The sequence below is a fragment of the Limnobaculum parvum genome (assembly GCF_003096015.2).
GTDB classification, from domain to species: domain Bacteria; phylum Pseudomonadota; class Gammaproteobacteria; order Enterobacterales; family Enterobacteriaceae; genus Limnobaculum; species Limnobaculum parvum.
The window spans coordinates 1380685-1438355 of sequence record NZ_CP029185.2; the positions used below are offsets into that span (position 1 = coordinate 1380685).

Here is a 57671-nt window from a genome sequence, read left to right on the forward strand (position 1 = left end):
GTTCTTAAATCCGTTGAAGCCGGACGAACGGTGTAGTGGATCACAAAATCAGGACACCGGAAGAATACAGGCTGACGGTTAAAAACCCGGAAATCTCAAAAAGTACTAGGTCCTAAAATGGGTGTACTTACATCTTTAGCGCCTGGAATGCGCTGCTTTCCATTTCACAATTATCATGTTAATGAAGAGGTTTTTATTGTTATTGAGGGATGTGGTGAGGTTAGAATCGGTGAGAATATTTACAGCATTAAAAGTGATGATGTTATCGCTTGTACTGCAGGTGGACAAAATACGGTTCATCAAATTATCAATAATAGTGAACACGAGTTACGTTATTTAGCCCTAAGTACACAAATCGCAACTGATGCTGTTGAATATCCAGACTCAGGAAAATACAGTGTCATGGCTGAGTTTGGTGTAGATGACAAAGGGAATGTTCAAGGATTTCAGTCCATTGCCAGGCTCAACGATAGTGTTGATTATTGGCAGGGTGAATAGTTTAAGTCACGTAGTCATAACGGAGACAGGCAATTACACAATTTGAATTATAGGCTCTAAAAATCTGAAACCACTTGCTGCTGAACTAGCTAAAGACTTCTAAACAGGAAACAGATCTCAATTCAAACTCTTTAGACATAAAAAAAGCCTCTCTGTATGTCTATCTAAGAGAGGCTATCAATAACTAGCTATATTTTTTATTTCAGGCTTTACCTAGACGCATCCAGACTACCTAAAACGATGATATGGCTCCTCTGACTGGACTTGAACCAGTGACATACGGATTAACAGTCCGCCGTTCTACCGACTGAACTACAGAGGAATCGTTTGAACGGGGCGAATCATATCCATCTCTATTCAGGCTGTCAACGCTAAATTACCATCTTCAATTTGAATGTTCATCAACTGAACAAATTGACGCGATGTTAGACAAAATGACGGAATATTTCATTCGATCATTTGCCTGATAACGCTTTTTTCAATGTACTTTTAGCCGCAAATTCCCAGTTGCCTTTATATACCAGATCATCAATAACCCAACTTTCATTCTGTTTAACCATTTTGATTTCATCAGTCCAGTGAAGAATCGATTGCCCTTGTTCTGAGCGGGTAAAATTAGCCTGCAAAGTCACGCTATTCGCACTGGGTAACACGGGAATAGAGGGTATATCAACAGAGGTTGGCCCTTCGAACAGACTAGAGAAAAGATCACCATCGACCAGTGATGGTTTTTCGTTAGGGTGCTGTCTTATTTCTTCATGCTGGCGTTTTTTTGCCTCTTCCAGCAATTGGTAGAGATTTGTACTTATATAAGGCTTGAATGTGGCAAGTTGAGTATCAGTTGGAAGGCCAACGCTGCCACTAATAAAGTACTGACTATAAAATTTTTGTGCCGTCATTGCAGGGTCGTTAGAGCCGTAGTGATGGCTGACGGTTGTTTCTGTTACTACACACCCGGTTAACGCAAAAGTGATTAACACACTGCATATTATTGATAACCAATATTTCATTTATACCTCTCCATTGTGGTTGCAATGTTTGCTGATTGAAAGATGTCCGAGTTGGTGGCTTCAGCAATAAGTATAGAAGAGCTTTATTTGGATGATATTAGCTATGCTCGGGTAAGTGTGGCATGAATATTGAGATAATAGAAAGTGGCTCAATGCGGACGTTTCTTATCGCGAGTGATGATGGAAAATGTCGTGAAAGACAATAATGTTATGAGCGGAATATAGTGTGTTGTTTTTCGAAATGCTATCTATTGAAGCATTGCTTAGCTTTGATAGATATAAATTTATTATTTAAAGGTAGTCGTGGAGACTGCATAGCATTCATATGAGACGACTATATAATAATGGTATTGTTACCTAATAATGTGGATAGTTATTTCATGATTAAAATTAAGTGTTGGGGAATTTCATTTGGGAAATGATATATTTCTTTGTATTATGCCTTATCTGTACATAATTTCTTATTATAGTGAATATATTATTTTAAATAAAACGAGTTACATCGTATTTTCACACGTATTCTTATATATTGCATTTTATATATGACTTATGCCGTCATAAATATATACCAAAATAGACTAATGAAGAGATTTTACGGGTAGCCGATTAGCTATCTTACATAGATAGCTAACGCTAAGTCATTATAGGATTTACTGAAATAGATAATTTGTAAGTGTAAATAAGCTTACTTAAGCGGTAACCAGTTTTAGGCATGGCAAGCCAAATTAAGGTAAATAACGAATAGCAATTCTTAATTTATAAAACAAATTATTTGACTTGAGACCAAATAGTTTTAGGCACTTTACCTAAGTCAAATAGTTTACCAGCCACTAATTCTGCACGACGATGATCGGCAGCACGATACATATTAGCTAATATATTATTATCCACTAAAGAATAATTTAATTTATCATAAAGGCGCTCTAAGCTATCGTGATTAGAACATTTTCGGAACATCATTAAATAATCAATATCGCTCATTATATTTTACTTTTATTGCAGACTAAATTGAATGGTAGCCCAAGCGAGCCAAACTAGCATAAGTAAACGTTACGTTAGGTGATAAACTGCTTGGTGAATAATATAATACTAGAGTATCGACGGCATCGTCCCGTAGACGCATATATAATAGTATGTCGGCAGAAAATGAACAAGCGTTTATAATAATATAATTATTCTCTGCCGATAAATGCTAGTAACTTAAACTCAAAATCTTTCGGGCTTCTATTACTGAGATATCTTTACGCTCTCCCAGAGGTAATAAATTAAATCTTTTTAAATAGTTAATTGCTTCCTCAATTGCTGATTCAGGTATCCCATAAGCGCTAAGATAGGTAGGTAGTCCCATATTTTCAAAAAATTGGCGTGTAAGTGTAATCGCACTATTTATCCGTTTTTCTTCTGTTCCTTCAGTGAGTTGCCATACTCTTTCTGCATATTGTAGTAGTTTCAACCGCTTATTTTCTTTCTGCACTTCTAATACAGCAGGGAGGAGAATCGATAATGTCTGAGCGTGATCGAGCCCATAGTGAATGGTAAAATAGTATCCTATACGGTGTGAGGCCCAATCTTGTGGCACACCAACCCCAATTAGGCCATTAAGTGCTTGAGTAGCACTCCACATGATGACTGCTCTGACGTCGTAGTTTTCTGGATCTTTTAATGCCTTAGGGCCTTCTTCAACTAAGGTTAGCATTAGCCCTTCGGCATAGCGATCCTGAACTTTGCCATATACGGGATAAGTCAGATATTGTTCGGCAATGTGAACAAAAGCATCGACAACACCATTGGCCAATTGCTTGGTTGGGAGAGTGTAAGATTTTCTGGGATCAAGAATGGCAAAGCGTGGGAAGAGTAGGGGATGTTTATGGCTTAATTTAGCATTGAGAGCCGTATTACTAATTACGGCGGTGCCATTCATCTCTGATCCGGTGGCGGGAAGGGTTAATACACAACCAATCGGTAATGCTTGCTTTAATGGTGCGTTACTAATCCATGTTTCCCAAGCGTCATCTTCAAAATAGACTGCTGCGGCAATAAATTTCGTACCATCGATGACAGAGCCGCCACCAACAGCAATCAAGTAATCTATTTTTTCCGCTTTAACAATTTCAACCGCTTTCATTAATGTGTCGTAGTGAGGATTGGGTTCGATACCCCCAAACTCAATGTACTCTCGTTTTCCCAGCGATTGGATCACTTCATCAATGGTGCCAAATCTTTTAGCACTTCCGCCACCATAGGCGATCAGCACTTTGGCATCTTCAGGTAGTTGTGCACCGAGATCTTTTATACGCTCTGTACCAAACATAATGCGAGTTGGGTTGTAATAATCGAAGTTAAACATATTCAGCACCATTCATTGTTGTTGTCAGTGATATGTTAATCAATATTGGGACATTCAACAGAAAAAACGCATGAAATAATAAATTAACATGAATTGAGGTTTCTAAGTTATTTAGAGAGGTCAGATATAAATAGTAATTTTTCCCCGTATTCACGGGGAATTCTATTTTTCGCAAAATGAATAATATATTACCACTAATACGAATGGTAAATCCTAGCAGATTATATTGTTATTAATGTGTAAATAAACGCCGGGATGGAGAGATAAAGCGTTGATTGAAACCTGTAGATAGACGTTGGCATAAAAAATAGCCAACCCTAAGGTTGGCTATAGATGAAGAACTTTGCTGCCGGTACATTATTTCAAAAATATGCCGCCCGAATCACCTAGGCGCTGGTTGTTAACCGCTGGCTTGGTTTTTGCTTTGGATTTTGCTGCGGTCACTTTTTTAGCTGCGGGAGTTCTGTTTCCACTGGGTAATGGCGCTGTCAAACGGGCAACGGCACCTTTCTCTATGGTATCGATCTTACCGCTTTCGACAATACCGTAAGAGATTTTATCTTTAATCGAGGTGATCAGAATGGTGGCGACTTTCTCTTCAGTTGCACCCAGTACTTCTCCGGTATCCGGATCAATTAGTTGCTCACCTTGAGAATAAATATCAAAACGATCGCCGTCATAGACCATAGCTTCACCACGATTGATCACTACCTGACCGTTAGTCACAGCAACAACTTTAGCCGGCGTCAGTTTATTGACAATCTTGTCGGCAATAACATCGCTGATCTGTTTGCGGGCAGTTTCAATATATTTGCCACCTTGTTCGAAGACGCTGGAATCAGACCACTGAATACCATGAGTCGCCGCTTCCAGTAACGAATAGCGTACGGTCACTTTGGTTCTGTGGGAACTGCTAACATCAAACTCGCCGGTTAAATCAATGCTGGTGACTTTTGTGGTGGTTTTTACGCCGGCTTCAGTCACATTGATGACCAGAATATAGTCAGCGAGCAGGGCAGCTTGCTCTACACTGGTAGCATTATCTGAGCGGCCTTCCAGCATTTTCTCTTCTTGAGCGAATGCTTTCTCATTGGTCGCACTACGATCTAGCACGGTAAAACGTTGTGACTGCACGATGCGATCGGTGATTTCCTGACGAAGAGTATTTGCGAAGGCAGAGCGGTTACGGTTACCCGTAGTAATGATGGCCAAACGGTCACGCTGAGAAGAGGCCTGAGAGGTTTTACGCGCAACGTTCTCTACTTCAACGGTCAAGGCAACGGTACAGCCTTTGGCATCGCAATCGCGGTTTTTTATTTTATATCCTTTAACGATACCCGCACTTTGAGTATTGATTTGTGCGCTCTGACCCGCATTGACGGTAATATCACGGTGACTATCTGCGGCAGCATTAATGTTGATATTTTCAGTATAAGTACTGTTACCTTTCTTATTACTTAGAAAAGAATCATCTTTGTTTTGATTGTCCTGAACGCTGGTCTCTTTAACATCACCATTAGTGTCATTTTTATCATTGATGCGAACATAGTTACCAGCACGTTCTGACTGTGTTGAAACGGTTATTCCATTAACCTGACGAACGGCATCGGCCAGCGCGGCATCAACTGCTTTTTCGTAGGTTTCACCGTATCCTTGTGCCTCAACGGTTTCAATTTTTGCATAAGCGGCAGATGAAAACACGAAGAAAGCGACAAGTACCAGGATCCATTTTTTCATTCGAGCATCCCTAATGGATTAAGTAGGTTATGTAATGTTTGTAGTTCGAATAAACTCATAACATTACGCGAGGTAATTATTACCAACTAACAGAGCGATTATCGCCACGTTTGATGATTGGGTACTCTTTTTCCCAATAGGCTAAACCATCATCCAGATTGGTCAGGGTTAGCTGGAAGTAGTATTCCACTTGTTGAGTGCTAGAGTTTACACGTTGATTTTGTTGAATGATCTTACCGGTTAATGAGAAGTCAGGAGCGATAACTCGTCCATCTTTCTTTACGGTTTTTTGGTTAACCATTTTTGACTTACGCAGTTCACGAACTTTGCGCGTCATTTCATCTTCTGGGCCGTTAGCGTTAATCGCCGTGGTGACCACGAAACGACCCGAATTTAACAGGCTGATACGAATTTTCTTGGTTAACTGATCGGTATCAATACGCTGATCGGTATCGTTGACAATGTCGGTTACGGTTAATACATAGCGACCACCCTGAGGATGAACCAACAGGTCAGAACTCAACATGTCATCAACCATATTCGTCGCAGCCATTTCAAAGTCTTTGTAATCTAGCCCCATAACAGCAACGCTGTCATTTTTGCTGTCAACATAATATGTGGCTTGTTCTGCACAACCAACCAGTGAGAAAGCAACAGCCGCGGCAAGCAGCGTTTTTTTGTTTAAAATTTTCATCATGAAAGTTCTCAATACAGTTTAATGATTAGAATGATAATTCTGCCCGTTAAACAGGGCTAGATAGCGTTTTTACTGGTTAACAGATTGACCTGTGGAACCATATTAGCGTTCAACGCCCTTACATAAATAACTACCGGTTGAGGCGTTGCGGGTAAATCTACTTGAATAGCAGCACCACCTGATGGATTAATCTGAAGCTGCCCATCTTTTGGCCATTTCACATAGGTTACCTGAAACTCGTAGGGGAGGGTATGCCAACTGCGAATATCAGCCTGTGTGGTGACGGCCTGAGCGATACCGGTAAGAACGCCAAGTATTCTGACTGTCTTATTATCAGCGTTTCTCATAGAAACCTGTGCCGCTGTTTTTAGTGCGGCCCGGGTCAACTCTTTGATCAAAATACCTGTAAATTCTGTTTTAAATTCTCCCTGAATAATTTTATCCATGTTAGCGAATGGTTCGGTTTGTTTCTCTCCGTTGACCGACAGATAAGGATACGCCGGACTACCGGACACAAGCGTTGGTAATGCCATACCGGTGTAGACGGCACGGCTGGTCACTAAAAACAATGGCAGATCAATGCGGCGTTCTATTTTATGGGCGGCGGTACCATTTTCAAAAATAATCCAAACGCCAGGTGCAACTTTATGACCATTGTTAGCAAGATTGAGATCGGTACGGATCTGTTTGCTGTGGGTCAGGGCATAGGCTCGTTTTAGGCTCTCTTTGGCTTTATTCAGGTCGGCGACACTTTCGTTATTAATCAAAAAGTACAGACCGTGGAGATAGAGTGATGCAGGATTGATATACCCATCATAGGGGGCCCATTTAGCCACATCAACCCCTGAGTCGCCCAATCTTTCCATCGCGCCAGAGTATGTTTCACCTAAGTGGTTACTTTTCACGCTGTCTTTTTGAGCGTTGATTTCTTCAGAGAAGTATTCAGCAGCTCGGCGTTGGCGATCGTCTACTCGATTCCATTCCACGCGGGCATCATTAAAATCAGCCTGCTGCCAAAAATTCAATGCTTTGTATGTGTTAACCATGACACGGTCATATACCCGTGGGGTATAGCTCATCACGTTATCATTAACCACCATTGAAGCCGACTGACTAAACCCGTAGGTTGCCAGATTTTGCGTCTCATTTTCTTTAATCAGCGTTTCACTGGTATCAAAAATTTTGGTGGAACGGTCCAGTTCACTGTTCATACGCAACAATGTGCCCGCTTCAAGAGACCATAATAGCTCAGTGGCAATATCTGCGTCAGAAGAGACGCCTTCTTCCAGCGCAATGTTCTGTGCTAACTCGAGTTGTCCTTGCGAAAGCGAGTAGTCAAAGTTTTGGCGTGATGGCGGATTTGAACAGGCGGCCAACGTCAAAACAATACCACTGCAAAAAATAAAGCGTTTGATTTTATTATTCATATTGTTTCTGTTATAGGGAGAAAGTCACGGGATTGCATAGCAGGCATAATTAATAGAAACGATATGCAGTCGTGTCGTGTGATACTTCCTTTGTCCGCAAGTATATCCGCCTTTTTACAGGGGGGAAACTGAAAAACCAGTCGCCAGTTTTCTGCTTCTATTCCCCTTATTTTCTCTGGATTCATTATTGACTCAACCTTTGCATAGGCGTGTGTTGTGATAACTCCGAGACTGTAATGATTTTGGAAGGTAATTGTCCTGAGGTTTTATTAGTTTCAGTACAAGACTAATGGGTATTCAACTCATTGGGTGAAATGCTCTTCCGAGTAAATAGAGCAAAACAAAGCCCAGCGACTGCACCTGCGATATGCCCTTCAGTGGAAATATCCGGATCGCCAGGTAGCAGGCCTGAAGCCAATCCGCCGTAATAAAGCAGAATCAATACACTATAAACAAAGTCGAGTATCTTTCTTCGAGTGAATGCGTTTGCCAGCAATAACATCCATAAACCAAAGATCCAACCGCTGGCACCAATATGGATCGCGCTACGGGCAAAAACCCAAACCAGCAGCCCGCCGAGTAAAATAATAAAAGCGCTGGCACTGACGTAATAGCGTACTGAATGAGTTAATAATAACGCACTTAATATCAGTAAGATCGGTAAGTTACTGAATAAGTGCTCCCAGTCCCGATGTAAAAAAGGCGAAAATAGAATCCCCAAGAGTCCCTGAGCCGAACGGGGAAGAATGCCGAAATGGTTCAGAAATCCACCAGTTATCGTGTTCACCAGTTGTAAACCGATGAGAACGACGGCGATCAGACTCAGAATTTTAATGCGTTGTTGTATCCACAGTTTCACTGTTATTTTAATTCCTTAAGGCCTGAACGCTTTCTACCAGCTCGGCTAATTGTGCGGGGAATATCCACCCGATCAAGTTTGGTCATCCAGCCCGCTATGTTGGATATATCAGCAGTATCAATGTCAGCGTCGATACTATCAATATTGAGGATGTCGATATCCAGCAGGCCAAAAGAGGCACATATCCAATAGAATGGGATGATTAATAACAAGCTGCTGAAAATGATAACTGGAAACGTTAAGCTGTTTTGTAAGAAGAGCGTCATTAGAATCCTTTCTAAAATGATTGGCAATTACAAAATTGATTTTAAGTAAATCAGGTTTCAACCTGCTTTGGTAGTTAAAATAAAGGCTTTTTTGATATTTACCGAAACAAAAAGAGAATTATTTCTATATATGTATATATAATCCTTTAAATCCAATCAATTAAAGATATTTAGAGTTAACTTATTAAAAGATAAATATTATTTTATACTATCGGTAGCATGTTAATGGTTAATGGTTAATGGTTAATGGTTAATGTAAAAGGTCAGGTTATGTTCAGATGCGGGCGTGTTATCTTTTTTTTCATGATATCTGTGATAGTAGGGCTGATTTCGGGCTGTAGTGCCATTCACGATCGCGGAAGTTATTGGGTGGACGACAGCCATGTTGCTCAGGGAAATGAGCCGCGAGTTAATTTCTTGATTTTTCACTACACCGCAGAAAATGAAGCGAATTCATTAACCGTGCTGACCGGAGAAAATGTCAGTGTGCATTATCTGATCAATGCTGTGCCGAATGAGATTTCAAGTAAGCCGGTGGTGCTACAACTGGTGCCCGAAGACCGCAGAGCATGGCACGCAGGCGCCAGTTTTTGGCGTGGGCGAATGAATCTGAATGATACTTCGGTAGGAATTGAACTGGTTAATCCGGGCTATCATAAAGTGGGAACTGAACGACGTTGGGAGCCCTATACGGATGAACAAATAGCGTTACTGATTACATTATCGAATGACATTATCAAACGTAATCAGATTAAGCCGGAGAACGTGCTCGGGCACAGTGATATTTCCCCTCAGCGCAAAGTGGACCCCGGCCCTCTGTTCCCGTGGCAAAAGCTGGCGCAGGCAGGTATCGGTGCATGGCCGGATGCCGGGCGGGTGAGTCACTATTTGGCTATTCGGCAATTGGAGAAAAACCCTGATATTGCAGTCATACAAAAGAACCTGAATCGCTATGGTTATCAGCTACCTTCAAATGGTGTATTGGATGATGAAACCCGCAGGGTGGTTAAAGCATTCCAGATGCATTTTCGGCAGGCTAATTACTCAGGCATCCCGGATGCGGAAACATTAGCTATTCTGGATGCCTTGCTGGAAAAATATCGATCCTGATGAATAACCGCTTTAGGGGAAGATGTGACATCGCAATCGCATTAACGAGCATCCTTTTTTGAGGCGGCTTGTCGATCTAATTCTTCAGCCAGATAAGCGATTCGCTTTGCCATGCCTTTAAATATAAACAGGTGGGCAGGCATCATCACAAACCAGTACAACAGGCCACCGAAACCAGCAGGGTGCCACCAAGCGCGAACGTCCAGTTCTCGAAACGGTTTATTATCATTGATGCTTAGCGTTAGTCGGCCCAATCCGGGGGCTTTCATACCAAATAGCATGGCTAATTGGCGCAGTGGCTTGATGGAAATCACTCGCCATGAGTCAATATGGTCGCCTATCGCTAGTTGATCTTTGTCGGGTCTGCCATAGCGTTTTTCCCCACCTAGCAGGTCGTCCATCCAACCGCGGATATTCCACAAATAGTTAGCGTAGAAGTAACCTTCCGTTCCCCCAACTTGTTGAATAATTTGCCAGAGGCTTTCAGCGCTAGCCGTGGTTTTTATGGTATAGCCAGCATGTTTGGGGTAGAAGGCATAGCCCGGTCGCCAGCGCGCTCTGGCCTCAGGGTCATATCCCCAATCGGCAGAGTTTACCGCTGATTGCTCTTTTTGCATGGTGCTGATAACCGCTTCATCATAATTAATCAGCGTTTGTGGTATGAGTTGCTGTAACGGTGCGGCATCTGCGGGTAGGTTATGCTTTAAACCTTCAATTAAGGCTTTGGCCGTAGTGGTTGGGACCGTGGTAATCATATTCAACCAATATACGGAAATCAGTTGAGTTGGTAGGGGAATAGGAATAATCCAGCGCTTCTTGGCGGTGATTTTAATAAAACGCTCAAACATATTCTGATAGCTGATGTATTCCGGTCCAGCCACGTCAAATATCCGATTTTCTGGCGCTGGGTAATCAATAATTTGAGATAAATAGGTCAGCAAGTTTTCCAACGCTACCGGTGAAGATTTGGAGCGAACCCAGCGTGGAGGGGTAAGAATTGGCAGGCTATAGACCATATCCCGCATCACTTCAAAGGCAGCGGAACCTGCGCCAATGATGATTCCGGCCCGTAGTTCGGTAACGGGAATACCGCTGGCGCGTAAAGTATCGCCGGTAATTTGACGTGCCAGTAAGTGTTGAGAGGAGATGCTTTCTTTTGGCTGTATGGCACCTAAAAAGACAATCTGTTTTACGTCGGATTGCTTTAAAGCCAGTTGGAGGTTTTGCGCCGCCATCTTTTCGCTATAAAGAAAGTCTGCCGTTTCTCCCATGCTGTGAACCAGATAGTAGACCACATCAATGTTATTCAGCGCGGGTGTGATGGTTTCTGGTTTAAATAAGTCCACATACTGACAGCTCACATTGGGAATCTGCTGTGCTTTCAGCCACTCAATACGTCGGGCCGCCGCAGTGACATGATGCCCCTGAGTGGTCAAATAGGGGATAAGATTTTGCCCAATATATCCGCTGGCTCCGAGGATTAAAATACGTTGTGGCGTCATAGCGTGGCCCTGATATGTTCTTATTGAGTTAATAAATTGTTACTTATTGTAAAGGGTAGCATAAGAAAGAAGAAAGCGTTAGGTTTTCAGGGAAATAGCAAAGCCTAAGTAGAGGTATAGTGCCACAGAAAGGTGATTGAGATTGAATCGCCAGTCAGAATGTAAATAAAGTATTAAATACGCGTTGTTCTGACCGGCTATCGAGGTTATTTACCGTAGTCTAATGTATCAGGCTACTTCAACATCTCCGGTTAATTGACAGCTACAGGCCAGCACATAACCCTGGGCGATTTCATCTTCCGTTAGGCTCATTTGGCTGGTGGTGGTGTAATTGCCTTTAACGATTAAGGTTTTACATGAGCCACAAACCCCTGCACGACAGGCGGCAATAACCGGTACTTTATTCTGTTCCAGCGCATAGAGCAGGGTGGTGCCTACTGGCGCAGTAAATTGTTGGTTAGTGCGAACAACAGAAATATTCAGCATTGGTTCATTGCCCGTAATACACTCGGCAGCCGTATGAAATTGCTCTTTATGAAAACGCTCACGGCTGACTCCCAGTGCATAACTGATAGTTTCTACCTGATCCATGTAGACAGCAGGGCCACAGGTCATGACGGTACGGGTGGCAATATCATCCACTTTTTCGGCGATCGGCTTCTGAGAGATTCGACCAGATAGCCAGCCCTCATCAGCTTGATGTTCTGCCATCAAATGCAGGGTAAGCTGAGTTGGATAACGCTGAACCAATTGCTGCCATTCTTTAGCAAATATCACATCAGCCGGCGTTCGCACGTTATAAAAAACAATCAGGTTGCTTTCTGGCTGATTGGCTAATAGCCAACGGGTCATTGACATAATCGGGGTCACACCGCAGCCACCCGCCAACATCAGATAACGTTTATCGGTTACCTTAGCGCAGGTAAATTCCCCCTGTGCATCGGAGAGCCACAGAGTGTTACCGGGTTTGACTTCCTGCGTTAACCAAGAAGAGCCTTCACCGCCGGGTAATGCGCGTACCGTTAAGGTAACGAATCGGCTTAATCCGGGAGATGAGGAGAGCGTATAGGCTCTGAGGGTGCTTTCACTATTACGAATGCTGACTAAGGCATACTGGCCAGGAAGATAGGGATAGAAATCCTGAGCAATCAGTTCTAGAGTCCAAACATCGGTAGTTTCCTGCTGGATGCTGTGGATCTGCATAGCATTAGGACAGAGAGTTGTTGGCATTGTCATACGGTAAACTCAACATATAAGGTGGAGGTGAGAAAATTCACCTCCACAGGATGATAACTAATTAGGCTGCCAGAATTTCGTTGATATCTTGTTCTACGGTTGTAATAGAACGCATACCGAAATTCTCTTTCAATACGTTTAACAGGTTCTCTGTTAGGAAACCAGGAGCCGTTGGGCCGGTATAGATATCTTTAACGCCCAGAGCCAGTAAGGTTAGTAAGATAACAATCGCTTTCTGTTCAAACCATGAAAGTACCAGAGTCAGTGGTAAATCATTGACGGTACAACCCAGTTTTTCGGACAGTTTAACCGCTAGCATAATGGCAGAGTAAGCATCATTACATTGACCGACATCCAGTAAACGAGGCAATCCTTCCAGCGTACCAAAGTCCAGTTTATTAAAGCGGTACTTACCACAAGCCAACGTCATAATCAGACAGTCTTGTGGAACGCTGCGGGCAAAGTCGGTGTAATAGCTACGTTCATCACGGCTACCATCACAGCCACCAACCAAGAAGACATGGCGCAATTTTTTCTGTGACACTAAATCAATGACGGTATCCGCGGCATTAAGCAGAGTTTGGCGACCAAAACCAACGGTGATTAGATGTTCTATTTCACTATAAGGGAAACCCGCCATTGACTGAGCTTGACTAATGATGGCGCTGAAATCATCGCCATCAAGATGTTTTGCACCCGGCCAACCAACAATACTGCGGGTCCAGATACGGTCGATGTAGTTACCCGGGTTAGGATCAATAATACAGTTTGAGGTCATCACGATAGGCCCCGGGAATTTCGCAAACTCGGTTTGCTGATTCTGCCAGCCGCTGCCGTAGTTACCCACTAAATGCTTATATTTACGTAGTTCAGGATAACCATGGGCTGGAAGCATTTCACCGTGGGTGTAAATATTGATGCCGGTACCTTCCGTTTGTTGCAATAGCATTTGCAGATCTTTTAGGTCGTGACCCGAAATCAGAATCGCTTTACCAGCAACCGGTTTGACGTTAACGGATGTTGGGGTTGGATCGCCATAAATGCTAGTTTCACCGTGGTCAAGAATCGCCATGATTTTGAAATTCATTTTTCCGATGTTCATGGCGTTATCCAGTAAGGTTGCCATATCCGTTGGATTGGTACCTAACCATGCCATTAACTGGTGATATTCGTCATAAATTGCGTCATCGTATTGGCCGAGAACCAACGCATGTTCCATGTAGGCGGCGGCCCCTTTGAGACCATACAGGCACAACATGCGTAAGCCATGAATATCATCACCGATTTCTGTTTTATCTTTATTGAGTGCGAATTCGGTCGCTTGTTGCAAAATTGCCGGCAGATCGGCAGACAATTGCAGGTTCGCCATTGGATGGTCCAGTTGCAGATTGCTATCAATGGTACGGCAACGGTTAGTCAGGGATTCACGCAGGATAATGGCATCTCGGGCGTAGCCAATAATGCGGTCAGACTCAAAGTTAACGTTAGTCAAGGTAGAGAAGAAGGCTTTTGGCGCGAACGAATCAACCTGATGGTCGATAATGCCTAAATTCCGAGCCTTTACTGCCCAAGCTGACAAGCCTTCCAACACGGCTACCAGCAGATCTTGCAGGTCTGACACTTCAGCGGTTTTCCCACACATGCCTTGTGCATAAGAGCAGCCATTTCCGGCAGGGGTGCGGATCGTTTGTTCACATTGTACACAGTACATAATCAAGACACCTTCTATAAGTTGTATTTCTAATTCATGTTTATCTTAGATCGGTGAGTGGAATTTAAAAAGGTATTTAAAATGCAACTTTAATGGTTTTTGATTTAAATCAAAAAATGAGGATATCAAGTATGGAAGCAGTTTCGTCTACAGGTCGTGCAGAGTTTGAATTGGGAATAATGATCATCGTCGAGTCTCGGCCAATATTGCTGTTGGTTATGCAACCCATACTCGCTCAGCCGTCATCATAAGAATGATTAGACCTAAGCACATGGTTTGTTGGCAGTAAGTTATCTGATTTTATTTAGAGATTTTATGCCCGAATCAAAGTGCTGTGCGGGTAAAGTGTGATGTACAGAAAAATAAAGGGGAATATATTGCTATTCATTCAGGTATTTTCATCGAGTTAATAGTTTTTAGCGCGGACTAACATATAATTATCTTGTTACTCAGTAAATTATAGGGAAGATAAAACACTTTCTGCCGCTGGCTAAGAGAGATGATATGTATTTAGAGCGCGTTGAAATAGTAGGATTCAGAGGAATTAATCGTCTGTCACTGCTGTTAAATGAAAGCGTGGTATTAATCGGTGAAAATGCTTGGGGTAAATCAAGCCTGCTGGATGCATTAACATTGCTTTTTTCCCCCGGCAGCGATCTTTACTCCTTTAAATTACAGGATTTTCATTATCCGATGGGAAATGAGGTAGCCCGCCAAGAGCATTTACATATGGTTCTTACCTTCTGTGCCCGAGAAGTTGACTCTCCTTATATGTCTAAATTCCGCAAGCTTTCACCGTTATGGGTAAAAGGCAACGGCGGCTTATCGCGTATCCTCTATCGTTTGGAAGGTGAAGTGCAGAAAGAAGGGAACGTAGTAACCACCCGCTCGTTTCTGGATGCAGCAGGCCATACGATGGAGCTGGAACATATTGATGAATTAGCCCGTGAGATTGTTCGTTTACATCCGGTATTACGATTACGTGATGCCCGTTTTGGTCGCCGTTTCCGTCAAGAAACGGCCCAACTGCAAGAACAGGAAAATGAAGCATTAAGCCAACAATTAGCCCGATTGGCGGAGGAGTTAGAGTGTAGCCCTCAAAAATTAAGCAATAAGGATTTAAAGCAGGGATTACAGGCGATTCATGCTTTGCTTAAGCACTATTTCATCGCACTAAACGCTAAAGAAAGCAGCGAAAACATCCACTATAAGGATGAAAAATATCGCCATAATACTCAGCTTTGGCAATCATTGAACTATCTGAATCAGCTCATCTCTGAACCGGAAAGCCGCAATATGCGTATGATTTTACTGGGCGTATTTTCAACGTTGATTCAGGCCAGAGGTACGGAAAATCTGGATGCTAAAGCAGTGCCTTTATTGTTGATTGAAGATCCAGAAAGTCGGCTGCACCCTATCATGTTATCCGCAGCTTGGGGATTGCTCAGTAATCTGCCGTTGCAAAAGATCACTACCACTAACTCAGGGGATTTGCTTTCTCTGGTGCCTCTGGAAAGCGTTTATCGCTTAGTTCGTCAATCTAATCGGGTAGCGGCTTTTAGAATAGAATCGGGCGAGCTGAATATTCAGGAGCGTAGACGTATTTCGTTTCATATTCGTTTAAATCGAGCCTCCTCATTGTTTGCGCGTAGCTGGCTGTTGGTGGAAGGGGAAACCGAGGTTTGGCTATTGACCGAACTGGCTCGTCAGTGCGGATATCATTTTGAAACAGAAGGTATTAAGGTCATTGAGTTCGCTCAAAGTGGTTTAAGACCACTACTGAAATATGCCAGCAAGATGGGGATTGAGTGGCATGTGCTGGTGGACGGTGACGATGCCGGTAAAAAATATGCCGATACGGTTCGTTCATTTATCAATGGGGGTGGCGACAGTGATAGGGAGCGGCTGACCCAATTACCGGCTCTGGATATGGAGAATTTTATGTTCAAAGAAGGGTTTAGCCGCGTCTATTATGAGGCGGCTGGTATTCCCGCCAATGTCCATATGCCAACGCGCAAAATTATCAGCAAAGCGATTCAACACAGTTCTAAGCCTGACCTCGCTATTGAAGTGGCTGAACGGGCCGGGGTGATGGGAATAGAAAGTATTCCACCGTTACTGAAGCGTATGTTTTCCCGTATTTTATGGTTGGCTAGAGGTCGGGCAGGTAACTGAGTTTACACATGGTTTAACGGTCGGCACATGGCATGAATGGTTATTATTTCAGCGTTTAGAGTGCGATTTTGTATCCAAATGTTATTTTATGTGAGTTTTCTTTCCGCTATTACTGCAACACATCCTTAGATAACGAACTTTTTATTGGTTTAGAAGGTCAAAAAATTTTGATTATCACACGATAAAAAGTCATTATTCATTAAAAGCAGTAAAGGAAATCTGTGTACTGCCTGACGGTATATCCATAGATATATTCTTGCTCTGAACGTTAGCGCTATCTCAGATTGCGCTAACGGGGGCGGCAAAATTCCGATGCTACCGGCGAAGTCAGGGGTGGTTTCAATTATAATCACCATTCTTTTATTAACTCAGGCAAACTATCTGACTGCTATTCCATCAGGGTAAGTACCAGAGTAAAACGGCATTTTGGAAATGAATAATTTACGCGATTGGCTAAGCTTGGAAGAGCTGGCTGACTCAGAATTAGATGAGAAGCTGAAACAACCACCTCCGATGTATCAGGTTATACTGAATAATGATGACTATACGCCGATGGAGTTTGTGGTGGAGGTGTTACAGAAATTCTTCTCCTATGACATTGAACGGGCGACACAATTAATGTTAGTCGTTCATTATCAAGGTAAGGCAACGTGTGGAGTTTTTACTGCAGAGATTGCAGAAACGAAGGTAACGCAAATTAATCGCTACGCGCGAGAGAATGAGCATCCATTGTTGTGTACGTTAGAAAAAGCCTGAAAAGGTCATTTATGTGGAGGTGCCCATGCTTAATCAAGAACTGGAACTCAGTCTCAACATGGCGTTTGCTACAGCCAGGGAACAGCGTCATGAATACCTGACCGTCGAGCATCTGTTGCTGGCGTTATTGAGCAATCCGGCAGCGAGAGAGGCACTTGAAGCCTGTCAGGTCGATATTGTCGCGTTACACCATGAACTCGAGTCATTTATTGGACAGAATACCCCTCATTTAGCTGAGGGAAGTCCCGAGTCTGAAACTCAGCCAACCCTGAGCTTCCAGCGGGTGCTGCAACGTGCGGTATTCCATGTCCAGTCATCTGGCAGAACTGAAGTCAGCGGCGCTAATGTGCTGGTGGCTATTTTTAGCGAACAAGAATCCCACGCGGCCTATTTACTGCGTAAACATGATGTCAGCCGTTTAGATATTGTGAATTTTATCTCTCACGGTACCCGTAAAGACGGGGCACAGGATGACATTGGGCCACAAGGCTCGATCCCCAGTGAAGACGAACAAACCAGCGCGGAAGACCGCATGGATAACTTTACTTCCAATCTGAATCAATTAGCTCAGAACGGCAGTATTGATCCGCTGATTGGTCGGGAAATGGAGCTGGAACGTACCATTCAAGTGTTATGCCGCCGTCGTAAAAACAACCCGTTATTAGTTGGGGAGTCTGGCGTTGGTAAAACGGCGATTGCCGAGGGGTTGGCATGGCGGATTGTTCAGGGCGATGTTCCTGAAGCGGTAGCAGATTGCACCGTGTATTCCCTAGATATTGGCTCATTACTGGCAGGTACAAAATACCGCGGTGATTTTGAAAAACGTTTCAAAGCGCTGCTGAAGCAGCTTGAAGCGGATAAAAACAGCATTCTGTTTATTGATGAGATCCACACCATTATTGGTGCTGGTGCGGCCTCGGGTGGTCAGGTTGATGTAGCAAACCTAATTAAACCGATGCTTTCCAATGGACGTATTCGGGTGATGGGTTCGACTACCTACCAAGAATTTAGCAATATCTTTGAAAAGGATCGTGCGTTGGCACGCCGTTTCCAAAAAATTGATATTACCGAACCTACGGCAGAAGAGACAGTGCAAATTCTTACTGGGCTGAAGCCAAAGTATGAAAAGCATCATGATGTGCGCTATACGGCGAAGGCTATTCGCGCAGCGGTTGAGCTATCGGTGAAATATATTAACGATCGCCATTTGCCGGATAAAGCCATTGATGTTATCGATGAGGCCGGGGCTTATTGCCGGTTAATGCCTGCCAGCAAACGTAAGAAAACGGTCAATGTCAGCGATATTGAAACCATTGTTGCACGTATTGCTCGTATCCCCGAAAAAACTGTTTCGGCTAACGATCGTACCGTGTTGAAGACGTTAGCAGAACGCATGGGAATGATGATTTTTGGTCAGGATAAGGCGATTAACGCTTTAACTGAAGCGATTAAAATGAGCCGTGCGGGATTAGGGGATGAGCGCAAACCGGTAGGTTCGTTCTTGTTTGCTGGTCCGACCGGCGTGGGTAAAACCGAAGTTACCGTACAGTTAGCAAAAGCGCTGGGTGTTGAGCTGTTGCGTTTTGATATGTCTGAATACATGGAGCGCCACACCGTGAGCCGTCTGATTGGTGCGCCTCCTGGCTATGTAGGTTTTGATCAGGGTGGCTTGCTCACCGATGCGGTGATTAAACATCCTCACTCGGTGCTGCTGCTGGATGAAATTGAGAAGGCTCACCCAGATGTGTTTAACCTGTTATTGCAAGTTATGGATAACGGTACTCTGACGGATAATAATGGTCGTAAAGCAGATTTCCGTAATGTGATCTTGGTGATGACGACCAATGCAGGGGTTCAGGAAACTCAGAAAGAATCCATTGGCTTTAAGCGTCAGGATAATCAAACCGATGCGATGGGTGAGATTAAACGTTTGTTTACACCAGAATTCCGTAACCGTTTAGACGGTATCATTTGGTTTAACCATCTGTCTGTGGAAGTGATTCAACTGGTCGTAGACAAGTTCATTGTTGAACTGCAGGCGCAACTGGATGCCAAAGGTATTTCTCTGGAAGTCAGTCAAGATGCTCGCCACTGGTTAGCTGAAAAAGGCTACGACAAAGCGATGGGCGCCCGCCCAATGGCCAGAGCAATTCAGGAACATCTGAAGAAACCACTAACCAATGAACTGTTGTTTGGTTCTTTAATGAATGGTGGTTCAGTCAGCGTAACGTTGGATGCTCAGGCAAATGGCTTGGCCTATCGGTTTGAGAAAATGAAGAAACCGAAAGTCGAGAAGGCCGTTCAGTAATCTATCAACCGTAAATAAAACGCCCTTGCCAACAGGTAAGGGCGCAGGAGATTAACTCCAACGGTTCCGCATGTTAGTGCAGAGTACCGTTTATTAACGGCTACGGAAGATGATGCGGCCTTTGCTCAGGTCGTACGGGGTCAGTTCGACAGTGACTTTGTCACCCGTCAGAATGCGGATATAGTTTTTACGCATCTTACCGGAGATATGGGCTGTAACCACGTGACCATTTTCCAGTTCAACGCGGAACATTGTGTTAGGCAACGTATCTAAGATCGTGCCTTGCATTTCAATATTGTCTTCTTTGGCCATCGAATCCTCTAGGTGTAACTACCTTAGTTTTTAACCGGCAAGATAATGCCGAAAAACGAGCAAAGTGTAAAGAACAGAGTGTAAAGAAAAGCGGGTTAATCTGCTTTATGTTCACTCTGTTGGCTCATCATATGATGGTTTCAACGCAAATATTGAGGAGCCCAACAGGCCGGAGAGAGTGGCTGTTGCCGTAATGTGTATAAAAATTGTAAATACTCTGAGCGAGGGATCTCGGTAGCTCCCAATGACTCAGTATGGGGATTTAAAATCTGACAGTCGATTAATTTACCACCATGGCGGGTAAAATGCTGGCAAAATACGTATAAAGCCAGTTTGGAAGCATTAGCTTGCCGACTAAACATCGACTCACCACAAAATAGCGACCCTTGGTCAACGCCATACAACCCACCAATCAGTTCCTGCTGATCCCATACTTCAACAGAATGCGCTATTCCCTGTAAATAAAGCTGGATATAAGAATGCTGGATGGATGAGTCTATCCAAGTTCCTTCATCTCGCTCATTAGCACAGGCTTCAATAACCTGATGAAACGCCGTGTTTATCGTTACTCGCAGGGATGTCTTATTAATAAACTTCATCATGCTGCGACTGACATGTAACTGTTCTGGTACCAGAATGGCCCGCGGATCGGGTGACCACCACAATATAGGATCATCCGGACTGAACCAAGGAAAAATACCATTATGATAAGCATTCAATAGCCTCTCAGGGGAGAGATCGCCACCCAGCGCCAGTAAACCATTGGGATCTTCCAGCGCATAGTCTACCGGTGGAAAATCGATTGAATCTGGTGATAGCTGAATCAGCGGCATAATAATGTATAACCTATCAAAATTATCTCTCAGGATAATTATCAGACAAATAACGACGGACACTATTCTAGCAGAATTGGGGGGGAGATAGGATAAATAGATTAGGGGTGGGATAAATGCCTAACGTCACTATTAATCAGCCATTGTATAATATTAGTCAGGAACAGGTTGTCACCCATAATGCAGTGACGTAATAGCATGAGGGGGCGAGGCACCGGAACAGAGGGTATCTGATGGGATTGCAACATAAATGGGTTCAGGGGCTGAGCGTGGTTTTTTTATTGGCGGTAGCCCATTCAGCTCGTGCTAGTGTGGAACCAGTGATGTCCACCTATATGCCAAACCTGACGATTGAAACCATCCGAATGTATTGGCTAAAAGATGATGGTACGCCTTATAAGACTATAAATAGCCTGCTGGATACGCAGGGAAAAACGCGTCAAATCCATATGGCAATAAATGGTGGGATTTACAGCAAAAGCTATCAGCCAGAAGGATTGTATATCGAGCAGGGAAAAGTCCTGAGTAAGCTTAATCGACAAGAAGGAACCGGTAATTTTTTCATTCGACCCGGCGGCGTGTTTTCTGTGCGTAACGGCAATGCGCGTATTGATACTCTGGATAAATTTCGTTTAACGCCGATGCCTGATTTTGCCGTGCAGTCAGGCCCAATATTAATTAATCAGGGTGTGGTTAATAATAAATTTAGCCACTCTTCTGAATCAAGAAAGATTCGCCACGGCGTTGGGATAACGAATAAAGGACAGGTTGTGTTTTTACTCAGCAATCAGGCAATGAGTTTTTATGATTTTACCCAATATGCTCGCGATCGGTTAAAGATAACGGATTTGCTCTATCTGGATGGCACCATTTCTACAATGTATACCCCTGAGTCACCGGTGTATTACCAACATTATCCTTATGTAACGATGATTACGGTTGAAGCAAAATAATTCCCCGGTTAGTTCACCGGGGAATGAGGGAGGGAATTACCGCTGGTGGAAACGGTAATATTGGCCTTGTTGCTCCAATAGAGATTGGTGCGTTCCCTGTTCAATAAATTGACCAGCATCCATCACATAGATTTGATTCATTCGCTCTAATCCTGACAGGCGATGGGTTATCAGAATAACGCTCTTATGCTGACAGTGTTCTTTTAGCAGCGTCAGAATTTGGTGTTCTGTATTGGCATCGAGTCCTTCGGTGGGTTCATCTAGCAGGATTAGCGGCGCTTTATGTAGTAACACGCGGGCTAAACCAATACGGCGTTGTTCACCGCCAGAGATTTGTCTGCCGCCTTCACCTATCCATCCATTGAGTCCATCTTGTTCCAGTAAGGTAGTCAGTCCTACTTTTATCAGGGCTGACGTGAGTTGTTCATCATTGGCATCAGGGGCTGCCAATAATAAATTGTCACGTAACGTAGCGCTAAAAATATGTACACGCTGCGTGACCACCACCATCATGTCTCGAAGCGTGGCCTCATCGTAGTCAGCCAAGAGACGATCGTTTAGGCGGATAGAACCTTGTTGTGGATCCCAAGCGCGGGTCAATAGCTGAAGCAGGGTAGACTTTCCGCAGCCGGTACGGCCGAGCAGGGCAATATGCTCACCGGGTTGCAGATTCAGTGAAATATTATTTATCGCTGGGAACGGCTGTTTTTCATAGGTGAAGCTTACACCATCTAATGACAATGCAGCATGCTCAGTAAAAGCCGTCTGATGGCGTGGGAAGGTGACTTCTGGTTTTTGTTCAATTAACTGATTGACGCGTTCAGCGGAGGCCATTACTTGACCTAAATGCTGGAAGGCACCAGCAACAGGGGCTAGCGCCTCAAATGCAGCCAGAGAAATAAATACGAATAGCGCGATGAGTGCGCCTGGCTGAGGATTATCACCTACACCGCCGGCGGCTAGCCAGAGGATCAGAACAAATGTTAATCCAGATACCACAATCATCAGGGACTGGGATGACCCGGCTAATGAGGCCTGTTGTTTCTGACGTTCTAACCAGCGAAGCTCAATAGCATCCAGCTTTTGGCGAAATGCGGTTAGAGCACCAAAAATAACCAGCTCAGACTGCCCCTGTAGCCATGAAGTGAGTTGCCCACGGTAGTCACTACGTAATGCGGTTAAATCAGCACCAATAGGCTTACCTGCGCGATAAAAAATAGCAGGAATGGCAAACAGTAATACCAGCATGATCAGACCAAGGGTGAAGGCCAGTGAGATATCGAGCCAACTCAAACCAAACGTCACGACCATAATCACGATAATAGCGCTGACCAAGGGGGAGATAAGCCTCAGGTAGAGATGGTCAAGGGTTTCTACATCCGCGACCAGTCGGTTAAGCAATTCCGCCTGACGGAAACGGGCAATACCGGCCGGAGAGAGCGGCATCAGCTTTTTAAAAGTGAAAGTCCGAAGGTGAGCCAATACCCGAAATGTGGCATCGTGGCTGACTAAACGCTCTGCGTAACGGCCTGCGGTACGGATAATCGCGGAGCCGCGAACCCCCGCAGCCGGTAGCATGTAGTTAAACAGAATACCGGCAATGCCAGCCAGTGCCGATGCTGCCAAAAACCATCCTGATAAAGTCAGGAGGCCTACGCTGGCTAAAATAGTGACGATCGCCAGTATAATCCCCAAAGAGAGACGAAACCAATGGCGGCGATATAAGGCTAAAAAAGGTAATAATGATTTCATTTTCAGACCTCCGAATTTCGGTTGGACATGAGAGCTGAAAAAGCGCCACCGGATTGGCTAAGCGTCATAAAATCTCCCCGTTCAACGATTTCGCCTTTATCCATGACCCATATCTGATCGTAACCTTCAAGATCTTCAAGACGATGGGTGACTAACAGCGTGGTCTGGTGGGATGAGGCTTCATTTAAGGTACTCATAACCAGACGCTCACTATTGGCATCCAGACTGGCGGTAGGTTCATCTAACAGTAATAAGAGGCAGGGAGACAGCAGTGCCCGTGCTACGGCAACTCGCTGCGCTTGACCGACGGATAGTCTGGCTGCGTGATCACCGATAACCGTATCTAGTCCATCGGGAAGCTGTGACACAAATTCATCAATATAGGCACGCTGCATTGCTAGCTTTAATGCATCTTCTGATGCCTGAGGATTAGACAACAAAATATTGCTGCGTAGCGTTTGCTCTGGTAGATGAGGGTTTTGACCAACCCAACTGAGATGGGTACGCCATGAGGTTGGGCGCAAGTGATTTAACTCAGTGTCATTTATCGTGATCGAACCCTGATAGGGTAAAAAACCTAACAATAAATTAAGCAGAGAACTCTTACCTGCGCCGCTGTGGCCGACAATCGCAATACGCTGATTGGCCGTTAGTATAAAATTGAGTGGGCCAGCTAGGCTTTTTCCTTGGGGAGAGAGAATGTACAGGTCTGTTGCCTTGATAGTGACCCGATCGCATGATGCTAATTCTTGAGTACCTTCACCGTTAGATTGGGATGACTCAGATAACAGGAAAGTCTGTAGTGATTCCGCAGCACCAATGGCCTGAGCTTTAGCATGATAATAGGTTCCCAGATCCCGTAGTGGTTGAAAGAACTCAGGTGCCAGAATTAACACTAAAAATCCGGCAAATAGCGTAACCGGTAGACCATATGAACCAAAATTCAGCTCACCCAAATAAGAGAAACCAAAATAGACTGCGGCAACCGCAATAGAAACAGAAGCAAAAAACTCTAAAACTGCGGAAGAGAGGAAGGCCAGCTTTAGTACATCCATAGTGCGGGAACGGAAGTTTTCCGATGCCTGAGCAATTTGCTCGGTTTCTGCCTCTGCACGGTGGAATAATCTTAAGGTGTCCAGTCCCTTTAAGCGGTCAAGAAAGTTACCGCTTAAGCGTGCCAGAGCAAGGAAGTTCCGCCGGTTAGCATCGGCCGCCCCCATGCCAACCAATGCCATAAATACAGGAATTAGCGGGGCGGTAGTGAGCAAAATTAGGCCAGCAGTCCAGTTTATAGGGAATACTGCTGCCAAAATTAACAGTGGAATCATCACGGCTAACATCATTTGGGGTTGATAGCGGGAATAGAAATCCTGCATATCTTCAATTTGTTCCAGAATCATCGTAGCCCAACTCCCCGCAGGTTTGCCCTGAATCCAGGCAGGGCCAAGTTGCTCAAGACGATTTAACACCTGACGGCGTATGTGTTGGCGTATTGCCGCGCCATACCTAAAACCAACGCGTTCTCTAAACCAAGCCAGTATCGCACGTAATACAATGGTAACCACGAGCATCAGGAAATTGTTGAGTAACGCATTGCGGGAAATATTCTCGATAATCAGAGAGTGCAGCAGGGTTGCCAGTAACCAGGCCTGTGCAATGATTAACAATCCGCCGAGTAGTCCTAACAGGGTTGATATCCTTAACCAGCGCTGAGCCAGAATACCCTGAGACTTTAACCAACGTGTTAACTCACGTTGCCGTACCTTATTCATATTAGACATAAAATGTACTGGTTCTGATAACTGAAGTTGGGTTTAGGATACCATTAGTATCCTCAAAACAAGAAGGCGGCCACTAGCCGCCTTGTTATGTTGTGTCACACTTTCAGAGCGTGCAATAGCTATTAATTGTTATTTAATGTCTCAAGATAGCGTTCTGCATCCAATGCAGCCATGCAACCACTGCCGGCAGAAGTGATTGCTTGACGATAGATATCATCAGCAACATCACCCGCAGCAAACACACCGGGAATGCTGGTTTGAGTCGCATTACCGTGACTACCCGAGTGCACTTTTAGATAACCATCCTTCAGTTCCAGTTGGCCAGCAAAGACCTCTGTATTTGGACGATGGCCGATAGCAATGAACACACCGGTTAGGGTTAACTCTTCGGTAACTTGAGTTTTGACGTCTTTCAGACGAACGCCAGTAACGCCCATATCATCACCCAATACTTCATCCAACGTTCTGTCAGTATGCAGAATAATGTTGCCGTGACGAACTTTTTCCATCATACGGTCAATTAGAATCTTTTCTGCTCTAAAGCTGTCTCGGCGATGAATCAGATGAACCTCTGCGGCGATGTTGGAAAGATATAGCGCCTCTTCAACGGCGGTGTTACCACCACCAACAACGGCCACTTTTTGGTTACGATAAAAGAAGCCATCGCAGGTTGCACAGGCTGAAACGCCACGACCTTTAAATACGTCTTCTGAAGGCAAACCCAAATATTGGGCGGAAGCCCCGGTAGCAATAATCAATGCGTCACAGGTGTACTCTTCACTATCGCCGAATAAATGAAAAGGTCGGGTTTGTAAATCAACACGATTAATGTGGTCGATAATCACTTCAGTATTAAACTTCAGCGCATGTTCACGCATGCGATCCATCAATGCGGGGCCGGTTAAACCTTCAGCATCGCCGGGCCAGTTTTCAACATCGGTTGTTGTGGTTAATTGTCCACCCTGTTCAATACCGGTAATGAGTACAGGATTAAGGTTTGCCCGGGCACCATAGACGGCGGCGGTATAACCAGCAGGACCAGAACCTAAAATAAGTAATTTACAATGTTTGGCCATGGCCATAATTCCTCTGTAGAAGGGAGGTAGGAAGATATATTTGATTGTAAGGAAAATAACCCATTAAAAAAAGTTATTAGCCACATTGTTACCAATCGCTGTGATAGTTTTTATCTATTAAAAATTGTTTTTTAGATTTAAAATGAAGCCTAAACGGATTTTTATAGAGAATTATGCTTTTTTTTACTCATTTGCTTTGACAATAAGGTAGCTATTTGCGAAAACATTATTCTGTGATTACGCTGGAAATTATATTAATAAAGCAGCCGTGCGTAGATAAATTGGCAAGATGATAGATACATACTCTTTATTTATATAGATTGACCGCATAATGCGATATGTTCAAATGATAGTTTAGCGTAGAATAGTGGAACTTCGCGGATCACAATTTAGTGGTATGTTTTAAGGTTGCCAGTTTAGTTAACCCAGTTGATGAGATGTTTTCGTTATTACGCGAAAATAATAACGAGAAACTGCCTGGTGGCAGATTTACCTGGTAGCTACAAGATTGGCCTGAACGGAGGCGCCAGATATCTTTTGGATAGATAATGGTGTATCAGAAACAAGGAAGATATTGAGAGAACAAAAATGGTAGACAATAAAAAACGCCCTAGCAAAGATCTTGATCGCATTGACCGTAACATTTTGAATGAATTACAACTAGATGGCCGTATTTCCAACGTTGAACTGTCAAAACGTGTTGGTTTATCTCCAACACCCTGTTTGGAGCGCGTACGCCGTCTGGAAAGACAAAAATTCATTCAGGGATATACGGCGTTATTAAATCCACACTATCTGGACGCATCGCTGTTGGTGTTTGTTGAAATTACCTTAAACCGTGGCGCGGCCGATGTGTTTGAGCAGTTCAATACTGCGGTACAAAAATTGGAAGAGATCCAAGAGTGCCATTTAGTATCCGGTGATTTTGACTACCTTCTGAAAACTCGCGTATCAGATATGTCTGCATACAGAAAACTGTTAGGTGAGACACTGCTGCGTTTACCGGGTGTAAACGACACGCGTACTTATGTGGTAATGGAAGAAGTTAAACAAAGTAACCACTTAGTTATCAAAACACGATAATTCGTTGTTGCAGGTGCAAAATCTGCTAACTTCCGTTACACTCCTGTGTATTCATACAGTTTCAGCGCTGGGTATTCCTAGCGCTGCCGTTTTATTACTTGGTACTACGGTAACCTGGAGAGCCTTTCTTGAGCCAGGAATATATAGAAGATAAAGAGCCTAAGTTGAAGAAGCTAAGTAGCCGCCAGCGGCTTTTGGAAGCTGGTTTATTATTGGTGGTTATTTTTTCCATTTACCTTATGGCGGCATTAATTAGCTTTAATCCTGCCGACCCCAGTTGGTCACAAACAGCCTGGCATGAGCCTATTCATAATATAGGTGGTGAAGCCGGAGCTTGGCTGGCAGATACCCTGTTATTTATTTTTGGGGTGCTCGCTTATGCCGTACCGCCGATGATCATTTTCCAGTGCTGGATGCTGTTTCGCCATGAGCGTGAGCAGAAAGCCGCCGATCTATTCTCTTTTTCACTACGCTTCATCGGGCTACTAGCGCTGATTTTTTCATCTTGTGGCCTGTCGGCTATCAGTATTGATGACTGGTACTATTTTGCTTCCGGCGGCGTGATTGGGAGTTTGATCAATAGTGCGCTGATACCTCATTTTAACAGCGTAGGTTCTACGCTGGTTCTGCTCAGCGTATGGGCAGTAGGGTTAACACTGTTTACCGGCTGGTCGTGGTTAACCGTTGCTGAAAAGATGGGTGCTTTTGTCATGGGTATCTTGACCTTTGCCTCTAATAAGACGCGCAAAGAGCGAGATGTTACTGATTACAAAGAGGATGATGTGAGTGAAAATAGAGTCACTCCAGCTGTTGGTGCGTCCTCTTTTGCAGCGGCGGCGGCCGATGATGTTCTGTTTACTGCGCCAGAAGTAAAATCTGATGCGTTAACCCAGATTGATGATGACGTAGAGATAAATGAACGGCAGCAAGAGTTAACCTTTAACGCCGCGATGAACGATCGGTATCTGCCTGAACCGCAAGAGTCATTTGAGCCCACAGTATTTGGCTCAGCCGATCCAGCGACTGACAGGACGATTAACTGGAACAACGCTTCTATTCAACGCGAGCCTGAAGTTACCTTTGAGCCCACTATTTCTGCCCCAGCACAACCCGCGATTTCTTTTGGACCCGCAACCTACACGTTCAGTAATTCTGAGCCATCGCCGGTAACGGCTAGCCCGTCAGAAACGCAGCGTAACGAGTTTGTTAATCCTTATTCGCCGATTAATCCACCTGTTGTTGCTGATACGCCCGCTAATGAATCACCAGAGCCTTTGGTTCAGGGTAATTTCAGTGCGATTGTACCGGGTAATACACCGTCAGATGCCGATCCACTATCCAATACCATAACCTTTGGTACGGCAATTACCGCCGCCACGGTTGCAACAACGGCTGCCTCATCATCGACATCAAGCATGCCTTTTACACCTGTTGCAGGTAGTCAGCCACAGGTTAAACAGGGGGTAGGTCCAGCGTTTCCTCGACCAAATCCTGTTCGTATACCTACTCGCCGCGAGCTAGCTTCCTATGGCATTAAGTTACCATCGCAACGTGAAGCCGAGCAGCGTGAACGTGATCGCCTTAACCGCAATAAGCCAATAGTGAACAACTTCACTGTTAGGGAAGATGACGATGAGGCGATTGAACAAGAAGCATTGAGAAGGGCGTTTGCAGAAGAACAACGCCAACGCTATAGCGAAGATTATCAGGATAATGATAGCGATATCATCGATAATCCTCTGTATGGTATTTCTGCTCGGGATGATGTTGATGATGAAGTGCCAACTGAACGTTCGGTTGAACCTCTATTTACTTTACCTTCTCAGGTGAGTGATGTGGAACGGACCAATGAAGTTCCTTTTGGCAATATCAATGACGTTTCGCAAACGGTTACACCTTCTTATGGTTATCAGCAGCCAGTTGAACGTCCGGTCATTTCTGCAACACAGGCACCGGTCGCGCAATCAGGTTACACACAGCCATCTCATGGCGTTCATACTCATGGCGTTAATGTATCGCCGCAGCCGTCATCGCCTTTCCAACCGGTAGCGCCGAAAGAAGAGCCACAACCGTCTCAGCCGTCAATGGATGGTTTAATTCATCCGTTCCTGATGCGTAATGAGCGACCATTAGAGAAATCGACTACGCCGCTACCTTCTCTTGATTTGTTGGCTTCACCGCCATTGAATCAGGATCCCGTGGATGTGGAAGCCTTAGAAGAGACCGCGCGTTTACTGGAGCGTCGTCTGGCTGATTTCCGCGTTAAAGCTCATGTGGTAGACATTTTACCCGGCCCAGTAATTACCCGTTTTGAATTGGATTTGGCTCCGGGAGTTAAAGCCTCTCGAATTTCCAGTTTGGCGCGAGATTTAGCGCGTTCACTGTCGGTGACGGCGGTGCGTGTGGTTGAGGTTATTCCAGGTAAGCCTTATGTTGGCCTAGAATTGCCAAATGAACATCGTCAGACTGTCTATATGCGTGAAGTGTTGGATGGTCCTGAGTTTATCAACTCAGACTCTCCATTGACGGTTGTTTTGGGTAAAGATATTTCAGGTCAACCAGTTATTGCCGATTTGGCCAAGATGCCCCACTTACTGGTCGCGGGTACGACGGGTTCGGGTAAATCTGTTGGGGTGAACGCCATGATTCTGAGTATGCTATATAAAGCTAAGCCAGAAGATGTTCGCTTTATCATGATCGACCCTAAAATGCTGGAGTTATCAGTTTATGAGGGAATTCCTCACCTGTTAACTGAAGTGGTTACCGATATGAAAGACGCTTCCAACGCGCTTCGTTGGTGCGTTGGTGAGATGGAACGCCGCTATAAGTTGATGTCTGCCCTTGGGGTAAGAAACCTGGCGGGATACAACGAAAGAGTTGAAGAGGCGGAACGACTTGGGCGTCCAATTCCGGATCCATTCTGGAAGCCAAGCGAAAGCATGGATGTGTCGCCACCAATGCTAGAAAAGCTGCCTTATATCGTCGTGCTGGTTGATGAATTTGCCGATTTGATGATGTCGGTAGGCAAGAAAGTTGAAGAGCTTATAGCCCGTTTGGCCCAAAAGGCTCGGGCCGCGGGTATTCACTTGGTGTTGGCAACTCAGCGTCCATCGGTTGATGTTATTACCGGTCTGATTAAAGCCAATATTCCAACTCGGATGGCGTTTACCGTATCCAGCAAAATTGACTCACGCACTATCCTCGACCAGGGGGGGGCTGAATCTTTGTTGGGTATGGGGGATATGCTTTATTTACCGCCAAACTCATCCATGCCGGTACGTGTTCACGGGGCTTTTGTACGCGATCAGGAAGTTCATGCTGTGGTTCAGGACTGGAAATCTCGCGGTCGTCCTCAGTATATTGATTGCATTACGGCAACCTCTGAAGAAGGTGAAGGTGGTTTTGGGCTGGAAGCCGATGAGGAGCTGGATCCGCTGTTCGATCAAGCAGTGGCTTTTGTAGTAGAAAAGAAAAAGCCATCTATCTCTGGCATTCAGCGTCAGTTCCGTATTGGCTATAACCGTGCGGCGCGCATTATTGATCAAATGGAAGCTCAGGGCATTGTGAGTCCTCCGGGGCATAATGGTAACCGAGAGGTTTTAGCTCGCGGTCAGTTTGATTAATTTTAAGCAACAACTGTTGTTCAAGGGCCGCATTTTGCGGCCCTTATGCTAACTGAAAAGATAAGTAAAAGATCATATACTTACTGCTTTGAGACTATACGTGACAGGGGGTTGTCAGGTAGAGTTGGCGGTTGATATTCGACGCGTTTAATGGACGCTTTATTGATAATAGATGGGAGTAATTGCAACAATGAAGAAATTATTTATCGCCTGTTGCCTGATGTCTGGTCTGGTATCATCAGCCGTACTGGCTGATGCTCGTACAGACTTGCAGAGCCGTTTAAATAAGGTGAATAGTTTTCATGCCAGTTTCTCTCAGTCAGTGAAAGATGCCGGTGGTGCTGCAATTCAACAGGGTGAGGGTGAACTGTGGGTTAAGCGTCCTAACCTGTTTCGTTGGCATATGACTTCACCGGATGAAAGTATTTTGGTGTCTGATGGTAAGACCCTGTGGTTTTTTAATCCATTCGTTGAACAAGCAACGGCAACCTGGTTAGACAGTGTGACTGGGGATACGCCATTTATGCTGATTACCCGTAATAGCGCTACTGACTGGAGTAAATATGACATAGCGCAAAAGGGCGATGAGTTTGAGTTAAAGCCAAAAGCGACTAAGGGTAATCTGAAAGCATTTTCCATTAATGTGACCGATGACGGTGTGATTAAAGGCTTTGTTGCAGTAGAACAAGATGGACAACGCAGTACTTATACTTTGAAAGGCCAACAAAGTGGTTCTGTTGATGCCGCTAAATTCACCTTTACACCACCGAAAGGCGTGACCATCGACGATCAGCGCCAGTGAGGTCTTAGTGAGCAATCTGTCACTCGATTTCTCTCAGAATGAGTTTCAGCCTTTGGCCGCTCGTATGCGGCCTCGGACGCTGGCTGAATATATCGGTCAGCGCCATCTGCTTTCAGCGGGTAAGCCATTACCACGAGCAATAGAGGCTGGACATCTGCACTCAATGATTTTGTGGGGGCCGCCGGGCACAGGGAAAACCACGTTGGCTGAGATTATTGGTCATTATGGTAAGGCGGATATTGAGCGAATATCGGCGGTAACTTCCGGTATTAAAGAGATTCGGGAATCTATTGAACGAGCACGAAATAATCGCGACGCCGGCCGAAGAACCATTCTGTTCGTTGATGAAGTTCATCGTTTTAATAAGAGTCAGCAGGATGCCTTCCTGCCTCATATAGAAGACGGCACCATTACCTTTATTGGTGCAACCACGGAAAACCCCTCATTTGAATTAAACTCAGCACTGTTATCCAGAGCGAGAGTCTATTTGCTGAAATCTTTGGAAAGTGGTGATATCGAGCAAGTTCTGTTACAGGCCATGAAAGATGAAGAGCGAGGATATGGTAAACAAAATATCGTTTTACCTGATGAAACTCGACGCATGTTGTCTGAATTGGTCAATGGGGATGCTCGCCGGGCACTGAACAGTCTGGAGATGATGGCGGATATGGCCGAAATTTCCGCCGATGGTCAGCGCGTTTTAACGCCTGAATTGCTGAAAGAGATCTCCGGTGAGCGCAGCGCCCGCTTTGATAATAAGGGTGACCGTTATTATGATCTCATTTCAGCGTTGCATAAATCTGTACGGGGCTCTGCGCCCGACGCAGCACTTTATTGGTATGCCCGGATTATTACCGCTGGAGGCGATCCGCTGTATGTTGCTCGCCGTTTGCTGGCGATTGCTTCAGAAGATGTTGGTAATGCCGATCCGCGTGGTATGCAGGTGGCGATTGCCGCCTGGGATTGCTTTACCCGAGTCGGGCCCGCGGAAGGTGAAAGAGCTATCGCTCAGGCGATCGTCTATCTGGCTTGTGCACCAAAAAGCAACGCGGTATATACAGCGTTTAAAGCAGCTATGCAGGATGCTCAGCATCAGAAAGATTTTGATGTACCCGACCATTTACGTAATGCGCCGACTAAACTAATGAAAGAGATGGGGCTAGGCGCAGCGTATCGTTATGCGCATGATGAACCAAACGCCTATGCGGCAGGAGAGAATTATTTTCCACCGGAAATGGCGGGTCAGCGCTATTATTTTCCTGAACCACGAGGTTTAGAAACCAAGATTGCAGAAAAGCTCAGTTGGTTGGCTGAGCAGGATCAAAATAGCACGACAAAACGCTACCGTTAACCTGTTGGTTGCGGTAAGGTAATTACGGAAAACTGTCTGCCGGGCTGCCAGTCAGCCGGTATGGCTATCGATTAATATTAAAAATATATAGGCATAGGATTAGCATGCTGGACCCGAATTTATTACGTAATGAGCTAGACGCAACTGCTGAAAAACTGGCTCGCAGAGGTTTTAAACTGGATGTAGATACTTTACGTAAGCAGGAAGAGCGCCGTAAGGTTTTGCAGGTTGAAACGGAATCATTACAAGCAGAGCGTAATGCACGATCGAAGTCCATCGGTGAAGCTAAAGCGCGTGGCGAAGATATTGAAGCGCTGCGTGGAGAAGTGAACCAACTGGGCGAAAAGTTGGATGCCGCTAAATCTGAGCTTGAGCAGTTACAATCTGAGATTCACAATTCGGTTTCGCTTATTCCTAATATTCCTGATGAGTCGGTACCATTTGGTAAAGATGAACATGACAATCTGGAAGTCAGCCGTTGGGGTGAGCCGCGTAAATTTGATTTCCCTATTCGCGATCACGTTGATTTAGGAGAAAGCTGTGGTGGGTTAGATTTTGCTGCCGCCGTGAAGCTGACAGGTGCACGTTTTGTGGTGATGAAGGGGCAAATTGCCCGTATGCACCGCGCGCTGGCTCATTTTATGCTTGACCTGCACACCACTCAGCATGGCTATATGGAAACCTACGTTCCTTATCTGGTTAACCAGGCAACGTTGTTCGGTACCGGACAACTGCCAAAGTTTGGTGAAGACCTGTTTCACACCAAACCTTTGGCTGAAGAGGCTGAAACCAGTAGCTATGGCTTAATTCCTACGGCGGAAGTACCGGTTACTAACTTGGTGCGTGATGAAATTCTGGATGAAGAACAACTGCCGTTGAAGATGACCGCCCATACGCCATGCTTCCGCTCAGAAGCCGGTTCATATGGTCGCGATACGCGTGGTCTGATCCGGATGCACCAGTTTGATAAAGTTGAGTTGGTACAAATTGTTCGCCCTGAAGACTCAATGAATGCATTAGAAGAGCTGACCGGTCATGCAGAAAAAGTACTGCAGTTACTGGGGCTACCTTATCGTAAAGTTTTATTGTGTACCGGTGATATGGGCTTTGGCTCAAGCAAAACTTACGATCTGGAAGTTTGGGTTCCGGCACAGAATACGTATCGTGAGATTTCATCCTGCTCTAACATGTGGGATTTTCAGGCTCGTCGTATGCAGGCGCGCTATCGCGGTAAGAGCGATAAGAAAACTACGCTGGTTCATACCTTAAACGGTTCTGGTCTGGCGGTTGGTCGTACTCTGGTCGCTATACTGGAGAACTATCAACAGGCTGATGGGCGTATTGAAGTACCAGAAGCGCTACGTTCGTATATGGGCGGTCTGGAATATATCGGCTGATCATCTTTCGGTTAATCAAATGGCCCCGGGTTCATTCCGGGGCTTTTTTATGTGGTTGATATACCTGAATTAACGAGAAGTAAATCATTTATCTATCAGGAACAGGATGTGATTATATTTCACCAAGAAAAATAAGCATCATGCCAAAGCGGGTTCTATTCTGGTCGTTTACAGTGAAATTATTGGTCGTGCAGTATTTTATAATCTGCATATGACCGTTGGTGGTGACCTTCGGTGATTAATCTGTAATATAATAAACGGCGCTGTTTATTGAATATCCACTGCCAACTGATAGAAAGGTTATTTATGATTTCTCCTGCTATGCCTAGCTTCGCCGATCTTGATGACGTTTCATTAACCGGTCGGATGCTGGGAGCTCTGCTGTATTATGCACCGAATCGGCCGGAAATAATTTCATTGCGCGAATTATTCAGTAATGATAGTTGGCAAGAAGAATGGCCCTGTGGTGCTGTGACTGAGATCAATTCAGCAGCAGCGTTGATTAACACCGGATTGAATATAGAGAATCGACAAACTCTGGAGGAGGCCTACCAGCGTTTGTTTGTTGGTCCGGATGCATTACCTGCGCCACCCTGGGGTTCCGTTTATCTGGATCATGAGAGCGTCATTTTTGGGCATTCAACGCTGGTTTTGCGCCAATGGCAAGCTTCTCTGGGGATTGAAGTTCAACAGCAACAGCGTGAACCGGAAGATCATATTGGATTACTATTAATGTTGGCAGCATGGTTGGCAGAAAATCAGCCTGAACAACTGACGATACTTCTGGGTGAGCACGTGTTGCCGTGGAGCGGCCGCTGTTTGACTTTATTGGAGGAGAGGGCGGAACACCCTTTTTATCAGGGGATTGCCCGGCTAACGACCCTAAGTTTAGCGCACTGGCAACAGCGCCTGAATGTGTCTGTCATCAGTAAGGATCTGTTTTTCTGATGGCCATCAATAGTCGTGATGAGAAATACTACAAAGCTTGGATGACTCACCATACGGTGAGTCGTCGGGGTTTACTACGCGGCCTTTTTAAGGGAGGGCAGCAAACTCAGGCAAGTATTGAACAGGATATTGTTCGCCAGACAGGTCGTCCTCCTCAGGCAATTATGGAATCATTATTCTTACGCTTGTGTAATGGCTGTGGTGAGTGCGTATCCGCCTGTCCTTATGGAATTATTGCCATGAATGCTGGCAAAGCTGAGTTGCAAATTGAATATGCTGACTGCGACTTTTGCCATAAATGTACTGACGTTTGTAAAACCGGTGCGCTGGCGCCGCAAATTGCGCCAGATACCGGTCTAAAACCAGCTGTTAGTACCAGCTGTCTGGGGCGAATGGACAATTACTGTCGTTTGTGCGAGATAAGTTGTCCACAGCAGGCGATAGCCTTTGATTCACGGAATCAAGTCACGATAGACAGAGCACAGTGCAACGGCTGCGGAAAGTGCAAACTGGCCTGTTATCACGGACATATTTCATTAACACCGCTGAACTAAGTTTTGGCTGACCGCCGGTCTTTTGGATGATTATTTCTCTTCTCCATATCCAATGTGTTTTTATAGCAATAAAAACTAACGGTTAGAGTGACACTTAAAAATTCTAATATATTGCATTGAAAGTGGTTAATTGAAATTATTGTTTTTTAACAACCACGAATGTGTAACAACTATTTTATTGTCAATTGACTTTTAAAATAGCAATGGGATGATGCGCAACATTATTTTTCTTCCCCTTGCTTTGGCGTAAAAATGTCTGCGTTTAGTCGTCCCGTGCTGTTACTGCTGGCCGGGCTGTTGTTATTTACAACATCAATGGCGGTACTGAATACGCTGGTTCCTCTCTGGTTAATTCATGAATCTTTAACGACCTGGCAAGTAGGTATTGTTAGTTCATCTTATTTCGGTGGAAATCTGCTGGGGACGCTAGTCGCCGGGTTCTGTATTAGTACTTTTGGTTTTAACCGAACCTATTACTACTCCTGCGCGCTTTTTATTGCAGCAACGCTATTGCTCGGGTTATCTGTTGATTTTGTGAGTTGGAGCCTGTGGCGCCTGTTAGCGGGGATTGCCTGTGCCATTATTTGGGTGGTGGTAGAAAGTGCGCTATTGCGTAGTGGAACGATTCATACTCGTGGATTTCTGCTTGCGGCCTATATGGTCATTTACTATGCGGGAACGTTGGTAGGGCAGCTGTTATTGGGGATGATTCCGACCAATCTCAGCGCGATATTACCGTGGGTGATTGGCCTACTACTGCTGGCTATTTTGCCATTGCTGTTTGCTCGTTTCCCAAAACCAGAACATGCAAATAAAAAAATATCTGTATGGATGATGTGGAAGCGTCGTGATGCCCATTTGGGCATTATCGGCTGTATTATTTCCGGAATAGTTATTGGTTCATTGTATGGTCTGTTACCCATCTATCTTTCCCATGCGGGTTATAGAGATGCAGATGTTGGCTATTGGATTGCCTTGATGGTGGGGGCCGGGATTATTGGTCAACTACCAGCAGGTAAATTGGTTGAACGCTATGGCAGGGTGTTTGTTCTGCGTATTCAGGTGGTTGCCATCATTGTCAGCTCAATGGTTATTATTAGTGGTTATCCATTAGCTCCAGCACTGTTTATATTGGGCTTTTCTGGTTTTACCCTTTATCCAGTGGCAATGGCATGGGCATGTGAAAAAGTGGATACGAGTGAACTGATAACCATGAATCAGACACTTTTACTGAGTTATACCGTGGGGAGTTTGGCGGGCCCGGCGTTAACGGCTGCGTTGATGCAACATTATTCCGATCGACTACTCTTTATTGTGATCGCCGTGGCGGCAGCAATATTCATGATAATGCTGTTTAACCGAGCATTGCGCCATCGTAATCCATTGGCAATGCAATAAAGATTATTTACGATTGTTTTAAAAAGGCCGATAGTGGATTATCCATTACCGGCCTTTTTCGTTCAGCGGGGAAGACGAATATTAGTAAATTACTTTATGACCATACTCTTCAAGGATCGATTTCACGCGATCCATGATTTCTTTAGTCGGCGGTTTTACCCCGTCAAGGCCATATTCTTCACCCATGGCTACCCACTTGTGCTTGCCTAACTCATGGTAAGGAAGCAGCTCAATTTTCTCTATATTAGTCATATTTTGAGTAAACTCACCGAGCATGCGGGCTGACTTCTCATCGTCGGACCAGCCGGGAACAACCACATAACGAATCCATGTTTTCTGGTTGCGTTTGGCTAAATGGCGCGCAAATTCAAGGGTACGATGGTTAGATACGCCCACCAGATTTTGATGGACGCTGTCATCCATCTGTTTTAAATCTAGCATTACCAGATCGGTTACATCCAATAGTTCGTCAATTACCGCATCATAACGGCGGACGAAGCCGTTAGTATCCAGACAGGTGTGGATGCCTTCTTTCCTACAGGCTCTGAACCAATCACGAACGAACTCAGCCTGTAAGATGGCTTCACCGCCCGATGCGGTAACACCACCACCAGAAGCGTTCATAAAGTGGCGATAGGTAACAATCTCTTTCATCAGATCGTCAACGGCCACTTCTTTACCGCCGTGGGTATCCCAAGTATCGCGGTTGTGGCAGTAAAGACAGCGCATCAGGCAACCCTGAAAAAAGACGATAAAACGAATGCCCGGACCGTCGACGGTACCACAGGATTCAAATGAGTGAATGCGACCATTTACTGCTGACATTGCGGTGTACTCCAAAATTGACTCTCAAAAAGAGCCCAACATGTTTGCTTCTGAGACAGTCTATCTTTGTCATCGAATAGGTTTTTGACAAGACTATCTGCTAATGATGATTTTCAATCTACCAAATTAGGGTGTTGCTTTGGCGGAAACCTCTATTCTATGACATTCTGGTTAAGATTTCTTTTAAAGCCGGCATTTTTATTGTTAATGAAAAAAGCCCTGCAAATATTGCAGGGCTTCATGTTTAGCGCATTTTCAAACTAATGCTAATTACATCGTTTGAGTAAATGTCCGGGTAATAACGTCTTGTTGCTGTTCTTTAGTCAGTGAGTTAAAACGCACTGCATAACCTGATACACGAATGGTTAACTGAGGATATTTCTCAGGATTTTCCATAGCGTCTAACAGCATTTCACGGTTCATAACGTTAACGTTCAGGTGTTGACCACCTTCGATGCTGGCTTCGTGGTGGAAGTAACCATCCATCAAACCCGCAAGGTTAGCTTTACGTACATCGTCATCTTTACCCAGTGCATTTGGAACGATAGAGAAGGTATAAGAAATACCATCTTTTGCGTAAGCAAACGGCAGTTTAGCAACAGAAGTCAGAGAGGCAACTGCACCTTTCTGGTCACGACCGTGCATTGGGTTAGCACCTGGTCCGAATGGTGCGCCAGCGCGACGACCATCTGGAGTGTTACCGGTTTTCTTACCATATACCACGTTAGAAGTGATGGTCAGAACAGACTGAGTTGGGATTGCGTGGCGATAGGTACGCAGTTTCTGAATTTTCTTCATGAAACGTTCTACCAGATCGCAGGCGATATCATCAACGCGAGAGTCGTTGTTACCGAACTGCGGATATTCACCTTCAATATCAAAGTCAACGGCCAAGCCGTTTTCATCACGGATTGGTTTAACTTTTGCGTACTTGATAGCAGACAGGGAGTCAGCGGCAACCGACAGACCAGCAATACCACATGCCATGGTGCGAACCACGTCACGATCGTGCAGAGCCATCAGCGCTGCTTCGTAGCTGTATTTGTCATGCATATAGTGAATGATGTTCAGAGAAGTCACGTACTGTTTTGCTAACCAGTCCATAAAGTGGTCTAAACGGTTCATTACTTTGTCGTAATCCAGTACGGCATCGGTCATCGGTGCTTCTTTTGGACCAACCTGGATCTTCATTTTTTCATCCATACCGCCGTTAATGGCATACAGCATGGTTTTAGCCAGGTTTGCACGAGCACCGAAGAACTGCATTTGTTTACCAACGATCATTGGGCTTACGCAGCAAGCGATAGCGTAGTCATCGTTGTTAAAGTCAGGACGCATCAGGTCATCATTCTCATACTGTACAGATGAGGTATCGATAGACACTTTAGCCGCATACTTTTTAAATGCGATTGGTAACTTCTCAGACCACAGAATAGTCATGTTTGGTTCTGGAGAAGGGCCCATGGTGTATAACGTGTTCAGGAAACGGAAACTGGTTTTAGACACCAGAGTACGACCATCAACACCCATACCTGCCATAGATTCTGTTGCCCAAATTGGGTCACCAGAGAACAGCTCATCATATTCAGGCGTACGCAGGAAACGAACCATACGCAGCTTCATGACTAAATGGTCGATCAGCTCTTGAGCTTCAGTTTCAGTAATTAAGCCCTTTTTCAGGTCACGTTCGATATAAACGTCAAGGAACGTTGATACACGACCGAAGGACATTGCAGCACCGTTTTGAGATTTTACTGCCGCCAGATAGGCGAAGTAGGTCCACTGAACGGCTTCACGTGCGTTAGTTGCTGGAGCAGAAATATCGTAACCGTATTTTGCTGCCATTTCTTTCATTTGACCCAGTGCACGATGTTGCTCAGAAATCTCTTCGCGCAGTTGGATAGTCATTTCTAAGTCTTCACCGTTTTCCATTTTCTCTTGTAGAGATTGGAATTGAGCGTATTTATCAGCCATCAGGAAGTCGATACCATAGACAGCTACGCGACGGTAGTCACCGATGATACGGCCACGGCCATAAGCATCTGGTAAACCGGTTAATACACCGGATTTACGGCAGTTCAGGATGTCTTTAGTATAAACATCAAAAACGCCTTGGTTGTGAGTTTTACGATAATCAGTGAAGATCTTTTTCAGTGCAGGATCAAGTTCACGACCGTAAACCTGACAAGAGCCTTCAACCATTTTAATGCCGCCATATGGAATGATGGCACGCTTCAATGGAGCGTCGGTTTGTAAACCAACGATGGTTTCTAATTCTTTGTTGATGTAACCCGCATCGTGGGAGGTAATGGTTGAAGCGATATCGGTGTCAAAATCGACTGGCGCATGTGTGCGGTTTTCGATTTTGATGCCTTCCATCACTTTATCCCATAGCTTGTCAGTCGCATCAGTTGCGCCAGCTAGGAAAGATTCATCACCTTCATATGGGGTGTAGTTTTTCTGGACAAAGTCGCGAACGTCAACGTGATGTTTCCAGTCACCGTCTTTAAATCCTTCCCACGCTTTAACAAACTTTTGGTTAAGCTCGGTCATTTTTTACCTACCTTTCATATTCTAAGGAAATTGGATTAACCTTTTATTGAAGGAAGCATCGAACTAGTGCTTCCCACCACGTAAATACATTGCCCAAAAAGGCAAACCTACTATTAACCCACCGATGATATTACCAATTGTCACGGGGATTAGGTTGTCTATAACAAAGTTACTTACAGTCAGGCTTGGAAATTGGTCCGGAGTGGCGTTAATCATGTGCCAGAACTCAGGAGATGCAAAATTCTTAATCACGATCCCCATTGGAATCATAAACATGTTTGCAATGCTGTGTTCAAAACCACCAGCAACAAACATGGCTACAGGAAGAATCATTACCAACATTTTATCGGTTAAACTGCGACCAGCATAACTCATCCATACCGCTAAGCAGACCATCAGGTTAGCCAGTGTACCAAGGGCTACCGCTTCTACAAAGGTATGATGTAGTTTATGATTTGCCGTTTGTAGCACATTTAGCCCCCAAAGGCCGTTGGCTGCAGTGATTTGGCCTGCTAAGAAGATAATAGCAACAAAGAGCAGTGCACCGACTAAATTGCCTAGATAAACGTTGATCCAGTTACGGAACATTTGACCCCAGGTAATGTGATTGCTTGCTTTAGCAATACAGGTTAATACCGTTGAGGTGAAAAGGTCGGTGCCGCAGGCAACAACCAACATCAAACCTAGAGAGAAACAGACGCCGCCTAAAAATTTAGCTATGCCGAAAGGAACATTAGCTGTTCCGGTGGTAGCGGTAATATAGAAGACGAATGCGATTGAAATAAATGCGCCAGCTAATATTGCTGAGCAGAATGTAATAGCTGGATGTTTTGTAGCTTTATATATTCCCGCATTCTCGGCAACTTGAGCCATGGCGGCGGGTGATAATGCTGCAATAGGATTATCTGTTTTCACTTAATAAGATCTCTGCGCCTAAATAAAAGACTGAAGACTAAATTGCTTGGTGATACTAACAAAGCAGTATACTGCAAAATTTGATACTGATCATGATGAGTAAAATGAATAATTGTAAAAAAGGGCGTAAAAAAGTATTTTTTAATCATATCCAATTGATTAATTTCAGTAAAAACTTTTTTAATGTTTGCAAAATATTTTTAATCAACCGCTGAAACGATATCAGACATTGTTAATAAATTATAAATAATGTATTAAATTAAAATTTATTAATTATATATTTTTACTTTTAATTAACATTAATTCTTATTATTTTACTTTTTAAAGTGGTACTAACAAGACTCTCTATTTTTTATAAAGAGTCTTGTTATTTGGTCAGTTAATTAAGCTAACCGTTTAGCCGCTTGTAATTTGTTATAGGCCGTTAGCAAAGAGCAATGTGTAGATAGTTGAGTTAAATCTTGATCTACATCAAAAAGACCGTGGAAACGTTGTATTCCACGAATATTGCTCCAGACCGTTGCCACGGTATCAGCACCATACATGCGGTTAAATACCGGATTGTATTGTTCAGGATCGCGTTCTTCGGCATCCACCTGCATTAACAGTAAGGTTTGCAGACAGCGGTAGTAGTTACGACGTTCGTCACTCAACAAAGATGCGTTGAATTCCTGAGTCCATTCCACCCAGCTTAGCGCCTGATCTAAATCACCGCCGGCGAGGGCCAACATAGATTTAAGTTCACCTACACGCAGGCTACTCCAAACGTTGTTAGAGCCGGTCGCCATTCCCAGTAGTTCACGCACACGCACAAAGTCGTCTAGGCCTTCTTGATCTATCTGCTCGATGAAAGCCAGATACTCTTCTGGCTGCCACTGGCTGGAGGGTAGGCTTAAAATGGTGTCTCTTAAATGTTGGCCCATACTGTTATTGGCTAACACCAGATCTTCGGCAGGATAGATATCGGACATACCTGGAACCAGAATCCGGCAGGCATCAACCCCCAAATGGGTGTAATCAGCGATATAGACTTCCACTTCTTCTTTATTAAAGATAGTCATCATGGTGGCAAACTCTTCTTCAGAGGTTCCACTGAAGTCCCAACCAACAAATTCATAGTCGGCTTGTTGTTTAAACAGATCCCAAGAAATTAAACCGCTGGAATCAATAAAGTGTGTTTCCAGATTGGTATATTCACCCACTTCTTCATTATCAAAGGTTGGTGCGTTGAACACGTCCAAATCTTTCAGGCTGCGGCCCTGTAGCAATTCGGTGACGGTACGCTCCAGTGCAACGCCAAAGTCAGGGTGGGCACCAAATGAAGCAAAGCAGGTTCCATTGGTTGGGTTGAACAGCACAACGCAGATAACAGGGTATTGACCACCCAGAGAAGCGTCATAAGCAAATATTGGGAAACCTTCAGCTTCAAGCGTGGTGATTGCTTCTTTTACCGATGGATAAAGATCGATCATCGCCTGCGGGATTTCCGGCAGGCTAATAGCTTCAGCAATAATGCGGTTTTTTACAAAACGCTCAAAAATTTCTGATAGCGCCTGAACTCGCGCTTCATTGCGGTTATTACCGGCAGACATCCCGTTAGAAACATAAAGGTTACCGATAATGTTCATTGGAATATAAACCGTTTCACGATCGGATTGACGGACAAACGGTAGGGTACAGATCCCCCGATCGACATTGCCAGACTGTAAATCAACCAGCTCGGTGGCTGTTAGGCTTTGGTCAGGGTCATAAAAAGCATGCAGGTGCGGATCTAAAATACCTTCAGGTAAGCTGTTGTCCGGAGAAACAGGAAACCATCTCTCATTGGGATAGTGGACAAAATCACTTTCAGCAATGGTTTTGCCTAAATAGAAATCTGCAAAAAAGTAGTTAGTGGACAAACGCTCAAAATATTCACCTAGTGCAGAAGCCAGAGCTGCTTTTCGAGTCGCGCCTTTTCCATTAGTAAAACAGAGTGGACAATCCTTATCACGTATATGTACCGACCAAACATTTGGAACTGGGTTTAGCCAGGACGCTTCTTCTATATTGAACCCTAATTGAGTTAGCTTTTGTTGAAAACGCGAGATGGAGTCTTCCAGTGCTGCATCTTTACCAGGAATAAACGTTTGCGGTGTTGTAGGAGTGATTGTTTGCATTAATTTTTAGGCTCTTGATTCTTAATGGATTTGTCCATGCTATTTCGTTAATTTAACGAGTCGGCATCATACGGGTTTTTTGAGCATAGCTCCATAGTGTGTGATGCAATAATTAATTAGCTGAATGACTCAATGAATGTTAGTTCTCGGGCGTAGTGTCACAGAAAAAAAATCAAATGTTCTAATAATACAGTGAGTTTCAGGATGTTAAGTGGGGCTCTATTGTCGGAATATAATTACGTCACGTTATAATTTTTTCGTAATTAATTCACTTCAGACATACTGATATTTTGGTTGTAATTGAAGCTGTATTTCGTCGCTCCAATTATTAATTATTTTAAAGATATCAGTAACTCAGATACTCATTTTTTGCTTTAAGAATAACGTAGATAGGAGATTAAGTATGTTAGAGGTCAAGAAGACTACCCTTGGTGTTTTGCTTTGTTGTCTCACTGTGCCCGCGTTGGCAAAATTACCGACTATTACCATTTTGGCCACCGGTGGAACCATTGCGGGCGGGGGCGTTTCAGAAACACAATCTAATTATGTCTCAGGGCAGTTTGGTGTAGATCGTTTAGTTGATGCCGTTCCACAATTAAAAGAGATTGCGGATATTAAAGGCGAGCAAATCGTGAATATCGGTTCACAGGATATGAATGATGAAGTCTGGCTTAAGCTGGCTAAGATTATCAACGCAGGTTGTAACAGCAGCGATGGTTTCGTGATTACTCACGGCACAGATACAATGGAAGAAACCGCCTACTTCCTTAACCTGACGGTAAAATGTAATAAACCGGTAGTGATGGTTGGTGCAATGCGCCCAGCTACCGCCATGAGTGCCGACGGCCCCTTCAATCTTTACAATGCCGTGGTAGTTGCCTCAGATAAAAACTCAGCAGGTCGTGGCGTGTTGGTTGCGATGAATGATGTTGTTCTCGGTGGTCGGGACGTGACTAAAACCAATACTACCGGTGTTGAGACTTTCCAGTCAGTCAACTATGGGCCACTGGGGTATATCCATAATGGTAAAATCGATTATCAGCGAATACCAACACGGGCTCACGCACCAGAAGCACCATTTGACGTCAGTAAACTGGCTGAGCTGCCAAAAGTAGACATCATATATAGTTACGCGAATGCTTCGGCTTCACCGGTTAAGGCTCTGCTTGCTGATGGGACGAAAGGTATTGTTAGCGCAGGTGTAGGTAATGGTAACCTGTATAAAACGGTATTTGATGCGTTAGTTCATGCCAGAGATCAGGGGGTTGTAGTCGTTCGTTCTTCACGTGTACCGATGGGTTCTACGACGCAGGATGCAGAAATTGATGATGTTAAGTATGGTTTTGTTGCATCCGGTACGCTGAATCCACAAAAAGCACGCGTGCTGCTACAGTTAGCGTTAACGAAGACGCAAGATCCGGTTGAAATTCAGAAGATGTTTAATCAATATTAATAGATAGATGCCAGTGATAGCGGGTGCCTGACTGATAGACGACATCCGCTATTTTTTTACTTTCTTCATTATTCGGTCTGGAATATTTGCTGTTTTTCTCTTCATCTTGATGAATGTGCTGTTCTTTCGTTTCTTTTAGCTAATTCATTTGCTTGTCTTGCTATAAGCAACCCCTTTTTTGCGGTAGATAACAAAACAGATGCCGATTGGAGTGAAAAATTAATCAGAACTGATGCATAAAGCATTGCAGCAAAACTAAGTGAATGATAAAACCGATAATCTCTTTTCTAAAAAACTAATCCATAATCTCTATCAGGGCGGTGAAGTAAATGGCACAGGTATTTAATTTTAGTGCAGGGCCGGCAATGTTACCGGTTGAAGTGTTACGTCAGGCACAACAAGAACTTTGTGACTGGCAGGGGCTCGGCACATCGGTCATGGAAATTAGTCACCGCAGTAAAGAGTTTATTCAGGTAGCCGAAACGGCTGAGCGCGATCTGCGCGATTTGATGAAGATTCCTGATAATTATAAAGTCCTGTTTAGTCATGGGGGCGCGCGTGCCCAATTTGCCTCGATTCCCTTAAATTTATTAGGTGACGCTACTCAGGCTGACTATATTGATGGCGGCTATTGGGCCCACAGCGCAATTCAGGAAGCGGAAAAATACTGCACGACAAACGTGTTTGATGCAAAAACTCAAATCGATGGATTATCGGCCATTAAACCAATGAAAGATTGGGTGTTGAGTGATAAATCTGCCTATGTTCACTTCTGTCCAAATGAGACGATTGACGGTGTAGCTATTGATGAACAACCTGATTTTGGCGATAAGGTTGTAGTCGCTGACCTCTCTTCAACCATCTTATCGCGCCCCATTGATGTTAGCCGCTATGGCGTAATTTATGCTGGGGCACAAAAGAATATTGGACCGGCAGGTATCACGGTGATCGTCATACGTGAAGACCTGCTGGGTAAAGCGCGCCAAGAGACGCCGTCTATTCTCGATTTTACCGTGTTACATGAGAATGACTCCATGTTCAATACACCACCTACCTTTGCTTGGTATCTGTCAGGGCTGGTATTCAAATGGCTAAAAGCGCAGGGTGGATTGACTGAAATGTCTCGTCGTAACGAAGAGAAAGCATCACATCTGTATGGCTTTATTGATAGCAGTGATTTCTACCGTAACGGCGTGGCGATAGCTAACCGCTCTTGGATGAATATTCCATTCCAACTGGCTGATGGTGCACTGGATAAACTATTCTTGGAAGAGGCTCAGGTCGCTGGTTTACATGCACTGAAGGGCCATCGGGTGCTGGGCGGTATGCGTGCATCTGTCTATAACGCGATGCCGTTGTCTGGCGTTCAGGCATTAACGCAATTTATGGCTGATTTTGAACAACGTCATGGTTAATTATTGTTGATTTATGGCCTTGTAAAATTAATGTGTTATAAAAAAACTGGTGGGCTATCAGGTTGTCTGCCAGTGGGGATTATTGTGAATCTATTGGGCCAACAGGCCAATAATAGTAATGATTGAGAGCTAACCCAGTGAAAACAATAGGGCTTATCGGTGGGATGAGTTGGGAATCAACCATCCCTTATTATCGTCATATTAATGAAACCATTCGCCATCATCTTGGTGGTCTGCATTCCGCTAAAATTGTATTGTTTAGCGTTGATTTTCAGGAAATAGAGCAGTTGCAACATCAGGGCGATTGGGATGCTGCCGGTGAACATCTGGTACAGGCGGCGCGTAAACTTGAAAGTGCAGGGGCTGATTTTCTGGTTATTTGTACCAACACCATGCACAAAGTTCATGAAACGGTAGAAAATGCGGTTGCGGTTCCTGTTTGCCATATTGCTGATGCAACAGCAGAAGTCATTCTGGAAGATGGTATTAAGAAGGTTGGCTTGCTGGGTACTCGATTTACCATGGAGCAAGATTTCTATAAGGGGCGACTCAATAGCCAGCACGGCATTGAGGTTATCGTGCCAGAGGAAGCCGATCGCGAGATCGTGCATCGCGTTATCTATCAGGAACTTTGTCTAGGCAGGATTGAAGCTGAATCCCGCCTACAATTTAGCCGAATAATGCAGCAATTGGTGGATAACGGTGCGCAGGGAATTATTCTGGGTTGTACCGAGATAGGCCTATTGGTTGGTGCTAAAGATGCCTCTGTTCCTTTATATGACACCGCAGAAATACATGCTGTTCGTGCGGCGGAGCTTTCACTGAAAGCTTAAGCGTCACTGCAAATTACTTTTTACCGATTTGAATATTCAAACCCGATAACAAGAGAACATTTACCCATGCTGGAATCGTTAACCCTACAACCCATTGCGAAATTTGATGGAACTATTAATTTGCCTGGTTCAAAAAGTGTTTCTAACCGGGCATTACTGCTGGCTGCAATGGCACAGGGCAAAACCCGACTGACTAACCTGCTAGACAGTGATGATGTTCGTCATATGCTTAATGCGTTAAAAGCACTGGGTGTTCATTATCAGTTATCTGATTGCCATACCATTTGCGATATCGACGGTGTAGGGGGACCATTGAAGGCTCCAAACGCACTGGAGATATTTTTGGGAAATGCAGGAACGGCCATGCGCCCGCTGGCTGCGGCATTAAGTTTGGGGCAGAGTGATATCATCCTAACCGGTGAGCCTCGAATGAAAGAGCGTCCGATTGGTCATCTGGTGGATTCATTACGTCAGGGTGGCGCGCAGATTGATTACCTTGAGCAACAAAACTACCCACCGCTTCGTCTGCGTGGTGGTTTTCAGGGGGGAAATATCTCTGTCGATGGTTCTGTGTCCAGCCAATTTTTAACGGCCTTATTGATGACGGCTCCATTGGCGGTACAAGATACCCATATTGCGATTAAAGGTGATTTAGTTTCAAAACCCTATATCGACATTACACTTCATATGATGAGCGATTTTGGTATTGAAGTCCGTCATGACAACTACCAGGTTTTCCATGTCAAAGGGCAACAACAGTATCGTGCAGTGGAACAATATCTGGTTGAAGGTGATGCCTCTTCAGCATCTTACTTTCTTGCGGCAGCAGCGATTAAAGGCGGTAGCGTGAGAGTTACCGGCATCGGTAAAAACAGTGTTCAGGGCGATATTCGTTTTGCCGATGTGCTGGAAGCCATGGGGGCCAAAATTATTTGGGGCGACGATTTTATCGAATGTCAGCATGGTGTGTTAAACGGCACTGATATGGATATGAACCATATTCCGGATGCGGCGATGACCATTGCCACCACGGCGCTGTTCGCTAAAGGGGAAACCCGCATTCGTAATATCTACAACTGGCGAGTTAAAGAGACCGACCGGCTCAGTGCAATGGCAACGGAACTGAGAAAAGTAGGTGCAGAAGTAGAGGAGGGGGAAGATTATATTCGAGTGGTTCCACCTGCACATCTGAAGCATGCAGAAATTGAAACTTATAACGATCACCGTATGGCGATGTGTTTTTCGCTGGTAGCGTTGTCCGATACGCCAGTGACCATTTTGGACCCAAAATGTACCGCCAAAACCTTTCCTGACTACTTTAAACAGTTCGCGCGTTTAAGTCAGTTGGCATAACGTTGCTATTTCAAGTGATACAGGTTTTAGCCACCTGTATCACTTATCTGATACTTGCATGTCTTTTCAATCAACAAATAGGGTTAACATCCATCTATTTACGCACCTTTCTTATTGAAATCTAATTATTTGTTCTTTTTGCATACGACCATAGTGAATACATATCCTGTCAGTTAGCAGCGATGATGCGTATAATCACGGGATATGTTCCATTGACGTACATCATGATTTTTCTGGTTTAAAGGAGCTCGATATGACAGCAGTTGCGCCGGTAATAACCGTTGACGGCCCAAGCGGAGTGGGGAAAGGAACGCTCTGTCAGGCTTTGGCCGAAAAACTGGGGTGGCATTTACTGGATTCAGGTGCTATTTATCGCGTTTTAGCATTAGCCGCACTGCATCATGAAGTGGATCTGGCTTCGGAAGAGGCGCTAGTTCCTCTGGCTATTCATTTGAATGTTCGTTTTATTTCTCAACAAAACCAATTGCAGGTGATTCTTGAGGGTGAAACGGTAACCAATGAAATCCGCAATGAGAGTGTTGGTAATGCGGCATCTCAAGTCGCGGCATTTCCGCGCGTCAGAGAAGCGCTATTACGTCGCCAAAGAGCATTTAGAGAGGCCCCAGGGCTGATTGCTGATGGCCGCGATATGGGAACGATTGTTTTTCCTGATGCGCCGGTGAAAATTTTTCTCGATGCCAGCGCGGAAGAGAGAGCCAGAAGACGCATGCTACAGTTGCAGGAAAAGGGGCAGTGTGTTAAATTCGAACGTCTTTTGTCTGAGATACAGGAACGGGATTCCCGGGATCGTAATCGGGCGGTTGCACCCCTAGTTCCGGCTACTGATGCGTTAATGATCGATTCAACCCATATGAGTGTTGATGAAGTGATTGAACGTGCGTTAGCTTATGTGCAAAGTGTGCTAAAATAATTCATGTCTACTGCTTATATTTTAGGCAGTGGGCTTTTTATGAATAACTCTGTTGCAAGGATGTAAGCAGGGTATGTATAACAACCCCATCGGGCCGGATGTCAGATGGACGTTAAATTAAAGAATCCTGAAGATTAATAACATGACTGAATCTTTTGCTCAACTCTTTGAAGAATCCCTGAATGAAATTGAAACCCGTCCGGGTTCCATTGTACGCGGCGTTGTTGTTGCTATTGATAAAGACGTTGTTCTGGTTGACGCAGGTCTGAAATCAGAATCTGCAATCCCAGTAGAACAGTTTAAAAACGCTCAGGGCGAACTGGAAATCCAGGTTGGTGATGAAGTAGACGTAGCGCTAGATGCTATCGAAGATGGTTTCGGTGAAACTCTGCTGTCTCGTGAGAAAGCGAAGCGTCATGAAGCTTGGATCACGCTGGAAAAAGCTTCTGTAGAAGCTGCAACTGTTATTGGTATTATCAATGGCAAGGTCAAAGGTGGATTTACCGTTGAGCTTAACGGCATTCGTGCGTTCTTACCAGGTTCACTGGTAGACGTTCGTCCTGTTCGTGACACGCTGCACTTAGAGGGCAAAGAGCTTGAGTTCAAGGTTATCAAACTTGACCAAAAACGTAACAACGTTGTTGTTTCTCGCCGTGCTGTAATCGAATCAGAAAACAGTGCAGAGCGCGATCAACTGCTAGAAAACCTGCAAGAAGGCATGGAAGTTAAAGGTATCGTTAAGAACCTTACTGACTACGGTGCATTCGTTGATCTGGGTGGCGTTGACGGCCTGTTACACATTACTGATATGGCTTGGAAACGCGTTAAGCATCCTAGCGAAATCGTTAATGTTGGTGATGAAATCCTGGTTAAAGTTCTTAAGTTTGACCGCGATCGTACCCGTGTTTCACTGGGTCTGAAGCAGTTAGGCGAAGATCCGTGGGTAGCTATCGCTAAGCGTTACCCAGAAGGTACTAAACTGACTGGTCGCGTAACCAACCTGACTGACTACGGCTGCTTCGTTGAAATCGAAGAAGGCGTTGAAGGTCTGGTACACGTTTCAGAAATGGATTGGACCAACAAAAACATTCATCCATCTAAAGTTGTTAACGTGGGTGATGTGGTTGAAGTTATGGTTCTGGATATCGACGAAGAACGTCGTCGTATCTCTCTGGGTCTGAAGCAGTGCAAAATGAACCCATGGCAGCAATTCGCTGAAACCCATAACAAGGGCGAGCGTGTTGAAGGTAAGATCAAGTCAATCACTGACTTCGGTATCTTCATCGGCTTAGACGGCGGTATTGATGGTCTGGTTCACCTGTCTGACATATCTTGGAACGTTGCTGGAGAAGAAGCGGTTCGTGACTATAAGAAAGGTGACGAAATCGCCGCTGTGGTTCTGCAAGTTGATGCAGAGCGCGAGCGTATCTCTTTAGGCGTTAAGCAATTGGCTGAAGATCCATTTAACAACTACCTAGCTAATAACAAGAAAGGTGCTATTGTTAAAGGGAAAGTAACAGCAGTTGACGCAAAAGGTGCTACAGTTGAATTAGCGGGTGGCGTTGATGGTTACCTGCGTGCTGCTGATGCAAGCCGTGAGCGTGTTGAAGATGCAACCACGGTTCTGAGCGTTGGTGATGAAGTTGAAGCTAAATACACGGGTGTTGATCGTAAAAACCGTGTAATCAGCCTGTCTGTCCGTGCTAAAGACGAAGCTGATGAGAAAGAAGCCGTTGCTACTGTTAATAATACTAACAGCACTAAGCAAGAAGAAGGTGGATTCTCTAACGCTATGGCTGAAGCATTTAAAGCAGCTAAAGGCGAATAATGGCGAGGGGCAGCAATGCTGCCCCTTCGGTAGTTGAGCTGATAAGCTTGGAGGAACGATGACCAAGTCTGAACTTATAGAAAGACTCGCTAGTAGACACACTCATTTACCAACTAAATCAGTTGAAGATGCAGTGAAAGAGATGCTTGAGCATATGGCAGTAACTTTAGCCGGTGGTGAACGCATCGAGATCCGTGGGTTTGGCAGTTTTTCTCTTCACTACCGTGCCCCGCGTGTTGGACGTAACCCAAAAACGGGTGAGAAAGTGGAACTAGAAAGTAAATATGTTCCGCACTTTAAACCAGGTAAAGAGTTACGCGATCGTGCGAATATTTACGGTCAATAATCCGTAAATCATTGCCTGTTTGACTTAATTATAAAATCCGGACCAGTTAATCTGTTCCGGATTTTTTATTGGTTTAAGTTTATAAGCAGTCTGAAAACTCAGCCCGCTTCGCAATATCCATGCAACAATAGGCAATGCGAATAAAATATTGCTTTCCGGTTCGCTCTTCTGATTTCCTCTTGTCGTCCCACAATAGATATCCATATATAAAACGGAATAACAAAGCCGTATCCAAAGGATCTCTATTTTGCGTTCAGTGCTCTCAATCGATCTGATTTCATGTGCGGTAATCAGCGGTATTCTACCCTTGCTATTTCTCCCGAAACTTCCTTCCCCATTGATTTGGTGGTCGGTTGCGATGATTGCTCTACTGTGTGCTGGATGTCGAGGGAATAACCTAAAGTTCTTATCTATTACGTTACTCAGTTTTTTATGGGGTACCTTGTATGCTGATGAAGCTTATCATCAGGTCAATAGTTACGCGGGGCGCACAGCCCAAGTACAGGGGCAGATAGTGAGTGCCCAGATCAACGCAAAAGAATCTCAAACCGTGTTGCTACGGGTGAAGCAGGTAGATGGCCAGACATTATCGTGGATGGAATACTTCACGTTGCCACTCCACTTTTCGATGACCGATCAGATAATTGCCCAACAAATGGCGGCAGGGCAGCAATGGCAGTTAAATCTGCTATTCAGAGCGGTTCACAGTCGTTTAAATCAGGGGGATATGACCAGCAACGTAGGGCTATTGCCATTCATCAGCCGCTCATTGGGCAGGTCAAGTCAGCAAAAGTCTTGGATGAATCTATAGAGCTTCGGCAGAAATTAATGAATCGGGTGCAACAGTTTATAGCGCCGTTAGCAACCAAGGATATCATTTTGGCCCTCGCATTTGGTGAACGGGGAGGGATGCGGCCAGAACGAAGAACACTGTTCTTACAAACAGGAACCGCTCATCTGATGGCAATATCGGGCCTACACATTTCTTTGGCGGCATTGTTCGGTTGGGCTTTAGCCCGAGGGATACAGTATCTTTTTCGCAATCGCTATATAGGCTTGTGGTTTCCTATGCTTTTGGGATGGATAACTGCAACGTTATACGTTTGGTTATCGGGGGCCAATCCTCCTGCGTTAAGAGCTTTTTTGGCACTTTCAATCTGGATGTTACTGAGAGGGAAAGGAATTAACTGGACTCCGTGGCAGGTTTGGTTACGTATCATTACCCTACTATTGATATTCGATCCATTGATGATTCTCTCTGACAGCTTATGGCTATCCTGTCTGGCCGTTGCCGGATTGATTTTTGGTTTCAATGGGTTCCATTGCCTAGTTGGATAACGTTTCGTTATCGAGTCTTGGCCCGTTGGCTACATTTACAGCTAGCCATGATGGTTTTGCTTATCCCCATACAGCTTTTTATGTTTCATGGCATCAGTTGGACATCATTACCGGCCAATCTTGTCGCTGTACCTGTGGTCTCATTTGTGACCGTTCCTGCGATATTATTCGGACTACTCTTTTGCTGGTTACCATCATTGGCAATCTTATTTTGGTGGATTGCAGATTACTCATTATTAGGCGTGTTGTTTACATTGGGAGAGTTGCAGCAGGGATGGGCCGCCGTTGCTAGTTCAACGTTGCTATTTAGTGGGTTAGGTTGGGTGCTAATCATTTGTTGGCGTCTCTCGTTGTGGCGTTGCGGGTTGTTTACGCCATGGGTAACCCTCATCGCGATTCTGGTCCCATTTGGGCAAAAGCCGGATGAAAAATGGCGGGTTGATATGTTAGATGTTGGTCACGGTTTGGCCGTGGTTATTCGACAAGGAGATCGGGCGATAATCTATGATACCGGCAATAGTTGGAATGGTGGTTCAATGGCCGAAAAAGAGATCCTGCCATTTTTGCGTTGGCATCGTTTATCTTTGCTGGGCATCATTATCAGCCATCAGGATTTGGACCATATTGGCGGTTTAGACGTATTACAGAAAGCCTATCCTGAAGCGTGGTTACGTATACCAAACCGGTCCTCAGGTGAAGGTTGTCAGCAGGGAGATCGTTGGCAATGGGGGCATTTAACGTTTAACGTACTTTGGCCGCCGGTTCTGGTCACTCGGGCTTATAATGCCAACTCTTGTGTATTACGTATTAGCGATGGTAAATATAGCGTATTGCTAACCGGAGATCTGGAAAGCATTCAGGAACTGAATCTAGTTAAACACTATGGTAATCAACTGGTCAGTGATATTTTACAGACACCCCATCATGGCAGTAAAAGCTCATCCACACTCTCCTTTATACAAACGGTCAATCCACAGGCTACATTAACCTCGGTATCACGTTATAATCCTTGGAATCTCCCCGCTAAAAGTGTGGAACAACGGTATAAAAACTCTAGAATAAAATGGATTTCTACAGCGAAATCTGGTCAGGTTAGTTTATTGTTTTATAAAGATAAATATAGAATATTAACCCTCAGAGAAGATTTTATGCCCCGCTGGTATCACCAGTGGTTTGGTTCTTTGCTTCATAATGAGTAGAATAGCGCGCTATTTCGCATAATGTTGGTAACTAATGTTGAATGATAAAGACCTAACTACGTGGCAAACATTTGGCCGTTTATGGCCATTGATTAAGCCATTTAAGCTCGGACTGATTGTCTCTGCCGTGGCACTGATTTTGAATGCCGGTACGGATGCAATGATGCTCTCATTATTGAAACCCTTGCTAGATGATGGTTTTGGTAAGGCTGGCAGTCGCGTATTAGTCTGGATGCCATTGGTTGTGCTTGGGCTGATGGTCATGCGCGGCATCACCAGCTATGTTTCAACCTACTGCTTGTCATGGGTTTCTGGCAAGGTGGTAATGACCGTTCGTCGTCGGCTATTTGGTCATATGATGAATATGCCGGTTTCTTTCTTTGATCAGCAATCAACGGGAACGTTATTGTCCCGTATTACTTATGATTCAGAGCAGGTTGCTTCCTCTTCCTCCGGTGCATTAATCACCGTCGTTCGTGAAGGGGCCTATATTCTGGCGCTGTTTGGCATCATGTTTTATAACAGCTGGCAGCTATCCTTGATTTGGTAATTCTGGCGCCGGTTGTCTCTTTTGTTATCCGTTTTGTTTCCAAGCGTTTTCGTAGTATCAGTAAAAATATGCAAAACACGATGGGGCAAGTTACCGCCAGTGCTGAACAGATGCTAAAAGGGCATAAAGAAGTCTTGCTATTCGGTGGTCAGGATGTAGAAACGGATCGTTTTAATAAAGTTAGCAACAGGATGCGTCAACAAGGTATGAAGATGGTTGCGGCATCAGCCATATCTGACCCCATTGTTCAACTGATAGCCTCAACCGCGTTAGCAATGGTGCTGTTTGCTGCCAGTTTCCCCAGCATTATGGATACGTTGACTGCTGGTACCATTACCGTGGTGTTCTCTTCAATGGTGGCATTAATGAAGCCGCTTAAATCATTAACTAACGTTAATGCTCAATTCCAACGTGGTATGGCTGCCTGTCAGACATTGTTTGCCATTCTGGATATGAAAACAGAACAAGATACCGGTACTCTGAAAGTTGATCGCGTACAGGGCAATGTTGAACTCAGGAATGTGACATTTACTTACCCAACTAAAGATGTGCCTGCATTGAGAAATATCAACCTGACAATTCCAGCTGGAAAAACGGTGGCGTTAGTGGGGCGTTCTGGCTCGGGTAAATCAACCATTGCTAATTTATTGACGCGCTTTTATGACATCCAAGAAGGTGAAATTCTGATTGATGATCATGAAATTCGTGAGTATACCTTGGCATCGTTGCGCTCTCAGGTGGCGGTAGTTTCTCAAAGTGTTCATTTGTTTAATGACACCATAGCCAATAACATTGCTTATGCCCGAACTACTGAGTATTCCCGTGAAGACATTGAGAAGGCCGCAACAATGGCCTACGCGATGGATTTCATCAATAAAATGGATAATGGCCTCGACACCGTGATTGGTGAGAACGGGGTTCTGCTATCCGGTGGTCAGCGCCAGCGTATTGCTATTGCTCGAGCATTATTAAGGGACAGTCCTATTTTGATCCTTGATGAAGCAACCTCTGCGCTGGATACTGAATCAGAACGCGCTATCCAAGCCGCGCTGGATGAGTTACAGAAAAACAGGACTTCTCTGGTGATTGCCCATCGCCTGTCCACGATCGAGAAAGCAGACGAAATTCTGGTTATTGAAGATGGGCGTATTGTTGAACGTGGCAACCATGCCTCGCTGATTAAGAATAGCGGCACTTATGCTCAGTTGCATCGGATGCAATTTAGCCAATGATTGAGCGCATTTGGTCCGGCGAATCCAAAATCTATTTGCTGCTGTTGCCGCTTTCATGGCTATATGGCTTGATTAGCGGTTTAAGGCAGCTTGGATATCGTCATGGCTGGTTAACGTCATGGCGCTCGCCGGTACCGGTTGTGGTCGTTGGTAATTTGACGGCCGGTGGTAATGGTAAAACACCGGTAGTGATTTGGTTGGTGGAGAATTTACAACGTCAGGGAATTCGAGCTGGCGTGGTATCCCGGGGATATGGTGGAAAATCTGATCGCTATCCTTTGGTCTTGGATCAAAACACCAGCACGGAAGTCGCGGGAGATGAACCGGTGCTTATCTTCCAACGTACTGGCGCACCTGTGGCGGTTGCCCCCGTGCGATCAGATGCGGTCAAAACCCTACTTAATCAATTTAAACTGGATGTCATCATCACTGATGATGGATTGCAGCACTACGCATTACAGCGAGATGTTGAACTGGTTGTGATTGATGGTGTTCGGCGCTTTGGTAATGGTTGGTGGTTACCCGCAGGTCCAATGCGTGAACGAGCAGGGCGCTTGCGTTCCGTTGGTGCCGTGATTACCAATGGGGGCAAAGCACGGGAAAATGAAATATCGATGGAGCTCAAACCGGGAGAAGCGATTAATCTGCTGAGTGGTGAGCGCTGTCAGGTGGTGGATCTCACACGGGTTGTTGCAATGGCAGGAATCGGTCATCCCCCTCGTTTTTTCCAAACCTTAAGCACGCTCAATGTGCAACCTGAGCAAACCCATGCTTTTGCCGATCATCAGCCATACACGGAAGCTTTGTTGGCAAATCTAGTCAACGCAGAACAAAGCTTACTGATGACAGAAAAAGATGCAGTAAAGTGCCGGGCCTTTGCTCAAAAAAATTGGTGGTATTTACCTGTTGACGCTCAACTTCCCGCCGAAAGTGCGGAGAAGCTATTAGCCTTGATAATGAGTAAGATTGAGAAAAAATAGTCCCTCGTTACTTTATTGAATAACTAAAATACGCCTCGCTTCATCAAGTATCCGTATGGTGTTTATCATTAAATCCTCGGGTGAAATATGATATTCTTGCCCATCATAAAGTTATGTTACTCGTCCGATAATAGAGGTCGTGCATGGATCATCGTTTGCTGGAAATCATTGCTTGCCCGGTTTGTAATGGGAAACTCACCTTTAATAAAGAACATCAGGAACTGATTTGTAAGATTGATGGTTTAGCTTTTGCTATTCG

General features: G+C 44.6%; 43 protein-coding genes, 1 tRNA gene and 2 pseudogenes (1 of these 46 running past the window's edge). 25 read left to right on the plus strand and 21 right to left on the minus strand.

The features are described 5' to 3' along the window. Positions 1-117 precede the first annotated feature (117 nt). Entirely contained in the window at positions 118-498 is a 381-nt protein-coding gene (locus tag HYN51_RS05550; RefSeq protein WP_108901919.1) for a cupin domain-containing protein, read from the plus strand. 246 nt (positions 499-744) lie between these two features. On the opposite strand, the gene HYN51_RS05555 is transcribed toward HYN51_RS05550, so the two are convergent. From HYN51_RS05555 to HYN51_RS05600, 9 genes are all read right to left on the minus strand, one after another. Continuing rightward, positions 745-820, minus strand: a tRNA-Asn gene (locus HYN51_RS05555). A 133-nt stretch (positions 821-953) separates the two neighbouring features. Continuing rightward, positions 954-1508: a DUF3828 domain-containing protein gene (locus tag HYN51_RS05560; RefSeq protein ID WP_108901920.1), complete on the minus strand. Its 555-nt coding sequence runs from the start codon at positions 1506-1508 to the stop codon at positions 954-956. Between the two features lie 768 nt (positions 1509-2276). After that, positions 2277-2489, minus strand: coding sequence for a transcription modulator YdgT (gene ydgT / locus HYN51_RS05565; protein WP_047781396.1), 213 nt, complete (start codon positions 2487-2489; stop codon positions 2277-2279). A gap of 211 nt (positions 2490-2700) precedes the next feature. Continuing rightward, the gene (locus tag HYN51_RS05570) at positions 2701-3855 is read right to left on the minus strand and encodes an iron-containing alcohol dehydrogenase (protein WP_108901921.1); all 1155 of its coding nucleotides are present in this window, start codon (positions 3853-3855) and stop codon (positions 2701-2703) included. 357 nt (positions 3856-4212) lie between these two features. Next, positions 4213-5592: a hypothetical protein gene (locus HYN51_RS05575; RefSeq protein ID WP_108901922.1), complete on the minus strand. Its 1380-nt coding sequence runs from the start codon at positions 5590-5592 to the stop codon at positions 4213-4215. A gap of 79 nt (positions 5593-5671) precedes the next feature. Beyond that, positions 5672-6289, minus strand: coding sequence for a penicillin-binding protein activator LpoB (lpoB, locus tag HYN51_RS05580; protein WP_230514025.1), 618 nt, complete (start codon positions 6287-6289; stop codon positions 5672-5674). Positions 6290-6345: 56 nt separating this feature from the next. Beyond that, entirely contained in the window at positions 6346-7716 is a 1371-nt protein-coding gene (locus HYN51_RS05585) for a COG3014 family protein (RefSeq protein WP_108901924.1), read from the minus strand. Between the two features lie 286 nt (positions 7717-8002). Next, positions 8003-8575 (minus strand): rhomboid family intramembrane serine protease, encoded by a 573-nt coding sequence (locus tag HYN51_RS05595; protein WP_108901926.1) that lies wholly within the window; start codon positions 8573-8575, stop codon positions 8003-8005. A gap of 2 nt (positions 8576-8577) precedes the next feature. Next, the gene (locus HYN51_RS05600; RefSeq protein ID WP_108901927.1) at positions 8578-8841 is read right to left on the minus strand and encodes a hypothetical protein; all 264 of its coding nucleotides are present in this window, start codon (positions 8839-8841) and stop codon (positions 8578-8580) included. A 303-nt stretch (positions 8842-9144) separates the two neighbouring features. Here HYN51_RS05600 and HYN51_RS05605 point away from each other — a divergent pair, with 303 nt between their 5' ends. After that, positions 9145-9951, plus strand: coding sequence for an N-acetylmuramoyl-L-alanine amidase (locus HYN51_RS05605; RefSeq protein ID WP_108902181.1), 807 nt, complete (start codon positions 9145-9147; stop codon positions 9949-9951). Positions 9952-9992: 41 nt separating this feature from the next. Here HYN51_RS05605 and HYN51_RS05610 read toward each other — a convergent pair whose 3' ends face one another. The 3 genes from HYN51_RS05610 to hcp all read right to left on the minus strand — a co-directional run bounded on the left by HYN51_RS05610 (position 9993) and on the right by hcp (position 14400). After that, the gene (locus HYN51_RS05610) at positions 9993-11453 is read right to left on the minus strand and encodes a DUF2867 domain-containing protein (protein WP_108901928.1); all 1461 of its coding nucleotides are present in this window, start codon (positions 11451-11453) and stop codon (positions 9993-9995) included. Between the two features lie 228 nt (positions 11454-11681). Further along, the gene (gene hcr / locus HYN51_RS05615) at positions 11682-12689 is read right to left on the minus strand and encodes an NADH oxidoreductase (protein ID WP_108901929.1); all 1008 of its coding nucleotides are present in this window, start codon (positions 12687-12689) and stop codon (positions 11682-11684) included. 61 nt (positions 12690-12750) lie between these two features. Beyond that, the gene (gene hcp, locus HYN51_RS05620; RefSeq protein WP_108901930.1) at positions 12751-14400 is read right to left on the minus strand and encodes a hydroxylamine reductase; all 1650 of its coding nucleotides are present in this window, start codon (positions 14398-14400) and stop codon (positions 12751-12753) included. Positions 14401-14904: 504 nt separating this feature from the next. Between hcp and HYN51_RS05625 the strand changes: the two genes are divergently transcribed. The 3 genes from HYN51_RS05625 (at position 14905) to clpA (ending at position 19639) form a co-directional block, all read left to right on the plus strand. Further along, positions 14905-16575, plus strand: a complete 1671-nt coding sequence (locus HYN51_RS05625) for an ATP-dependent nuclease (RefSeq protein ID WP_108901931.1) — start codon at positions 14905-14907, stop codon at positions 16573-16575. 432 nt (positions 16576-17007) lie between these two features. Then, on the plus strand, positions 17008-17331 hold the full coding sequence (gene clpS, locus HYN51_RS05630) for an ATP-dependent Clp protease adapter ClpS (protein WP_108901932.1): 324 nt from the start codon (positions 17008-17010) through the stop codon (positions 17329-17331). A 25-nt stretch (positions 17332-17356) separates the two neighbouring features. Next, on the plus strand, positions 17357-19639 hold the full coding sequence (gene clpA, locus HYN51_RS05635) for an ATP-dependent Clp protease ATP-binding subunit ClpA (RefSeq protein ID WP_108901933.1): 2283 nt from the start codon (positions 17357-17359) through the stop codon (positions 19637-19639). A gap of 93 nt (positions 19640-19732) precedes the next feature. On the opposite strand, the gene infA is transcribed toward clpA, so the two are convergent. Next, positions 19733-19951 (minus strand): translation initiation factor IF-1, encoded by a 219-nt coding sequence (gene infA, locus HYN51_RS05640; RefSeq protein WP_029093554.1) that lies wholly within the window; start codon positions 19949-19951, stop codon positions 19733-19735. 140 nt (positions 19952-20091) lie between these two features. Next, entirely contained in the window at positions 20092-20784 is a 693-nt protein-coding gene (gene aat, locus HYN51_RS05645) for a leucyl/phenylalanyl-tRNA--protein transferase (protein ID WP_108901934.1), read from the minus strand. Between the two features lie 233 nt (positions 20785-21017). Between aat and HYN51_RS05650 the strand changes: the two genes are divergently transcribed. Further along, complete coding sequence (locus HYN51_RS05650; RefSeq protein ID WP_108901935.1) at positions 21018-21737, plus strand: phosphodiester glycosidase family protein; 720 nt, start codon at positions 21018-21020, stop codon at positions 21735-21737. Between the two features lie 36 nt (positions 21738-21773). On the opposite strand, the gene cydC is transcribed toward HYN51_RS05650, so the two are convergent. The 3 genes from cydC to trxB all read right to left on the minus strand — a co-directional run bounded on the left by cydC (position 21774) and on the right by trxB (position 26352). Then, positions 21774-23489, minus strand: coding sequence for a heme ABC transporter ATP-binding protein/permease CydC (gene cydC, locus HYN51_RS05655; RefSeq protein WP_108901936.1), 1716 nt, complete (start codon positions 23487-23489; stop codon positions 21774-21776). 2 nt (positions 23490-23491) lie between these two features. Continuing rightward, positions 23492-25261 carry a heme ABC transporter permease/ATP-binding protein CydD gene (gene cydD / locus HYN51_RS05660; protein ID WP_108902182.1) on the minus strand — a complete coding sequence of 590 codons (1770 nt, stop codon included), beginning with the start codon at positions 25259-25261 and terminating at the stop codon, positions 23492-23494. Between the two features lie 131 nt (positions 25262-25392). Next, complete coding sequence (gene trxB, locus HYN51_RS05665) at positions 25393-26352, minus strand: thioredoxin-disulfide reductase (protein ID WP_108901937.1); 960 nt, start codon at positions 26350-26352, stop codon at positions 25393-25395. 582 nt (positions 26353-26934) lie between these two features. Here trxB and lrp point away from each other — a divergent pair. From lrp to HYN51_RS05705, 8 genes are all read left to right on the plus strand, one after another. Beyond that, on the plus strand, positions 26935-27429 hold the full coding sequence (gene lrp, locus HYN51_RS05670) for a leucine-responsive transcriptional regulator Lrp (protein WP_047781371.1): 495 nt from the start codon (positions 26935-26937) through the stop codon (positions 27427-27429). 128 nt (positions 27430-27557) lie between these two features. Then, the gene (locus HYN51_RS05675) at positions 27558-31052 is read left to right on the plus strand and encodes a DNA translocase FtsK 4TM domain-containing protein (protein ID WP_108901938.1); all 3495 of its coding nucleotides are present in this window, start codon (positions 27558-27560) and stop codon (positions 31050-31052) included. 190 nt (positions 31053-31242) lie between these two features. Beyond that, positions 31243-31854: an outer membrane lipoprotein chaperone LolA gene (lolA, locus tag HYN51_RS05680; RefSeq protein ID WP_108901939.1), complete on the plus strand. Its 612-nt coding sequence runs from the start codon at positions 31243-31245 to the stop codon at positions 31852-31854. Positions 31855-31861: 7 nt separating this feature from the next. Beyond that, positions 31862-33205: a replication-associated recombination protein A gene (locus HYN51_RS05685; protein WP_108901940.1), complete on the plus strand. Its 1344-nt coding sequence runs from the start codon at positions 31862-31864 to the stop codon at positions 33203-33205. Positions 33206-33309: 104 nt separating this feature from the next. Then, positions 33310-34602 carry a serine--tRNA ligase gene (serS, locus tag HYN51_RS05690; protein WP_108901941.1) on the plus strand — a complete coding sequence of 431 codons (1293 nt, stop codon included), beginning with the start codon at positions 33310-33312 and terminating at the stop codon, positions 34600-34602. Positions 34603-34908: 306 nt separating this feature from the next. Next, complete coding sequence (gene dmsD, locus HYN51_RS05695; protein ID WP_108901942.1) at positions 34909-35550, plus strand: Tat proofreading chaperone DmsD; 642 nt, start codon at positions 34909-34911, stop codon at positions 35548-35550. Beyond that, positions 35550-36104, plus strand: a complete 555-nt coding sequence (gene napF, locus HYN51_RS05700; protein WP_108901943.1) for a ferredoxin-type protein NapF — start codon at positions 35550-35552, stop codon at positions 36102-36104. The genes dmsD and napF overlap by 1 nt, the downstream gene beginning before the upstream one ends. Positions 36105-36356: 252 nt before the next feature. Then, entirely contained in the window at positions 36357-37502 is a 1146-nt protein-coding gene (locus HYN51_RS05705) for an MFS transporter (protein ID WP_108901944.1), read from the plus strand. 81 nt (positions 37503-37583) lie between these two features. Here the strand turns inward: HYN51_RS05705 and pflA are convergent, their stop codons facing one another. The 4 genes from pflA to ycaO form a co-directional block, all read right to left on the minus strand. After that, the gene (gene pflA, locus HYN51_RS05710) at positions 37584-38327 is read right to left on the minus strand and encodes a pyruvate formate lyase 1-activating protein (RefSeq protein WP_108901945.1); all 744 of its coding nucleotides are present in this window, start codon (positions 38325-38327) and stop codon (positions 37584-37586) included. Positions 38328-38597: 270 nt separating this feature from the next. After that, a complete protein-coding gene (gene pflB, locus HYN51_RS05715; protein ID WP_108901946.1) occupies positions 38598-40880 on the minus strand; it encodes a formate C-acetyltransferase in 2283 nt (760 codons plus the stop codon). Positions 40881-40943: 63 nt separating this feature from the next. Further along, positions 40944-41795, minus strand: a complete 852-nt coding sequence (gene focA / locus HYN51_RS05720) for a formate transporter FocA (RefSeq protein WP_108901947.1) — start codon at positions 41793-41795, stop codon at positions 40944-40946. Positions 41796-42178: 383 nt separating this feature from the next. After that, complete coding sequence (gene ycaO, locus HYN51_RS05725) at positions 42179-43954, minus strand: 30S ribosomal protein S12 methylthiotransferase accessory factor YcaO (RefSeq protein ID WP_108901948.1); 1776 nt, start codon at positions 43952-43954, stop codon at positions 42179-42181. Positions 43955-44357: 403 nt separating this feature from the next. On the opposite strand from ycaO, the gene ansB reads away from it, so the two are divergent. The 11 genes and pseudogenes from ansB to HYN51_RS05790 form a co-directional block, all read left to right on the plus strand. Continuing rightward, positions 44358-45407, plus strand: coding sequence for an L-asparaginase 2 (ansB, locus tag HYN51_RS05730; protein ID WP_108901949.1), 1050 nt, complete (start codon positions 44358-44360; stop codon positions 45405-45407). A gap of 329 nt (positions 45408-45736) precedes the next feature. Then, positions 45737-46822 (plus strand): 3-phosphoserine/phosphohydroxythreonine transaminase, encoded by a 1086-nt coding sequence (gene serC / locus HYN51_RS05735; RefSeq protein ID WP_108901950.1) that lies wholly within the window; start codon positions 45737-45739, stop codon positions 46820-46822. 137 nt (positions 46823-46959) lie between these two features. After that, positions 46960-47655 (plus strand): aspartate/glutamate racemase family protein, encoded by a 696-nt coding sequence (locus HYN51_RS05740; RefSeq protein ID WP_108901951.1) that lies wholly within the window; start codon positions 46960-46962, stop codon positions 47653-47655. 66 nt (positions 47656-47721) lie between these two features. Beyond that, positions 47722-49008, plus strand: coding sequence for a 3-phosphoshikimate 1-carboxyvinyltransferase (gene aroA / locus HYN51_RS05745; protein ID WP_108901952.1), 1287 nt, complete (start codon positions 47722-47724; stop codon positions 49006-49008). A 253-nt stretch (positions 49009-49261) separates the two neighbouring features. Then, positions 49262-49939 carry a (d)CMP kinase gene (gene cmk, locus HYN51_RS05750; RefSeq protein WP_108901953.1) on the plus strand — a complete coding sequence of 226 codons (678 nt, stop codon included), beginning with the start codon at positions 49262-49264 and terminating at the stop codon, positions 49937-49939. 142 nt (positions 49940-50081) lie between these two features. Then, positions 50082-51767 carry a 30S ribosomal protein S1 gene (gene rpsA, locus HYN51_RS05755; protein ID WP_108901954.1) on the plus strand — a complete coding sequence of 562 codons (1686 nt, stop codon included), beginning with the start codon at positions 50082-50084 and terminating at the stop codon, positions 51765-51767. Positions 51768-51825: 58 nt separating this feature from the next. Next, complete coding sequence (gene ihfB / locus HYN51_RS05760) at positions 51826-52113, plus strand: integration host factor subunit beta (RefSeq protein ID WP_108901955.1); 288 nt, start codon at positions 51826-51828, stop codon at positions 52111-52113. Positions 52114-52785: 672 nt separating this feature from the next. Further along, positions 52786-54650 (plus strand): annotated as a pseudogene (locus HYN51_RS16700) (DNA internalization-related competence protein ComEC/Rec2). A 34-nt stretch (positions 54651-54684) separates the two neighbouring features. Continuing rightward, positions 54685-56432 (plus strand): annotated as a pseudogene (msbA, locus tag HYN51_RS05780) (lipid A ABC transporter ATP-binding protein/permease MsbA). After that, positions 56429-57412 (plus strand): tetraacyldisaccharide 4'-kinase, encoded by a 984-nt coding sequence (gene lpxK, locus HYN51_RS05785; RefSeq protein ID WP_108901959.1) that lies wholly within the window; start codon positions 56429-56431, stop codon positions 57410-57412. Before msbA ends, lpxK begins: the two are co-directional and overlap by 4 nt. A 143-nt stretch (positions 57413-57555) precedes the next feature. Next, on the plus strand, positions 57556-57671 hold the 5' portion of the coding sequence (locus HYN51_RS05790) for a Trm112 family protein (RefSeq protein WP_108901960.1). The gene runs 67 nt beyond the window's last position; only the first 116 of its 183 coding nucleotides appear in the window; its start codon is at positions 57556-57558; the stop codon falls past the right edge of the window.

Bases quoted from the DNA above. Each gene is read 5' to 3' on its own strand.
- HYN51_RS05600 (WP_108901927.1), bottom strand. From the start codon at position 8,841: ATGACGCTCTTCTTACAAAACAGCTTAACGTTTCCAGTTATCATTTTC.
- HYN51_RS05585 (WP_108901924.1), bottom strand. From the start codon at position 7,716: ATGAATAATAAAATCAAACGCTTTATTTTTTGCAGTGGTATTGTTTTG.
- aat (WP_108901934.1), bottom strand. From the start codon at position 20,784: ATGCCGCTGATTCAGCTATCACCAGATTCAATCGATTTTCCACCGGTA.
- cydC (WP_108901936.1), bottom strand. From the start codon at position 23,489: ATGAAATCATTATTACCTTTTTTAGCCTTATATCGCCGCCATTGGTTT.
- cydD (WP_108902182.1), bottom strand. From the start codon at position 25,261: ATGAATAAGGTACGGCAACGTGAGTTAACACGTTGGTTAAAGTCTCAG.
- HYN51_RS05705 (WP_108901944.1), top strand. From the start codon at position 36,357: ATGTCTGCGTTTAGTCGTCCCGTGCTGTTACTGCTGGCCGGGCTGTTG.
- ansB (WP_108901949.1), top strand. From the start codon at position 44,358: ATGTTAGAGGTCAAGAAGACTACCCTTGGTGTTTTGCTTTGTTGTCTC.
- HYN51_RS05570 (WP_108901921.1), bottom strand. From the start codon at position 3,855: ATGTTTAACTTCGATTATTACAACCCAACTCGCATTATGTTTGGTACA.
- dmsD (WP_108901942.1), top strand. From the start codon at position 34,909: ATGATTTCTCCTGCTATGCCTAGCTTCGCCGATCTTGATGACGTTTCA.
- lpxK (WP_108901959.1), top strand. From the start codon at position 56,429: ATGATTGAGCGCATTTGGTCCGGCGAATCCAAAATCTATTTGCTGCTG.
- lrp (WP_047781371.1), top strand. From the start codon at position 26,935: ATGGTAGACAATAAAAAACGCCCTAGCAAAGATCTTGATCGCATTGAC.
- ydgT (WP_047781396.1), bottom strand. From the start codon at position 2,489: ATGAGCGATATTGATTATTTAATGATGTTCCGAAAATGTTCTAATCAC.
- ihfB (WP_108901955.1), top strand. From the start codon at position 51,826: ATGACCAAGTCTGAACTTATAGAAAGACTCGCTAGTAGACACACTCAT.
- pflA (WP_108901945.1), bottom strand. From the start codon at position 38,327: ATGTCAGCAGTAAATGGTCGCATTCACTCATTTGAATCCTGTGGTACC.
- HYN51_RS05625 (WP_108901931.1), top strand. From the start codon at position 14,905: ATGTATTTAGAGCGCGTTGAAATAGTAGGATTCAGAGGAATTAATCGT.
- ycaO (WP_108901948.1), bottom strand. From the start codon at position 43,954: ATGCAAACAATCACTCCTACAACACCGCAAACGTTTATTCCTGGTAAA.
- serC (WP_108901950.1), top strand. From the start codon at position 45,737: ATGGCACAGGTATTTAATTTTAGTGCAGGGCCGGCAATGTTACCGGTT.
- trxB (WP_108901937.1), bottom strand. From the start codon at position 26,352: ATGGCCATGGCCAAACATTGTAAATTACTTATTTTAGGTTCTGGTCCT.
- infA (WP_029093554.1), bottom strand. From the start codon at position 19,951: ATGGCCAAAGAAGACAATATTGAAATGCAAGGCACGATCTTAGATACG.
- lpoB (WP_230514025.1), bottom strand. From the start codon at position 6,289: ATGATGAAAATTTTAAACAAAAAAACGCTGCTTGCCGCGGCTGTTGCT.
- hcr (WP_108901929.1), bottom strand. From the start codon at position 12,689: ATGACAATGCCAACAACTCTCTGTCCTAATGCTATGCAGATCCACAGC.
- pflB (WP_108901946.1), bottom strand. From the start codon at position 40,880: ATGACCGAGCTTAACCAAAAGTTTGTTAAAGCGTGGGAAGGATTTAAA.
- HYN51_RS05610 (WP_108901928.1), bottom strand. From the start codon at position 11,453: ATGACGCCACAACGTATTTTAATCCTCGGAGCCAGCGGATATATTGGG.
- clpS (WP_108901932.1), top strand. From the start codon at position 17,008: ATGAATAATTTACGCGATTGGCTAAGCTTGGAAGAGCTGGCTGACTCA.
- HYN51_RS05550 (WP_108901919.1), top strand. From the start codon at position 118: ATGGGTGTACTTACATCTTTAGCGCCTGGAATGCGCTGCTTTCCATTT.
- aroA (WP_108901952.1), top strand. From the start codon at position 47,722: ATGCTGGAATCGTTAACCCTACAACCCATTGCGAAATTTGATGGAACT.
- HYN51_RS05560 (WP_108901920.1), bottom strand. From the start codon at position 1,508: ATGAAATATTGGTTATCAATAATATGCAGTGTGTTAATCACTTTTGCG.
- napF (WP_108901943.1), top strand. From the start codon at position 35,550: ATGGCCATCAATAGTCGTGATGAGAAATACTACAAAGCTTGGATGACT.
- HYN51_RS05605 (WP_108902181.1), top strand. From the start codon at position 9,145: ATGATATCTGTGATAGTAGGGCTGATTTCGGGCTGTAGTGCCATTCAC.
- HYN51_RS05650 (WP_108901935.1), top strand. From the start codon at position 21,018: ATGGGATTGCAACATAAATGGGTTCAGGGGCTGAGCGTGGTTTTTTTA.
- HYN51_RS05575 (WP_108901922.1), bottom strand. From the start codon at position 5,592: ATGAAAAAATGGATCCTGGTACTTGTCGCTTTCTTCGTGTTTTCATCT.
- cmk (WP_108901953.1), top strand. From the start codon at position 49,262: ATGACAGCAGTTGCGCCGGTAATAACCGTTGACGGCCCAAGCGGAGTG.
- clpA (WP_108901933.1), top strand. From the start codon at position 17,357: ATGCTTAATCAAGAACTGGAACTCAGTCTCAACATGGCGTTTGCTACA.
- serS (WP_108901941.1), top strand. From the start codon at position 33,310: ATGCTGGACCCGAATTTATTACGTAATGAGCTAGACGCAACTGCTGAA.
- lolA (WP_108901939.1), top strand. From the start codon at position 31,243: ATGAAGAAATTATTTATCGCCTGTTGCCTGATGTCTGGTCTGGTATCA.
- hcp (WP_108901930.1), bottom strand. From the start codon at position 14,400: ATGTACTGTGTACAATGTGAACAAACGATCCGCACCCCTGCCGGAAAT.
- rpsA (WP_108901954.1), top strand. From the start codon at position 50,082: ATGACTGAATCTTTTGCTCAACTCTTTGAAGAATCCCTGAATGAAATT.